At 62.8% G+C, this 57,671-nt stretch carries 45 protein-coding genes (2 of these 45 only partly in view); 23 read left to right on the forward strand and 22 right to left on the reverse strand.

Annotation, left to right across the window (positions count from 1 at the left end; genetic code table 11):
- From AC5O5R_RS01560 to fdhA, 7 genes are all read left to right on the forward strand, one after another.
- On the forward strand, positions 1-151 hold the final stretch of the coding sequence (locus AC5O5R_RS01560; protein ID WP_172221467.1) for a serine hydroxymethyltransferase. Its footprint begins 1,103 nt before the window's first position; 151 of the gene's 1,254 nt are visible here — the last part of the coding sequence; its start codon lies beyond the left edge, outside the window; it ends in the stop codon at positions 149-151.
- A gap of 15 nt (positions 152-166) precedes the next feature.
- Positions 167-1,417, forward strand: a complete 1,251-nt coding sequence (locus AC5O5R_RS01565; RefSeq protein ID WP_016484536.1) for a sarcosine oxidase subunit beta family protein — start codon at positions 167-169, stop codon at positions 1,415-1,417.
- Between the two features lie 14 nt (positions 1,418-1,431).
- Entirely contained in the window at positions 1,432-1,767 is a 336-nt protein-coding gene (locus tag AC5O5R_RS01570) for a sarcosine oxidase subunit delta (protein ID WP_172221470.1), read from the forward strand.
- Positions 1,764-4,778, forward strand: coding sequence for a sarcosine oxidase subunit alpha (locus AC5O5R_RS01575; RefSeq protein ID WP_172221472.1), 3,015 nt, complete (start codon positions 1,764-1,766; stop codon positions 4,776-4,778). The genes AC5O5R_RS01570 and AC5O5R_RS01575 overlap by 4 nt, the downstream gene beginning before the upstream one ends.
- Before the next feature lie 179 nt (positions 4,779-4,957).
- Positions 4,958-5,590 (forward strand): sarcosine oxidase subunit gamma, encoded by a 633-nt coding sequence (locus tag AC5O5R_RS01580; RefSeq protein WP_172221475.1) that lies wholly within the window; start codon positions 4,958-4,960, stop codon positions 5,588-5,590.
- A gap of 10 nt (positions 5,591-5,600) precedes the next feature.
- A complete protein-coding gene (purU, locus tag AC5O5R_RS01585; protein ID WP_172221478.1) occupies positions 5,601-6,458 on the forward strand; it encodes a formyltetrahydrofolate deformylase in 858 nt (285 codons plus the stop codon).
- Between the two features lie 306 nt (positions 6,459-6,764).
- The gene (fdhA, locus tag AC5O5R_RS01590) at positions 6,765-7,964 is read left to right on the forward strand and encodes a formaldehyde dehydrogenase, glutathione-independent (protein WP_172221481.1); all 1,200 of its coding nucleotides are present in this window, start codon (positions 6,765-6,767) and stop codon (positions 7,962-7,964) included.
- Between the two features lie 173 nt (positions 7,965-8,137).
- Here the strand turns inward: fdhA and AC5O5R_RS01595 are convergent, their stop codons facing one another.
- Positions 8,138-9,052, reverse strand: a complete 915-nt coding sequence (locus tag AC5O5R_RS01595) for an RHS repeat-associated core domain-containing protein (RefSeq protein WP_172221483.1) — start codon at positions 9,050-9,052, stop codon at positions 8,138-8,140.
- A gap of 224 nt (positions 9,053-9,276) precedes the next feature.
- Here AC5O5R_RS01595 and AC5O5R_RS01600 point away from each other — a divergent pair, with 224 nt between their 5' ends.
- The gene (locus AC5O5R_RS01600) at positions 9,277-9,852 is read left to right on the forward strand and encodes a DUF2780 domain-containing protein (RefSeq protein ID WP_172221486.1); all 576 of its coding nucleotides are present in this window, start codon (positions 9,277-9,279) and stop codon (positions 9,850-9,852) included.
- A 95-nt stretch (positions 9,853-9,947) separates the two neighbouring features.
- Here the strand turns inward: AC5O5R_RS01600 and AC5O5R_RS01605 are convergent, their stop codons facing one another.
- The 3 genes from AC5O5R_RS01605 to yihG all read right to left on the reverse strand — a co-directional run bounded on the left by AC5O5R_RS01605 (position 9,948) and on the right by yihG (position 13,428).
- Positions 9,948-10,832, reverse strand: a complete 885-nt coding sequence (locus tag AC5O5R_RS01605; protein ID WP_172221489.1) for an RHS repeat-associated core domain-containing protein — start codon at positions 10,830-10,832, stop codon at positions 9,948-9,950.
- 114 nt (positions 10,833-10,946) lie between these two features.
- Entirely contained in the window at positions 10,947-12,296 is a 1,350-nt protein-coding gene (locus AC5O5R_RS01610; protein WP_172221492.1) for an APC family permease, read from the reverse strand.
- Between the two features lie 244 nt (positions 12,297-12,540).
- Complete coding sequence (yihG, locus tag AC5O5R_RS01615) at positions 12,541-13,428, reverse strand: 1-acylglycerol-3-phosphate O-acyltransferase, YihG family (protein WP_172221495.1); 888 nt, start codon at positions 13,426-13,428, stop codon at positions 12,541-12,543.
- A 182-nt stretch (positions 13,429-13,610) separates the two neighbouring features.
- Here yihG and rloA2 point away from each other — a divergent pair, with 182 nt between their 5' ends.
- The 4 genes from rloA2 to creD all read left to right on the forward strand — a co-directional run bounded on the left by rloA2 (position 13,611) and on the right by creD (position 18,012).
- A complete protein-coding gene (gene rloA2, locus AC5O5R_RS01620) occupies positions 13,611-14,111 on the forward strand; it encodes a retropepsin-like aspartic peptidase RloA2 (protein ID WP_172221498.1) in 501 nt (166 codons plus the stop codon).
- Positions 14,112-14,351: 240 nt separating this feature from the next.
- Positions 14,352-15,032 (forward strand): two-component system response regulator CreB, encoded by a 681-nt coding sequence (gene creB / locus AC5O5R_RS01625; protein ID WP_172221501.1) that lies wholly within the window; start codon positions 14,352-14,354, stop codon positions 15,030-15,032.
- On the forward strand, positions 15,032-16,465 hold the full coding sequence (gene creC, locus AC5O5R_RS01630) for a two-component system sensor histidine kinase CreC (protein WP_172221504.1): 1,434 nt from the start codon (positions 15,032-15,034) through the stop codon (positions 16,463-16,465). The genes creB and creC overlap by 1 nt, the downstream gene beginning before the upstream one ends.
- Positions 16,466-16,683: 218 nt before the next feature.
- Positions 16,684-18,012: a cell envelope integrity protein CreD gene (gene creD, locus AC5O5R_RS01635; protein WP_172221507.1), complete on the forward strand. Its 1,329-nt coding sequence runs from the start codon at positions 16,684-16,686 to the stop codon at positions 18,010-18,012.
- A 173-nt stretch (positions 18,013-18,185) separates the two neighbouring features.
- Here creD and AC5O5R_RS01640 read toward each other — a convergent pair whose 3' ends face one another.
- From AC5O5R_RS01640 to aceE, 5 genes are all read right to left on the reverse strand, one after another.
- On the reverse strand, positions 18,186-18,809 hold the full coding sequence (locus AC5O5R_RS01640) for a glutathione S-transferase (protein WP_172221510.1): 624 nt from the start codon (positions 18,807-18,809) through the stop codon (positions 18,186-18,188).
- Between the two features lie 3 nt (positions 18,810-18,812).
- Entirely contained in the window at positions 18,813-19,481 is a 669-nt protein-coding gene (gene msrA, locus AC5O5R_RS01645) for a peptide-methionine (S)-S-oxide reductase MsrA (protein WP_172285261.1), read from the reverse strand.
- 155 nt (positions 19,482-19,636) lie between these two features.
- Positions 19,637-22,327 (reverse strand): putative bifunctional diguanylate cyclase/phosphodiesterase, encoded by a 2,691-nt coding sequence (locus tag AC5O5R_RS01650; protein WP_494514929.1) that lies wholly within the window; start codon positions 22,325-22,327, stop codon positions 19,637-19,639.
- A 314-nt stretch (positions 22,328-22,641) separates the two neighbouring features.
- On the reverse strand, positions 22,642-24,279 hold the full coding sequence (gene aceF, locus AC5O5R_RS01655) for a dihydrolipoyllysine-residue acetyltransferase (protein WP_172227485.1): 1,638 nt from the start codon (positions 24,277-24,279) through the stop codon (positions 22,642-22,644).
- Between the two features lie 13 nt (positions 24,280-24,292).
- Positions 24,293-26,938: a pyruvate dehydrogenase (acetyl-transferring), homodimeric type gene (gene aceE / locus AC5O5R_RS01660; protein WP_172227487.1), complete on the reverse strand. Its 2,646-nt coding sequence runs from the start codon at positions 26,936-26,938 to the stop codon at positions 24,293-24,295.
- 383 nt (positions 26,939-27,321) lie between these two features.
- Between aceE and glnE the strand changes: the two genes are divergently transcribed.
- The 8 genes from glnE (at position 27,322) to AC5O5R_RS01700 (ending at position 37,357) form a co-directional block, all read left to right on the forward strand.
- Complete coding sequence (glnE, locus tag AC5O5R_RS01665) at positions 27,322-30,255, forward strand: bifunctional [glutamate--ammonia ligase]-adenylyl-L-tyrosine phosphorylase/[glutamate--ammonia-ligase] adenylyltransferase (RefSeq protein ID WP_172227489.1); 2,934 nt, start codon at positions 27,322-27,324, stop codon at positions 30,253-30,255.
- 141 nt (positions 30,256-30,396) lie between these two features.
- The gene (waaF, locus tag AC5O5R_RS01670; protein WP_172227491.1) at positions 30,397-31,446 is read left to right on the forward strand and encodes a lipopolysaccharide heptosyltransferase II; all 1,050 of its coding nucleotides are present in this window, start codon (positions 30,397-30,399) and stop codon (positions 31,444-31,446) included.
- Entirely contained in the window at positions 31,447-32,505 is a 1,059-nt protein-coding gene (gene waaC, locus AC5O5R_RS01675) for a lipopolysaccharide heptosyltransferase I (protein WP_172227493.1), read from the forward strand.
- Positions 32,505-33,629 carry a glycosyltransferase family 4 protein gene (locus AC5O5R_RS01680; RefSeq protein WP_494511978.1) on the forward strand — a complete coding sequence of 375 codons (1,125 nt, stop codon included), beginning with the start codon at positions 32,505-32,507 and terminating at the stop codon, positions 33,627-33,629. The genes waaC and AC5O5R_RS01680 overlap by 1 nt, the downstream gene beginning before the upstream one ends.
- The gene (gene rfaP / locus AC5O5R_RS01685) at positions 33,626-34,432 is read left to right on the forward strand and encodes a lipopolysaccharide core heptose(I) kinase RfaP (protein ID WP_172231222.1); all 807 of its coding nucleotides are present in this window, start codon (positions 33,626-33,628) and stop codon (positions 34,430-34,432) included. Before AC5O5R_RS01680 ends, rfaP begins: the two co-directional genes overlap by 4 nt.
- The gene (locus AC5O5R_RS01690) at positions 34,432-35,166 is read left to right on the forward strand and encodes a lipopolysaccharide kinase InaA family protein (protein ID WP_172231219.1); all 735 of its coding nucleotides are present in this window, start codon (positions 34,432-34,434) and stop codon (positions 35,164-35,166) included. The genes rfaP and AC5O5R_RS01690 overlap by 1 nt, the downstream gene beginning before the upstream one ends.
- Complete coding sequence (locus tag AC5O5R_RS01695) at positions 35,163-35,915, forward strand: lipopolysaccharide kinase InaA family protein (RefSeq protein ID WP_172231216.1); 753 nt, start codon at positions 35,163-35,165, stop codon at positions 35,913-35,915. The genes AC5O5R_RS01690 and AC5O5R_RS01695 overlap by 4 nt, the downstream gene beginning before the upstream one ends.
- Positions 35,915-37,357 (forward strand): lipopolysaccharide kinase InaA family protein, encoded by a 1,443-nt coding sequence (locus tag AC5O5R_RS01700; RefSeq protein ID WP_172231213.1) that lies wholly within the window; start codon positions 35,915-35,917, stop codon positions 37,355-37,357. The genes AC5O5R_RS01695 and AC5O5R_RS01700 overlap by 1 nt, the downstream gene beginning before the upstream one ends.
- Here the strand turns inward: AC5O5R_RS01700 and AC5O5R_RS01705 are convergent.
- The 8 genes from AC5O5R_RS01705 to AC5O5R_RS01740 form a co-directional block, all read right to left on the reverse strand.
- A complete protein-coding gene (locus tag AC5O5R_RS01705; protein WP_494514930.1) occupies positions 37,318-40,347 on the reverse strand; it encodes a dermonecrotic toxin domain-containing protein in 3,030 nt (1,009 codons plus the stop codon). The genes AC5O5R_RS01700 and AC5O5R_RS01705 overlap by 40 nt on opposite strands.
- A 71-nt stretch (positions 40,348-40,418) precedes the next feature.
- Entirely contained in the window at positions 40,419-40,595 is a 177-nt protein-coding gene (locus AC5O5R_RS01710) for a hypothetical protein (RefSeq protein ID WP_172223058.1), read from the reverse strand.
- Positions 40,592-41,704, reverse strand: a complete 1,113-nt coding sequence (locus AC5O5R_RS01715; RefSeq protein WP_172223055.1) for a PepSY-associated TM helix domain-containing protein — start codon at positions 41,702-41,704, stop codon at positions 40,592-40,594. Before AC5O5R_RS01715 ends, AC5O5R_RS01710 begins: the two co-directional genes overlap by 4 nt.
- A gap of 154 nt (positions 41,705-41,858) precedes the next feature.
- The gene (locus AC5O5R_RS01720; protein WP_172223052.1) at positions 41,859-44,291 is read right to left on the reverse strand and encodes a TonB-dependent siderophore receptor; all 2,433 of its coding nucleotides are present in this window, start codon (positions 44,289-44,291) and stop codon (positions 41,859-41,861) included.
- A 233-nt stretch (positions 44,292-44,524) separates the two neighbouring features.
- Complete coding sequence (locus tag AC5O5R_RS01725; protein ID WP_172223049.1) at positions 44,525-45,481, reverse strand: FecR domain-containing protein; 957 nt, start codon at positions 45,479-45,481, stop codon at positions 44,525-44,527.
- Complete coding sequence (locus AC5O5R_RS01730) at positions 45,478-45,996, reverse strand: RNA polymerase sigma factor (RefSeq protein ID WP_172223046.1); 519 nt, start codon at positions 45,994-45,996, stop codon at positions 45,478-45,480. Before AC5O5R_RS01730 ends, AC5O5R_RS01725 begins: the two co-directional genes overlap by 4 nt.
- 236 nt (positions 45,997-46,232) lie before the next feature.
- Positions 46,233-46,943, reverse strand: coding sequence for a 3'-5' exonuclease (locus AC5O5R_RS01735; RefSeq protein WP_172223043.1), 711 nt, complete (start codon positions 46,941-46,943; stop codon positions 46,233-46,235).
- Positions 46,940-48,877, reverse strand: coding sequence for a DUF294 nucleotidyltransferase-like domain-containing protein (locus tag AC5O5R_RS01740; protein WP_172223039.1), 1,938 nt, complete (start codon positions 48,875-48,877; stop codon positions 46,940-46,942). The genes AC5O5R_RS01735 and AC5O5R_RS01740 overlap by 4 nt, the downstream gene beginning before the upstream one ends.
- Positions 48,878-48,993: 116 nt before the next feature.
- Here AC5O5R_RS01740 and AC5O5R_RS01745 point away from each other — a divergent pair, with 116 nt between their 5' ends.
- Complete coding sequence (locus tag AC5O5R_RS01745) at positions 48,994-49,533, forward strand: response regulator (protein ID WP_172223019.1); 540 nt, start codon at positions 48,994-48,996, stop codon at positions 49,531-49,533.
- 138 nt (positions 49,534-49,671) lie between these two features.
- Here AC5O5R_RS01745 and AC5O5R_RS01750 read toward each other — a convergent pair whose 3' ends face one another.
- On the reverse strand, positions 49,672-51,849 hold the full coding sequence (locus AC5O5R_RS01750) for a malate synthase G (protein WP_172223016.1): 2,178 nt from the start codon (positions 51,847-51,849) through the stop codon (positions 49,672-49,674).
- Positions 51,850-52,297: 448 nt separating this feature from the next.
- Here AC5O5R_RS01750 and AC5O5R_RS01755 point away from each other — a divergent pair, with 448 nt between their 5' ends.
- Complete coding sequence (locus AC5O5R_RS01755) at positions 52,298-52,816, forward strand: glycine cleavage system transcriptional repressor (protein WP_172223012.1); 519 nt, start codon at positions 52,298-52,300, stop codon at positions 52,814-52,816.
- Between the two features lie 245 nt (positions 52,817-53,061).
- Here AC5O5R_RS01755 and rarD read toward each other — a convergent pair whose 3' ends face one another.
- Positions 53,062-53,949 (reverse strand): EamA family transporter RarD, encoded by an 888-nt coding sequence (gene rarD, locus AC5O5R_RS01760; RefSeq protein WP_172223007.1) that lies wholly within the window; start codon positions 53,947-53,949, stop codon positions 53,062-53,064.
- 64 nt (positions 53,950-54,013) lie between these two features.
- Positions 54,014-54,988 carry a serine/threonine protein kinase gene (locus AC5O5R_RS01765; RefSeq protein ID WP_172223003.1) on the reverse strand — a complete coding sequence of 325 codons (975 nt, stop codon included), beginning with the start codon at positions 54,986-54,988 and terminating at the stop codon, positions 54,014-54,016.
- 195 nt (positions 54,989-55,183) lie between these two features.
- On the opposite strand from AC5O5R_RS01765, the gene AC5O5R_RS01770 reads away from it, so the two are divergent.
- A complete protein-coding gene (locus tag AC5O5R_RS01770; RefSeq protein ID WP_494514460.1) occupies positions 55,184-56,434 on the forward strand; it encodes an IS256 family transposase in 1,251 nt (416 codons plus the stop codon).
- A gap of 81 nt (positions 56,435-56,515) precedes the next feature.
- Here the strand turns inward: AC5O5R_RS01770 and AC5O5R_RS01775 are convergent, their stop codons facing one another.
- Together AC5O5R_RS01775 and AC5O5R_RS01780 are read right to left on the reverse strand one after the other, a co-directional pair.
- A complete protein-coding gene (locus tag AC5O5R_RS01775; protein ID WP_172222985.1) occupies positions 56,516-57,280 on the reverse strand; it encodes a TOBE domain-containing protein in 765 nt (254 codons plus the stop codon).
- Positions 57,281-57,446: 166 nt separating this feature from the next.
- Positions 57,447-57,671, reverse strand: the end of a protein-coding gene (locus AC5O5R_RS01780) for a ComFC family protein (protein ID WP_172222982.1). It continues 507 nt past the right edge of the window; the window shows 225 of its 732 coding nt (coding positions 508-732); its start codon lies beyond the right edge, outside the window; it ends in the stop codon at positions 57,447-57,449.

The following is a 57,671-nucleotide window of genomic DNA, read 5'->3' on the forward strand; positions in this document are numbered from 1 at the left end:
CGTGACCACCCGTGGCTTCAAGGTTGCGCAGTGCGTGGCCCTGGCCGGCTGGATCTGCGACATCCTCGACAACCTCGGTGACGCAGACGTCGAAGCCGATGTGGCGAAGAACGTCGCGGCGCTGTGCGCAGATTTCCCTGTTTACCGCTGAGTGGAGTAAACGACCATGCAACGCTACTCGGGCTTCGGCCTCTTCAAACACTCCCTCAGCCACCACGAGAACTGGCAGCGCATGTGGCGCACGCCAACCCCTAAAAAGGTTTACGACGTGGTTATCGTCGGCGGTGGCGGCCATGGTCTGGCCACGGCCTACTACCTGGCCAAAGAGCACGGCATCACCAACGTCGCAGTAATCGAAAAGGGCTACCTGGGCGGCGGCAACACTGCCCGTAACACGACCATCGTGCGTTCCAACTATCTGTGGGACGAATCGGCGCAGCTCTATGAGCACGCCATGAAGCTGTGGGAAGGGCTGTCCCAGGACATCAACTACAACGTGATGTTCTCCCAGCGTGGCGTCTACAACCTGTGCCACACCCTGCAGGACATTCGTGACTCCGAGCGCCGCGTCAGCGCCAACCGCCTCAACGGCGTCGATGGCGAACTGCTGAACACCGCCCAGGTCGCGGCTGAAATCCCGTACCTGGACTGCTCGAAGAACACCCGTTACCCGATCCTCGGCGCGACCGTTCAGCGCCGTGGTGGCGTGGCTCGTCACGACGCCGTGGCCTGGGGCTATGCCCGTGCCGCCGACGCCTTGGGTGTCGACCTCATCCAGCAGACCGAAGTAATTGGCTTTCGCAAGGAAAACGGCGCGGTCATCGGTGTTGAAACCAACAAAGGCTTCATCGGCGCCAAGCGCGTAGGCGTGGTCACCGCCGGTAACTCCGGGCACATGGCCAAGCTGGCCGGCTTCCGCCTGCCGCTGGAGTCGCACCCGCTGCAAGCGCTGGTCTCCGAGCCTATCAAGCCGATCATCGACAGCGTGATCATGTCCAACGCCGTGCACGGCTACATCAGCCAGTCCGACAAGGGCGACCTGGTGATCGGTGCCGGTATCGACGGCTGGGTCGGCTACGGCCAGCGCGGTTCGTACCCGGTGATCGAGCACACCCTGCAGGCCATCGTCGAGATGTTCCCCAACCTCTCGCGCGTACGCATGAACCGCCAGTGGGGCGGCATCGTCGACACCTCGCCGGACGCTTGCCCGATCATCACCAAGACCCCGGTCAAGAACATGTTCTTCAACTGCGGTTGGGGTACTGGCGGCTTCAAGGCGACCCCGGGTTCGGGCAACGTCTTCGCCGCGAGCCTGGCCAAGGGCGAAATGCACCCACTGGCGGCGCCGTTCTCCATGGACCGTTTCTACAACGGCGCACTGATCGACGAACACGGCGCCGCCGCCGTCGCCCACTAACCGGAGACACCGTCATGTTGCATATTTTCTGTCCCCACTGCGGCGAGCTGCGCTCCGAAGAAGAGTTCCACGCCTCTGGCCAGGCACACATCGCCCGCCCGCTGGACCCTGCCGCCTGCTCCGACGAGGAGTGGGGTACCTACATGTTCTACCGTGACAACCCGCGCGGTATCCACCATGAACTGTGGGACCACGTTGCCGGCTGCCGCCAGTACTTCAACGTCACCCGTAACACCGTGACCTACGAAATTCTGGAAACCTACAAGATTGGCGAGAAGCCGCAAGTGACCGAAGGCGGCAAGCCAACCTGCGCACCGTCGACCGTCAAAGGCCAAGGGGAAAAAGTATGAGCCAGACCTATCGCCTCGCCAGCGGCGGCCGTGTCGACCGCAGCAAGGTCCTGAACTTCACCTTCAACGGCAAGACCTACCAGGGTTATGCCGGTGACAGCCTGGCCGCCGCGTTGCTGGCCAACGGCGTCGACATCGTTGGCCGCAGCTTCAAGTACTCGCGTCCGCGCGGCATCATCGCCGCCGGTACCGAAGAGCCGAACGCGATCCTGCAGATCGGCTCCAGCGAAGCCACCCAGATCCCCAACGTGCGTGCCACCCAGCAGGCGCTGTACGCCGGTCTTGTAGCCACCAGCACCAACGGCTGGCCGAACGTCAACAACGACGTCATGGGCATCCTTGGCAAGGTTGGTGGCAGCATGATGCCGCCGGGGTTCTACTACAAAACCTTCATGTACCCGAAATCGTTCTGGATGACTTACGAGAAGTACATCCGCAAAGCCGCAGGCCTTGGCCGTGCGCCGCTGCAGAACGACCCGGACAGCTACGACTACATGAACCAGCACTGCGACGTGCTGATCGTCGGCGCCGGCCCTGCTGGCCTGGCTGCCGCACTGGCCGCCGCGCGCAGCGGTGCCCGGGTGATCCTGGCCGACGAGCAGGAAGAGTTTGGCGGTAGCCTGCTCGACTCCCGCGAAACCCTCGACGGCAAGCCTGCCGCCGACTGGGTCAGCGCCGTGGTCAAAGAGCTGGAAAGCCTGCCGGAAGTGACCCTGCTGCCACGTGCCACGGTCAACGGCTACCACGACCATAACTTCCTGACCATTCACGAGCGCCTCACCGACCACCTGGGCGACCGCGCCCCGATCGGCCAGGTACGCCACCGCGTGCACCGTGTGCGTGCCAAGCGCGTGGTGCTGGCTGCCGGTGCCCACGAGCGCCCGCTGGTGTACGGCAACAACGACGTGCCGGGCAACATGCTGGCGGGTGCCGTTTCCACCTACGTTCGCCGCTACGGCGTGGCCCCGGGCCGCAAGCTGGTGCTGTCGACCAACAACGACCACGCCTACCGCGCCGCGCTGGACTGGCACGATGCCGGCCTGCAAGTGGTCGCTATCGCCGACGCCCGCCACAACCCGCGTGGCTCGCTGGTTGAAGAAGCGCGTGCGAAAGGCATCCGCATCCTCACCTCCAGCGCCGTGGTCGAGGCCAAGGGCAGCAAGCATGTGACCGGCGCCCGCGTGGCCGCCATCGATGTGCAGGCACACAAGGTCACCAGCCCAGGCGAAACCCTTGAGTGCGACCTGATCGCAACCTCCGGCGGCTACAGCCCGATCGTGCACCTGGCTTCGCACCTGGGCGGTCGCCCGGTATGGCGTGACGACATTCTTGGCTTCGTGCCGGGCGATGCGCCGCAGAAACGCGAGTGCGTGGGTGGCATCAACGGCGTCTACGCCTTGGGCGACGTAATTGCCGATGGTTTTGAAGGCGGCGCGCGCGCCGCCACCGAAGCCGGCTTCAAAGCCAGCGTCGGCACCCTGCCGAAAACCGTTGCGCGCAAGGAAGAGGCCACCGTGGCGCTGTTCCAGGTGCCGCACGACAAAGGCACCAAGGGGCCGAAGCAGTTCGTCGACCAGCAGAACGACGTGACCGCCGCCGGCATCGAGTTGGCCACCCGCGAAGGCTTCGAGTCGGTCGAGCACGTAAAACGCTACACCGCGCTGGGCTTCGGTACCGACCAGGGCAAACTGGGCAACATCAACGGTCTGGCCATTGCCGCCCGTTCGATCGGTATTACCATCCCGGAAATGGGCACCACCATGTTCCGCCCCAACTACACGCCGGTCACCTTCGGCGCGGTAGCGGGCCGCCACTGTGGTCACCTGTTCGAGCCCGTGCGTTTCACTGCCCTGCATGCCTGGCACGTGAAGAACGGTGCCGAGTTCGAAGACGTCGGCCAGTGGAAGCGCCCTTGGTACTTCCCGAAAGCCGGTGAAGACCTCAACACCGCGGTGGCCCGCGAGTGCAAGGCCGTGCGCGACAGCGTAGGCCTGCTGGACGCCTCGACCCTGGGCAAGATCGACATCCAGGGCCCGGATGCCCGCGAGTTCCTCAACCGCATCTACACCAACGCCTGGACCAAGCTCGACGTGGGCAAGGCCCGCTACGGCCTGATGTGCAAGGAAGACGGCATGGTCTTCGACGACGGCGTCACCGCCTGCGTCGGCGACAACCACTTCATCATGACCACCACCACCGGCGGCGCTGCACGCGTGCTGCAGTGGATGGAGCTGTACCTGCAAACCGAATGGCCGGAGCTGAAGGTGTATTTCACCTCGGTCACCGACCACTGGGCCACCATGACCCTGTCCGGCCCCAACAGCCGCAAGCTGCTCAGCGAGCTGACCGACATCGACATGGACAAGGAAGCCTTCCCGTTCATGACCTGGAAGGAAGGCAACGTCGCAGGCGTGCCGGCCCGTGTGTTCCGGATTTCGTTCACCGGTGAGCTGTCGTACGAAGTCAACGTGCAGGCCAACTACGCCATGGGCGTACTGGAAAAGATCGTCGAGGCAGGCAAGAAGTACAACCTGACCCCGTACGGCACCGAGACCATGCACGTACTGCGTGCCGAGAAGGGCTTCATCATCGTTGGTCAGGACACCGACGGTTCGATGAACCCGGACGACCTGAACATGAGCTGGTGCGTGGGCCGCAACAAGCCGTATTCGTGGATCGGCCTGCGTGGCATGAACCGCGAAGACTGCGTGCGCGAAAACCGCAAGCAGCTGGTCGGCCTGAAGCCGGTCGACCCAACCAAGTGGCTGCCGGAGGGCGCCCAGCTGGTCTTCGATCCGAAACAGCCGATCCCGATGGACATGGTTGGCCACGTCACCTCCAGCTACGCGCACAACTCCCTGGGCTATTCGTTTGCCATGGGTGTGGTCAAGGGCGGCCTCAAGCGCATGGGCGAGCGTGTCTACTCGCCACAGGCTGACGGCAGCGTGATCGAGGCCGAGATCGTGTCTTCGGTGTTCTTCGATCCGAAGGGTGAGCGGCAGAACGTTTGACTCCGGGCCCTGTGGGGGCAGGCCAGGCCCAATCGCCGGCAAGCCAGCGCCCACAGGATCGATGCAGTTTTGAAGGTTGGTGAGGTCCCTGTGGGAGCTGGCTTGCCGGCGATGAGGCCGGTAGCCCCAACACAAAAGCGGCGTCGCATCGACGAACAAGAATTCAAGGCAGGTAAGAAATGAGCGCTATCAACGTCTACCAGCAAAACCCCGGCGCCGAGGCCAAGGCCCAGTCGCCACTGCACCACGCCGACCTGGCCAGCCTGGTTGGCAAAGGCCGCAAGAACGCAGGCGTGACCCTGCGTGAGAAGAAATTCCTCGGCCACCTGACCATCCGTGGCGACGGCCACAACCCGGAATTCGCCGCAGGCGTGCACAAGGCCCTGGGCCTGGAGTTGCCTGTGGCCCTGACCGTGGTTGCCAGCGGCGACACCTCGCTGCAATGGGTCGGCCCCGACGAGTGGCTGCTGATCGTGCCTGGCGGCCAGGAACTGGCCGTCGAGCAAAAGCTGCGCGCGGCCCTGGAAGGCCAGCACATCCAGGTGGTCAACGTCAGCGGCGGGCAAAGCCTGCTGGAACTGCGCGGCCCGAACGTGCGTGAAGTGCTGATGAAGTCCACCAGCTATGATGTTCATCCGAACAACTTCCCGGTGGGCAAGGCTGTCGGCACCGTGTTCGCCAAGTCGCAGCTGGTGATCCGCCGCACCGCCGAAGACACCTGGGAGCTGGTGATTCGCCGCAGCTTCGCCGACTACTGGTGGCTGTGGCTGCAGGACGCTTCGGCCGAATACGGCCTGAGCATCGAAGCTTAAGGAGAAGAACATGAGTCGGGCACCGGATACCTGGATTCTCACCGCCGACTGCCCGAGCATGCTCGGCACCGTCGACGTGGTGACGCGTTACCTCTTCGAGCAGCGCTGCTACGTGACGGAGCACCACTCCTTCGATGACCGGCTGTCGGGGCGCTTCTTCATTCGCGTGGAGTTCCGCCAGCCGGACGATTTCGACGAGGTCGGCTTCCGCGCCGGCCTGGCCGAGCGCAGCGGTGCGTTCGGCATGGCCTTCGAGCTGACGGCGCCCAAGCACCGCCCCAAGGTGGTGATCATGGTGTCCAAGGCTGACCATTGCCTTAACGACTTGCTGTATCGCCAGCGCATTGGCCAGCTGAGCATGGACGTGGTGGCAGTGGTGTCCAACCACCCCGACCTCGAGCCCTTGGCGCAGTGGCACAAGATTCCCTACTACCACTTCGCCCTCGATCCCAAGGACAAGCCTGCGCAGGAGCGCAAGGTGATCCAGGTGATCGAAGAAACCGGGGCCGAGCTGGTCGTGCTTGCCCGTTACATGCAGGTGCTGTCGCCGGAGCTGTGCCGGCGCCTGGATGGCTGGGCGATCAACATCCACCACTCGTTGTTGCCGGGGTTCAAGGGCGCCAAGCCTTATCACCAGGCGTACAACAAGGGCGTGAAGATGGTTGGCGCCACGGCGCACTACATCAATAACGACCTGGACGAAGGGCCGATCATTGCCCAGGGCGTCGAAGTGGTGGACCACAGCCATTACCCGGAAGACCTGATTGCCAAAGGGCGTGATATCGAATGCCTGACCCTTGCGCGGGCTGTGGGTTATCACATCGAGCGGCGAGTGTTCCTTAACGCCAATCGGACTGTAGTTCTGTAATAACCTGCACCGGCCTCTTCGCGGGTGAACCCGCTCCCACAAGTACTTCGCAAGCCTTGAAGCTTGCGCCGAACCTGTGGGAGCGGGTTCACCCGCGAAAAGGCCAGAACAGGTAACCACCTCTGTTACATCCCCCATGTCCTTCAACGACAAGCCTGCCGCTAAAAGGCATCTCCCTGTCGCTCCCAGTCAGTGCATCCGGCCGCATCAGGCCCACAATCCCCTCATTCCAGAAACACATGCCGCCCATGGATGGCGGCGCGTTCCACCACCGCTGCATCAATAAAAATCAAGCGAGGTAAGAGCATGTCTGGCAATCGTGGAGTGGTGTATCTCGGCGCTGGCAAGGTCGAAGTACAGAAGATCGACTACCCGAAAATGCAGGACCCGCGCGGCAAGAAGATCGAGCACGGCGTGATCTTGAAGGTGGTCTCCACCAATATCTGCGGCTCCGACCAGCACATGGTCCGCGGCCGCACCACTGCCCAGACCGGCCTGGTGCTGGGCCATGAAATCACCGGTGAGATCATCGAGAAAGGCAGCGACGTCGAGCGCATGCAGATCGGCGACCTGGTCTCGGTACCCTTCAACGTCGCCTGCGGCCGTTGCCGCTCCTGCAAAGAGATGCACACCGGTGTCTGCCTTACCGTCAACCCGGCCCGCGCTGGCGGCGCCTACGGCTACGTCGACATGGGCGACTGGACCGGCGGCCAGGCCGAGTACGTGCTGGTGCCGTATGCCGACTTCAACCTGCTGAAACTGCCAGACCGCGACAAGGCCATGGAAAAGATCCGTGACCTGACCTGCCTGTCCGACATCCTGCCAACCGGCTACCACGGCGCCGTCACTGCCGGCGTAGGCCCAGGCAGCACCGTCTACGTTGCCGGCGCCGGCCCGGTCGGCCTGGCCGCCGCTGCCTCCGCGCGCCTGCTGGGCGCCGCCTGCGTGATCGTCGGTGACCTCAACCCACTGCGCCTGGCCCACGCCAAGTCGCAGGGTTTCGAAGTGGTCGACCTGTCCAAGGACACCCCGCTGCACGAGCAGATCGTCGACATCCTCGGCGAGCCGGAAGTGGACTGCGCCGTTGACGCTGTAGGCTTCGAGGCCCGTGGCCATGGCCATGAAGGTGCCAAGCATGAAGCCCCGGCCACCGTGTTGAACTCGCTGATGCAGGTTACCCGCGTTGCCGGCAACATCGGTATCCCGGGCCTGTACGTGACCGAAGACCCGGGTGCGGTGGATGCCGCCGCCAAGATCGGCGCACTGAGCATCCGCTTCGGCCTGGGCTGGGCCAAGTCGCACAGCTTCCATACCGGGCAGACGCCTACCATGAAGTACAACCGCCAGCTGATGCAGGCGATCATGTGGGACCGTATCAACATTGCCGAAGTGGTGGGTGTGCAGGTGATCAACCTGGATCAGGCGCCGGAAGGGTATGGCGAGTTTGATGCAGGGGTGCCGAAGAAGTTTGTGATTGACCCGCACAAGATGTGGGGTGCTGCGTAACAAGCATCGCGTAAGTAGAGCCCCTCAAAAGAGGGGCTTTTCACGACGGTAACATTGGTTTCGGTGCCTATACGACCAGTTGCAGGAGCATGTAAGAAGGCCTGTTGGCGACAGGTGCAGCATAGATATTTATTCTGAGGGGGCGTGGTTTTCTGAATTTAGGGCTAACGCGTCTAGTCAACGAAATTCCAACCCTGCTTCTCCCGCTTCTGCTTTTTGCTGACTCCAATCGTTGGGCCTGTAGGTTTATTACGGTCAAATTTTTTCATTTCTTTCATTGCGGCTATCGCTTTCCTGTTATCTATTTCTACACGGATAATGTTGATCGTTTCATTGATGGTGGTCAATGTTTGGGTGTCTTGAGTGAGAAGTTTGATTTTGTGTTTTAGCGCGTAGTTAGTTGTATTTTTGCTGATCGCTTGAACCGCAGGCAGTCTTTGTTTTTCAAGGATTAATTGATTTGCCATAGCGTTAAGATCGGATATGGATCGGGCGCTCTCAATTTGCTCTGTATTTGGGATGGTTATTTCTCTTAGAGTTTTATTGAGCTTGTCAGTTGCGCTTTGGAATGATTCGATCTTGGCTCGTAGTTTTACTATTCTGTTTCTGAAAGTATTTGCAAACCATTTTAAAGGGCTGTGCCCTGACGGGTCGATTGCATTAATCGGATCATTGGCGCAGTAGGCGTAGGGATTAAACCCTCCGGCGCCGAAAGGGCTTATATTGTCGGGGGATAAAAAGCGCATCAGCGTCGGGCTAAACCCCCGATGGTAACCCGTGCCAAGTAGATAGAATTGTGATAATGTTTCCAAGTGCTCGCTATTGAAGCCTAGTAAAATTTCCAGCGCCGACAGGTCTTTTGAGTGGCCATAGGCTGTATAAGTCAGTCTGTTCTCATTTGAGTTTCCAAAGAGTGATATAGAGCCTTTATCGTCTGTTGCGAGCAATTCTGTTTTATTTATAGCAGTGTTGCGACGTTCTGCAACGGCCGTGCCAGCAGCCCAGCAAATTGTTCGTTGACTAGCGTTCTTCTGCACCCTCGCGAGTTTTTCATTCAGGTAGAAGTACTGAGTGCCGTTCGTCTTCATCGTCGGTGTCTCCTGGTATGGCAATGAAATTGGTAAGAGCTTCTCCGGGATATTGATGAAGAGAGGTCTGTAAGGCTACTGGTAAAAATGATAGTTATTTACCATGTTTTCAGCGGACGTAACCGATTCTGCGTATCCCGATGCATGGTGTGGAACAAAATCCCAGCCCATCACTCAAATCCCTCGTTTCCCAAGGCCATCCCGGCCCACGAGGTTCCCTCCCGATGAAAGCATTTACTCTGGCAACCCTTATGACCCTGGCCGCGAGCCCGGTGTTCGCCTTCAACCTCAGCGACGCCGCCAACGCCGTATCCGCCATGCAGAACCAGAAGCAGCAAGGCCAGGTGCAGGCGCCCGAAGCTCAGGCGAATTTGCTCAATACGTTGGGCAGCGAATTGAAGATCACCCCCGAACAGGCCGTTGGCGGGGCGGGGGCGATGTTGGGGTTGGCGCGTAACAATCTCAGCAGTGACGACTATGGCCAGCTAACCAAGGCGGTGCCGGGGCTGGACCTGCTTGCAGGGGCCAATGCCTTAGGCGGGCTGAGCGGGTTGGGTGAAATGCTCGGAAAGAACAGTGAGAGCCAGTCGGCGTTGAGCAATGCGCTGGGCAACAATGTGGAGAACCGCAGCGACCTGGACAGTGCGTTCAAGGCGCTGGGGATGGATACCGGGATGATCGGGCAGTTTGCGCCGTTGCTGCTGCAGTACCTTGGGCAGCAGGGGATTGCCGGGTCGTTGTTGCAGAATCTGGGGAGTTTGTGGACTGCTCCCGCTCCGTTAGGTCAGCCATCGGTGTGATTGACTATTTGGCAACTACCCCTCCTTGAACGAAGCGATTGAACCTCACCTGTTTGGAGCCCGTTTGAGAATAGGGCTTCAAGCGGGCGAATTATTTAATTCTGAGTACTGCGTGTTTGGCTGTTAAGTTCTTTTGGAGTTGGCTGTTTGGTGCTGATGAACGTTTCTTTGCCTTTCGAAAGCCTATAAACCAAGCCGGCGTCTAGTGATGCCATATGCGAAGCTCTTTCCTCCTCTGCGATTTTTAAATTGGTTGTGATTTTCATAGATAGTGATGAGTCTTTCTGTTCTATGGCTGTTTTAAGTTCTGAGTGCAGGCTTTTTATATGATTATTGTATCGAGTCGTCATGTTGTTGTATTGTTGTAAGCTCATTGAGCCGTCGCTTATGGAAGCAGGTTGGTTGCTTTGCGTCGTACGCATCGAAAATTGTTCTCCGAACACTGCTGGTAGCAAATTGGGGCTGGATCCGCTTCGGTTAGTCTGAGGGGGCAAGTTAAGTTTTGATGCTGATGAGCCAGGTTGAGTTGCGCGAGAACTATTCGGCATATGCCCACTAGGGTCACTATTATTGATAGGGTCGCCGTCACAATAACAATAAGGGTTCAATACACCCCCGAATGGGCTAAAACTATCGGGGGATCGGAACCGCATCAGAGATGCGCTGTAGTCTCGATACCCGTTCCCTAGCAGATATCCTTCAATAGGCTGCTCGAACCACTCGCCGGTGTAAGCAATCGTCGACTTGGCTTGCGCAGAAAAACGATATCCATAAGGTGTATAGCTAGGGGCACTACCAACGTTCATCCCGTAGGTTGAATCCTGAACATCGCAGATCAGTGGAACGCCCTGCCGGTCATGTAACAAGGCAAGTGGTTGGCGCTTATTGCGCAAGATGCGTTCGATTCGATTTCCGACCAATACGAGAGAGAGGTAAGAGCCCTGATAGAACCGAAGAGTTCTTGAATTGAAGTGCGCCATTTGCACAGTCCCTACAGGCCAATCTGGTCTTTAGCTTGAGGCTGTGTCCAAGTAGAGGCAACTGGCAGAAATGATAGGGCTTTTCAGCAGATGGCCGTCCGTGGCCATTTAGATTCAAGCAGCTTCGGTAAAGTCCACCAAGCGTACCGGGCGGCGGAAGCCGGCGGTCAGGACTGCCAAATATGCAAGGCCCAGGGCAAACCAGGACAGGCCAATCACCAACGTCAGTGCCGACAGGCTGGTCCACAGCCACAGTGTCAGCCCCAAACCTACCAGCGGCACCAGGCCATAGCACAGCAGCCCCTTGAGGGTACGCTGGGCCCCAGCGTCCATCAGGTGCGTCTTCACCACCGCCAGGTTCACCGCTGAAAACGCCACCAGCGCGCCAAAACTGATCAGCGAGGCGAGGGTAGCCAGGTCAATCACCAGCGCCAGCAGCGAAAACGCCGACACCAGCAAAATGGCAAACACCGGCGTACCAAACCGCGGCGACAGGTAACCAAAGCTGCGCCGCGGCAGCACGTTGTCCCGCCCCATGGTGAACAGGATGCGCGACACCGCCGCTTGCGAGGCCAGCGCCGAACCCAGGCTGCCGGCCACGTACGCGGCGGTGAAGAAGTTGGCCAGGAACTGCCCGCCCGCCTTGAACATCACCTCGTTGGCCGCTGCATCGGCATTGGCGAAGCTGCTGCCCGGCAAGACCAGCTGGCTGACATAGGCCAGTACGGTGAACAGCACGCCGGCGAACAGCGTGGTGAGGATGATCGCCCGTGGCACGTCGCGGCGGGCATCGCGGCATTCCTCGGCCAGGGTGGAGACAGCATCAAAGCCGAGGAACGACAGGCACAGTACCGCCGCGCCGGCCATGATCGCGCCGAAGCCAGGCTGCGAGCCGTCGCCCATCAGCGGCGACAGCAGGTCCAGCGGCTGGCCGGCCAGCGACTGGCAGGACAGGGCGACGAACACGCCGATGAAGACGATCTGCGCGCCGACGATCAGGTTGCTGGTCTTGGCCACCGAGTGAATGCCGATCACATTCAGCACGGTCACCAGGGCAATCGAGGCGAGTGCGATGGACCACGCCGGGATGGCCGGGAAGGCGATGTTGAGGAACAGGCCGATCAGCAGGTAGTTGATCATCGGCAGGAACAGGTAGTCGAGCAACAGCGACCAGCCGGCGAGAAAGCCGACGTTGGGGCCGAAGGCCATGTTGGTGTAGGAATACGCCGAGCCCGCGACCGGAAAGCGTTTGACCATGAAGCTATAGGACGCGGCGGTGAACAGCATGGCCACCAGTGTGACCATGTAGGCGCTGGCGGTGCGGCCACCGGTGAGTTCGGTGACGATGCCGTAGGTGGTGAAGATGGTCAGCGGGACCATGTAGACCAGGCCGAAGAACACCAGGGCGGGGAGGCCCAGTACGCGACGAAGTTGGGCGGGGGCGGAGCTGATTGGGTTGGCCATCGTTCGATCCAGAGCGTTCTTGTAGTTGTGCTTTGGTCGATTTTTATCCAGTTAGGTAGTAGAAGACAAAAAAGTAATCCTTATGCTGATTATTAGCGCAGGTTTTAATCGGGAATCTGCTGTGGGTTTTCTGGCCAATCGCCGGCAAGCCAGCTCCCACAGGTACAGCGCAAGCCTTGAACACTGCGGGCATCCTGTGGGAGCTGGCTTTCCGGCGATTGGGCCAGTACAGGCGATACAGACCTCAGCCCATTTCCACCCGCAGCTGCTCGATCCGCTCGTCCTTCTCCACCCATAACTGGTTCACCCAAGCCTGCACAGTCTGGCGGAATTCAGGATCATTCTCGTAATCCCCCGCCCACAGCGCCGGGTCAAGCTCGCGTACCTGAATGTCGATAATCACCCGGCTGATGCTGCCATCGAGCAAATCCCAGAACCCCGGCGCCGTGTTGCCGGGGTAGACGATGGTCACGTCCAGCAACGCATCCAGCTGCTCGCCCAGTGCCGCCAGCACGAATGCCACACCACCCGCCTTGGGTTTGAGCAGGTGGCGATAGGGCGACTGTTGTTCCAGGCGCTTGGCCTCGGTAAACCGAGTACCTTCCAGGTAGTTGACCACCGTCACTGGCTGGCGCTTGAACAACTCACACGCCGCCTTGGTGATTTCCAGGTCCTTGCCCTTGAGCTCCGGGTGCTTTTCCAGAAACGCCTTGCTGTAGCGCTTCATGAACGGGTAGTCGAGCCCCCACCAGGCCAGCCCCAGCAGTGGCACCCAGATCAGTTCCTTCTTCAGGAAGAACTTGAAAAACGGCGTACGGCGGTTGAGGCTTTCGATCAGCGCGGGGATATCCACCCAGGTCTGGTGGTTGCTCACGGCCAGGTACGAAGTGTCCTTGCGCAGGTTCTCGACACCGCGAATGTCCCACCGGGTAGGGATGCACAGGGCGAAGATGGCCTTGTCGATTTCCGACCATGCTTCGGCAACCCACATCACCGCGGCGGAGGCATAGTCGCGGCCGCTGCCCGGCAGCACCAGTTTCAGCAGGGCGAAGACCAGTAGCGGGCAGATCATCACCACGGTGTTGATCAGCAGCAAAGTGGCCGTAAGAATGCCGGTAAGCAGGCGACGCATAAAGAAACTCTTGTTGTGGGAAATAAACAGTTGGCAATGATAAGCAGGGCCGTGCCCATCGCCAAACATCCAATGCCCGGAGGCGGGTACAAATGTTTCACAACATGTTGTTTACCCTTGGCACAGCGAACCTATCCTGCCAGTGCAGTCTAAGCACTGACCCTTTTCAAGGAAGCCTGCCTGTGAAACCTCTGCTTGCCCTGTTGTCGCTGTTGGCGCTGCCGGTAATGGCCGCCGAACCCACGCTCTACGGCCGTTACGAGAACATAGCCCTGCCGGAACTGGGCGAAACCCTGAAGGCCAAGATGGACACCGGTGCCTTCACCGCGTCGCTGTCGGCCAAGGACATCGAGCTGTTTACCCGTGATGGTGACGAGTGGGTACGCTTCCGCCTGGCGACCAAGGAGTCCGATGGCAAGGTGTACGAGCACAAGGTCTCGCGCATCAGCAAGATCAAGGGCCGTGCAGATGAAGAAGAGGACGGCGATGCACCGGAGATTTCCAAGCGCCCGGTGGTGGACCTGGAGCTGTGCCTGGGTGATGTGAAGCGCACCGTCGAAGTGAACCTGGTTGACCGCAGCAGCTTCAACTACCCGCTGCTGATCGGCTCCAAAGCGCTGCGCGAGTTCAAGGCTGCAGTGAACCCGGCGAAGAAATTCACCGCCGGCAAGCCTGACTGCTGACAGAGCAAACCTCCTGCACAGGCCTCATCGCCGGCAAGCCAGCTCCCACAGGTGATGTACAAGGCTCAAGGCCTGCTCTGTACCTGTGGGAGCTGGCTTGCCGGCGATGGGCCGCCAAGCGGCCCCACTATCGCAGCGTTGATGCAGATATTGCCGGGGCCGCTCTGCGGCCCTTTCGCGACCCAAGGCCGCTCCTACACAATAGAGCGTCGCCATAGAGCTCTGCACAGGCCGCTCGCCATGCCTCATATCCTCATTGTCGAAGACGAAGCCGCCATCGCCGACACCCTGGTCTACGCCCTGCAGGCCGACGGCCACACTACCGAATGGGTGACCCTGGGCAGCGCCGCACTCGAGCAGCAACGCCAGACCCCGGCCGACCTGATCATCCTCGACATCGGCCTGCCTGATATCAGCGGCTTCGAAACCTGCCGCCAGCTGCGCCGCTTCAGCGAGGTACCGGTGATGTTCCTCAGCGCCCGCGACGGCGAGATCGACCGGGTGGTGGGCCTGGAAATCGGCGCCGACGACTACGTGGTCAAGCCCTTCAGCCCGCGTGAGGTTGCCGCGCGTGTACGGGCGATCCTCAAGCGCATGGCCCCTCGCGCCGAGCCTGCCAGTGAAACGACACTGTTCCAGCTTGATACCCTGCGCATGCAGATCAGCTACCGTAGCCAGCCGCTCACGCTGACCCGCCACGAATTCCGCCTGCTGCAATGCCTGCTCGAACAACCCCAGCGGGTATTCAGCCGCGAACAGCTGCTCGACGCGCTGGGCGTGGCTTCCGACGTGGGCTACGAGCGCACCATCGACACCCACATCAAGAGCCTGCGCGCCAAGCTGCGCCAGGTGGCAAGCGACGCCGAGCCGATCCAGACCCATCGCGGCCTCGGCTACAGCTACAGCCCGGACCATGCCTGATGCGCCTGGGCATCCGGATTTTCCTGGTGTACTTCCTGTTCGTCGGGCTGGCGGGCTACTTTCTGCTCAACACGGTGCGCGAGCAGATTCGCCCGGTGGTACGCCAGTCCTCTGAAGAAACGCTGGTAGACACCGCCAACCTGCTGGCCGAAATCCTGCGCGATGACGTCAAGGCCGGCACCCTCAACCAGGGCCGTTTGCCGGAGGTGCTCAAGGCCTACGGCTTGCGCAGCCCGGGTGCGCGAATCTGGGGACTGGCCAAGAACCAGGTCAACCACCGCATTTACGTGACCGACGCCAAGGGCATCGTGCTGCTGGACTCCAGCGGCGAGGACGTGGGCAAGGATTACTCGCAGTGGAACGATGTGCTGCGGACCCTGCGCGGTCAGTACGGCGCCCGCTCCACCCGTAGCGACCCCAACGATGAAAGCACCTCGGTAATGCACGTGGGGGCGCCGATCATCGACGATGACAAGATCATCGGCATGGTCACCGTCGCCAAGCCCAACAGTTCATTGCAACCGTACATCGACCATTCCGAACAGCGTTTGCTCACTTTGGGCCTGGGCCTGATCGGCCTTGGCTTGCTGATCGGCGCGGCGTTGTCATGGTGGCTGGCGCGCTCGCTGCGCAAGTTGGCGCGTTATGCCCAGGCTGTCAGCGAGGGAGAGCGTGCGGAGCTGCCGCATTACAAGGGCGGTGAGCTGGCGAACCTGGCCCAGGCCGTTGAGCGCATGCGCAACCAGCTGGAGGGCAAGGCCTACGTCGAGCGCTATGTGCATACCCTGACCCATGAGCTGAAGAGCCCGTTGGCGGCCATTCGCGGGGCTTCCGAGCTGTTGCAGGAGGACATGCCGAGCGAACAGCGGGCGCGCTTTGCCGGCAATATCGAGCGCGAGAGCGAGCGCTTGCAGCAGATGATCGAGCGGCTGCTGAACCTGGCCCGGGTCGAGCAGATGCAGGCGCTGGAAGATGAGCAACAGGTGGCGCTGGCGGCGCTGGTGGACGAGTTGTTGCTGGCCCATGCGGCGCGCATCGAAAGCGCGAACTTGCAGGTGCGCCAGCGGGTCCCGGCCGGTTTGCGCCTGCTGTGCGATCCATTCCTGATGCGCCAGGCGCTGGCCAACCTGCTCGACAACGCGCTGGACTTCACCCCCGCTGGTGGCGCGCTGCTGTTCGACCTGGAGCGCGATGGCGAGCGGGTGGCGTTGAGCCTGTTCAACCAGGGGCAGGCGATACCGGCGTATGCCATCGGGCGGGTCAGCGAGCGGTTTTACTCGCTGCCGCGGCCGGGGAGCGGGCGCAAGAGCACCGGGCTGGGGCTGAATTTTGTGGCCGAGGTGATGCAGCTGCATGGCGGGGCATTGGCTGTGGATAACGTTGATGGCGGGGTGCGGGTGAGGTTGTGGCTGCCGGTGCGGCGGATCAGCTGAGATTGCCGGGGCTGCTGCGCAGCCCATCGCCGGCAAGCCAGCTCCCACAGGGATCGCATCAGGGCTGACAGAGGGTCGAATCAGGGGTGACAGATGCGATCCGTGTGGGAGCTGGCTTGCCGGCGATGAGACCCTCGAATTACACACAATCTCCACACAGTCTCCCCAAGGCCTCCATGCAAGGCGCAGACACTGCGCCCACTGCCACAGGAGGCCCCATGAACAAGACCCTCGGTTTCAAACTCGGCATGATCGCCGTGCTGATAATGCTGCTGCTCATCCCGCTGTCGCTGATCAACGGCCTGATCGACGAGCGCCAGATGCTGCGTGACAACGTGCTGCGCGACATTGCCCAGAGCGCCAGCTTCGACCAGCAGCTCAGCGGCCCGCTGCTGGTGGTGCCATACCGCAAATACCAGCGCCGCTGGATTGAAAAGGACGGCGAGCGCACCCAGGAAACCAGCACCGTCGCCGGCCACCTGTACTTCCTGCCGGAAACCTTCGATGCCGACCTGGGCGTGGATACCGAACTGCGCGCCCGCGGCATTTACCAGGCCCGCCTGTTTCACGCCAAGGGGCGCATAAGTGGTCGCTTCAAGCTCCCGGAGCGCTGGGGTATCGATAAGGATTTCGACGATTACCGCTTCGACAAGCCGTTCCTGGTGGTGGGCATCAGCGATATCCGCGGCATCGAGAATGGCCTGGAGCTGAGCATCGATACGCAGAAAGTACCGTTCGAAGCGGGTACCGGACTCGACTGGATGCGCGGTGGTGTACACGCCAGCCTGCCAGGGCTGGACGGGCAACAGGCGCGCGAATTCAGCTACGGTTTCGACCTTGCGCTGCAAGGTACCGGCCAGTTGCATGTGCTGCCGGTGGGCCGTACCAGCAGCGTGGACATGCGCGCCAACTGGCCACACCCGAGCTTCGTCGGCAACTACCTGCCCAGCCGCCGCGATATCGATGCGCAGGGCTTCAGCGCCCACTGGCAGACCTCGTTCTTCGCCACCAACCTGGAGGACGCCCTGCGCCAGTGCGCCACTGCCGGGCAGTGTGCGGAGTTCAGCGAGCGCAGCTTTGGGGTTAGCTTCGTCGACCCGGTGGACCAGTACCTGAAGAGCGAGCGGGCGATCAAGTACGCCTTGCTGTTCATCGCCCTGACCTTTGCCGGCTTCTTCCTGTTCGAGGTGCTGAAAAACCTCAGCGTGCACCCGGTGCAGTACGTCCTGGTGGGAGTGGCGCTGGCGTTCTTCTACCTGCTGCTGCTGTCGTTGTCCGAGCACATCGGCTTCGGGCTGGCGTATGGGTTGTCGGCTGCGGCGTGTGTGCTGCTGATCGGCTTCTACCTGAGCCACGTGTTGCATAGCCTGGGGCGCGGGGTCGGCTTCGCGGTGGGGTTGGCGGCGTTGTATGCGCTGCTCTACGGGCTGCTGAGTGCAGAGGACTATGCGCTACTGATGGGCTCGCTGCTGTGCTTTGGCTTGCTTGGGGTGTTCATGGTGCTGACCCGCCGGCTGGACTGGGCGCGGGTGGGGAGGGCGGCATGAGGGAGGACAGAGAGATCGGGCGCTGGCTGGCCTGGAGGATCGGGCAGCTGTTTCCTGTGATACCGAGGTGAGGTGGGGCTGCTTTGCAGCCCAATCGCCGGCAAGCCAGCTCCCACAGGTAAAGCACAAGACTCAAGAACTGTGGGGGCTGGCTTGCCGGCGATAGCGGCCTGTCAGCCGGTCGGTGCTGTTGCAACCATCGACGGCCGCTTGGCCACCTCGGCATACCAGGCAGCCAGCCCAGGCTGGCGCTCACGCCAGCCGAACTCCGGTTGGCGCAAATCCAGATACCCCAACGCACAAGCCACGCCAATCGCCGCCAGGTCGAAGCCGGACATCAGCTCGGGCAAATGCTCCTGCTCCAGGTTGGCCAGGCTCCGAGCAATCTTGTCGCCCTGCGCCTGTAGCCAGCCGTCCCAGCGCTTGTCCTCAGGCCGCAGGAAGCTCTCATACCGGCTCGACACAGCCGCATCCATGATCGCATCGGCTTGCGACACCAGCGTCATGCGCCGCCAGCGCGCGGACCCTTCACGCGGGAGCAATGGCAGGCCGACGTGCTGCAGATCGAGATACTCGCAGATCACCCGGCTGTCGTGCAGCACGGTGCCGTCGTCCAGGCGTAGCGCCGGGATCTTGCCGATCGGGTTGTCCTGGTTCAGCTGCGGGTTGCCGCTGACCGGGCTGATGTTCACCGGCTGCAACGCCACACGCCCAAGCTGGCCGGTCTCGTGCAACACCACCATGACCTTGCGCACGAACGGCGACAGTGGCGAGTGAAACAGCGTCATCGTGCTCATGCTTCAGTTCCCTTGCAGGCTCGGTGGCAGGCACACGCCGGTGCCGCCGATGCCGCAGTAGCCCTGCGGGTTCTTGGCCAGGTACTGCTGATGGTAGGCCTCGGCGAAAAACACGGTCGGCGCCTGGTCGATTTCGGTGGTGATTTCACCAAAGCCGGCTTTGCTCAGTTCGGCCTGGTAGGCGTCGCGGCTGGCCTTGGCCTGTTCCAGTTGTTCGGGGCTGGTGCAATAGATGGCCGAACGGTACTGGGTGCCGACGTCGTTGCCCTGGCGCATGCCTTGGGTGGGGTTGTGCAATTCCCAGAACATCGCCAGCAATTCGCGGTAGCTGACTTTGTCCTTATCGAAGACCACCAGCACCACTTCGGTGTGGCCGGTCAGGCCCGAGCAGACTTCTTCGTAGGTGGGGTTGGGGGTGATACCGCCGGCGTAGCCGACCACGGTGCTGACCACGCCTTCGCGTTGCCAGAAGCGGCGTTCAGCGCCCCAGAAGCAGCCCAGGCCGAAGATGGCGAAGTCGATGGCACCTTCGAAGAACGGGCCGAGCAGTGGGGTGCCTTTGAACACGTAGTGGAACTCGGGCAGGCTCATTGGCGTTTCGCGGCCAGGCAGGGCCTGTTCCGCAGTAGGCAGGACGTTTTTGTTCACCAGGATTTCCGAACGCAGGACCATGGCCGTTCCTCTGTGGTTATTCAGTTGGATAGGGTTGGGGCCTTCGCGGGTGAACCCGCTCCCACAGGTAATCCACAGATTCTGAAGGTGGTGCAATACCGGTGGGAGCGGGTTTACCCGCGAGAGGGCCCGAATGGTTTCCATATTGCCCGAGGTCAGGCCACCGGTCCACGCGGATAACGCTTCAACCGCTCGGCCAGCTCGCGCCCCGGAATCGGCCGGTCGAACAGGTACCCCTGGCCCACGTCGCAGCGGTGCCGGCGCAAGAATGCCAGCTGCGCCGGCGTCTCGATGCCCTCGGCCACCACCTTCAGCTTCAGGTTGTGCGCCATGGCCACCACGGCCGAGGTGATTTCCATGTCGTCCTGGTTGTCCGGGATTTCGTTGATGAAGCTGCGGTCGATCTTGAGGATGTCGATCGGAAACTTCTTCAGGTAGCTCAGCGACGAATAACCGGTGCCGAAGTCATCCATGGCCAGGGTCAGCCCCAGGGCTTTCAACTCGTCCAGCTGGCGGTGGGTGTCTTCACTGGCTTCCAGCAGCAGGCCTTCGGTCAGCTCCAGCTCCAGCAGGTGCGGGGGCAGGGCTTCTTCCTTGAGGATGGTGCTGATCGACGCCACCAGGTCCGGGTCGGAGAACTGCTTGGGCGACAGGTTGATGGCCACGTGCAGGTTGCCCAGGCCGGCTTTGCGCAGTTGCTGGCTCATGCAGCACGCCTGGCGCACCACCCATTTGCCGATGGGGATGATCAGGCCGGTTTCCTCGGCCACGCTGATGAACTGGTCCGGGCGGATCATGCCGCGCTCGGGGTGGTTCCAGCGCAACAGCGCTTCCAGGCCCAGCAGCCGACCGCTGCGCAGGCAGATCTTGGGCTGGTAGAACACTTCCAGCTCGTTCTGGGTCAGGGCGCGGCGCAGGTTGTTCTCTACGAACAGTTTGTAGCTGGCTTCGGCGTTCAGCACTTCGGTAAACACCTGTACCTGATGCTTGCCGTTGGCCTTGGCCTTGTGCAGCGCCAGGCCGGCGTTTTTCATCAGGCTCGCCGGGTTGACGCCGTGCAGCGGGGCGCAGGCCAGGCCGACCGAGGCGGTCACGTTGATCAGCTGGTTATCGACGAACATCGGCTTGTCGAGGGTACGCAGCAACTGCAGGGCAACGCCTTGGCCGTCTTCCAGGCTGGTGTCATCGAGCAGCACGGCGAACTCGTTGCTGGCAAAGCGCGCCAGGATGCCCCCGGCGTGCAGGCTGTTGCGCAGGCGCCGGGCCAGGCTGATCAGCAGCTTGTCGCCGGTCTGGTGGCCGAGGCTGTCGTTGATGCGCTTGAAGTTGTCGATGTCGACCAGCAGCAGGCACATCGACTTTTCGCCATCGTGGGCGAAGCGCTCGTCCAGGCTGCGGATGAACGCAGGGCGGTTGCCCAGGTTGGTCAGGTTGTCGGTGTAGGCCAGGCGCTCGATGCGTTGCTGGGCCAGCTTGGTCTGGGTGACGTCTTCGTAGATGCCGATGTAATGGGTCAGCTCACGGTTGTCGCCATACACCTTGGAAATCGACAACTGGCCCCAGTACGGCTCCAGGTTCTTGCGCCGGCTTTTGAATTCGCCCTGCCAGCTGTTGCCCATGGCCAGGCTCGACGGTGAGTCGAACAGCAGTTCGCTGAGGTTTTCCAGCGCCGGCAGCTCGCCCAGGTGGCGGCCTTGCACTTCATCGGTGCTGTACTGGGTGATGGCGGTGAAGCTTGGGTTGACGTACTCCACCCGGCCGTCGCGGTTCACCAGCAGGAAGGCGCTGGCGCTTTGCTCGACCGCGCGCTGGAACAGATGCAGGGCGCTGGCCGCAGTGCGCCGGTTGTGGTTGGTGATGACCTGGGCGAACTGGTCGGCCAGCTCGCCGGCGAAGGCGATTTCATCCGACTGCCAGGCCCTTGGCTGGCCGGTCTGTTCCAGGCACAGCACGCCCACGACCTGCCCATCGACGCGGATGCTGGCGTCGAGCATGGCTTTGTTTTCCGGTCGCAGGCTTTTTGCCAGGGCGCGGGTGCGCGGGTCGTGGTTGGCGTTGTGGGCGTCGATCGCGCGGCTGGCGTGCAGCGCATCGAGGTAGTCCGGGAAACGGCTGGCATCGATGGCTTCGGGCTGACGGTGCTCCTGGGCGTCGCGGTACCAGGCGGTGATCGGCTCCAGGCGCTGCTCATCCAGGTGCCAGATGCTGGCGCTGTCGACCTTGTAGATCTCGCAGGCGCTGCGGGTGATCAGCTGGGCGGCCTCCAGCAGCGAGTTCTCGGCGCTGTAGCGCTGGCGGGCCAGGCGCAGGATAAGGTCTTGCTGGCCGTGTACACGTTCCAGGTGTTCAAGTTGCTCTTGCTGGGCGCGTTGGTTCAGTTGCAGGCCCAGTTGCAGGCGGTTGTTGCGCGATTCCAGCTCACTGGCTTCGCTTTCGCCTGCGTCTTCAAGCGGTTCGTCCAGCACACTCAGGTAGCCACGCAGCAGCTGGCGGTTGTGCTGTTTGTAGGCCTCACCGGCTTCCAGCAGGCGCAGCGACGCGGTTGGGGTGTGCAGGGTGTAGCGCACCCGGTAATAGCTGCGCTTGGCCAGTTGCAGCTGGATCTCGTCGTGCAGCCGGTAGCGTGCCTCGGGCTCCATCAGGCTGGCGTAGGGCGCGTCGACCAAGGCGCACAGGTCGCCGGCCAGCAGGCCGAACTGGCGCTCGCAGGCAGCGTCCAGGTAGAGCATGGCCCAGGTGGCTTCGTTGAGCCTTTCGAAACGCAGCATGCCGAGCCGCGAGGGCACGGGTAGCTGCGTGACGACCTCGGCCGCCACACGGCTGGCGGCATCGGGTTGGCTTTTCATCGAAGACTCGCTTGAAGAGGGGGCGCGGCCTTGGGGCGGCGGCGGTTCTGGCAAGGTTGCATCATGTCCCGAGGGCTGGCAAGCGGCCATGTGGGATGCTGTGGACGGGTTATCGGCTGTTTGGCCGGAAATGTTAGTTCGCCTTGAGAATTTTGGCGTCTGGGAGATCGAGCGCCGCCCGCGCGGCGCTGGGTTTCCCAGGCGCTGAAACTCTACCGGCGGACAAAAAAAGCCCCGCCAGTTGGCGGGGTTGAGGTACGAGCGTGGCAGCTCGAAAAGGGTACTGCCCCTGCACGCAGGGGCAGTGTGCAGCTTTACAGCAGCATGGTGCGGATATCGCCCAGCACGTCGCCCAGGCGCTTGGTGAAGCGCGCAGCGGCAGCGCCGTTGATCACACGGTGATCGTACGACAACGACAGCGGCAGCATCAGCTTAGGCTGGAAGGCCTTGCCATCCCAGACCGGCTGCATGGTCGCCTTGGAGACGCCCAGGATAGCCACTTCCGGCGCGTTGACGATCGGCGTGAAGCCGGTGCCGCCAATGTGGCCGAGGCTGGAAATGGTGAAGCAAGCGCCTTGCATCTCGTCAGCCGACAGCTTCTTGGTGCGGGCTTTTTCGGCCAGCGCAGCAGCTTCGGCAGCCAGTTGCAGCAGGCTCTTCTGGTCGACGTTCTTGATCACAGGGACCAGCAGGCCGTCCGGGGTGTCCACGGCGAAGCCGACGTTGACGTACTTCTTGCGGATGATGGCCTTGCCGCTTGGTGCCAGCGAGCTGTTGAAGTCCGGCAGTTCCTTCAGCAGGAACGCGCAAGCCTTCAGCAGCAGCGGCAGCACGGTCAGCTTGACGCCAGCCTTCTCGGCCACGGCCTTCTGCGCAACGCGGAAGGCTTCCAGCTCGGTGATGTCGGCGGAGTCGAACTGGGTGACGTGTGGCACGTTCAGCCAGCTGCGGTGCAGGTTGGCAGCACCGACCTGCATCAGGCGGGTCAGGGCCACTTCTTCCACTTCACCGAACTTGCTGAAGTCCACGGCAGGGATCGGCGGGATGCCAGCACCACCGGTTGCACCGGCGGCGGCCGGCGCTTCCTTGGCCTTCTGCATCATCGCTTTGACGTAGACCTGCACGTCTTCTTTCAGGATGCGGCCGTGCGGGCCGGTGGCGGCAACAGCGCCCAGCTCGACACCGAATTCACGGGCCAGTTGGCGTACCGCCGGGCCTGCGTGAACCTTGGCGTTGTTGCCGGCAGCCGGTGCAGTAGCAACCGGTGCAGCGGCAGCAGCCGGGGCGGCAGCGGCAGGTGCGGCAGCAGGTGCAGCCTCAGCCTTGGCCGGGGCAGCAGCGGCAGGCGCCGGTGCGGCAGCCGGGGCAGCGCCCGCGACTTCCAGCTTGAGGATCAGGTCGCCAGTGCCGACTTCGTCGTCCAGCTTGCAGATCACTTCCTTGACCACGCCAGCGGCAGGCGAAGGGATTTCCATGGAGGCCTTGTCGGACTCCAGGGTAATCAGCGACTGGTCGGCTTCGACGGTGTCGCCGGCCTTGACCAGTACTTCGATGATCTTGGCCTTGCCCGACGAACCGATATCCGGCACGTGGATGTCCTGCACGCTGGCGGCAGCCGGGGCTGCTGCCGGAGCAGGCGCTGGTGCGGCTTCAGCGGCAGGCGCTGCAGCAGCCTGGGCCGGGGCAGCGGCAGGCGCCTCAGGCGCCGCAGCAGCGGCGCCCTCGGCTTCCAGTACCAGCAGCTCGTCGCCTTCTTTCAGGCGGTCGCCCAGCTTGACCTTCAGTTCCTTGATGACACCGGCCTTGGGGGCCGGGATCTCCATGGAGGCCTTGTCGGACTCCAGGGTCAGCAGGCTCTGGTCAGCCTCGATACGGTCACCGACCTTGACGAACAGCTCGATGATTTCACCTTCACCGCTGCCGATGTCAGGTACGCGAATGAGTTCGCTCACTTAAAAATACTCCTCAGCAGTCCAGTGGGTTGCGCTTGTCCGGGTCGATGCCGAACTTGACGATGGCGTCAGCCACAACCTTGGGTTCGATCTCGCCACGGTCAGCCAGGGCTTCCAGGGCAGCCAGCACCACGAAGTGGCGGTCGACTTCGAAGAAGTGACGCAGCTTCTTGCGGCTGTCGCTGCGGCCGTAACCGTCGGTACCCAGGACCTTGAACTCTTTGCTCGGTACCCACTGGCGAATCTGTTCGGCGAACAGCTTCATGTAGTCGGTAGAAGCGATGACCGGGCCTTTGCGACCGTTCAGGCACTGCTCGACGTAAGTCTCCTGTGGCTTCTGGCCAGGCTTCAGGCGGTTTGCGCGTTCCACGGCCAGGCCGTCGCGACGCAGTTCGTTGAAGCTGGTGACGCTCCACACGTCGGCACCGACGTTGAACTCTTCACGCAGGATCTTCGCCGCTTCGCGGACTTCGCGCAGGATGGTGCCGGAGCCCATCAGCTGAACGTGGTGCGCGGCTTCGCGGGTGTCTTCCTCGAGCAGGTACATGCCCTTGATGATGCCTTCCTCGACACCGGCCGGCATGGCTGGCTGCTGGTAGGATTCGTTCATCACGGTGATGTAGTAGAAGATGTCCTGTTGCTCTTCGGTCATCTTCTTCATGCCGTCCTGGATGATCACCGCCAGCTCGTAGCCGTAGGTCGGATCGTAGGTGCGGCAGTTCGGGATGGTGCCCGCCATCATGTGGCTGTGACCGTCTTCGTGCTGCAGGCCTTCACCGTTCAGGGTGGTGCGCCCGGCAGTACCGCCGATCAGGAAGCCACGGGTGCGGCTGTCGCCAGCGGCCCAGGCCAGGTCGCCGATACGCTGGAAACCGAACATCGAGTAGAAGATGTAGAACGGCAGCATCGGCTGGTTGTGGCAGCTGTACGAGGTACCGGCAGCGATGAACGACGACATGGCGCCGGCTTCGTTGATGCCTTCCTCGAGGATCTGGCCCTTCTTGTCTTCGCGGTAGAACATCACCTGGTCTTTATCGACTGGCTCGTAGAGCTGGCCGACCGACGAGTAGATGCCCAGCTGGCGGAACATGCCTTCCATACCGAAGGTACGGGCTTCGTCCGGGATGATCGGGACGATGCGCTGGCCGATGTCCTTGTCCTTGACCAGCTGCGCCAGAATACGCACGAAGGCCATGGTGGTGGAGATTTCGCGGTCGCCCGAGCCGTCCAGGATCGCTTTCAGCGTTTCCAGTGGCGGGGTCGGCACGCTGAAGCTCTTGGCGCGGCGCTGTGGCACGAAGCCGCCCAGGGCTGCACGGCGCTCGGCCAGGTATTTGGCTTCGGCAGAACCTTCTTCCGGCTTGAAGAACGGCAGGTTCTCCAGGTCGGCATCCTTGACCGGGATGTCGAAGCGATCACGGAAGTGACGCAGGCTGTCGACGTCGACCTTCTTGGTGTTGTGCGCGGTGTTCTTGGCTTCGCCAGCACCGGTGCCGTAACCCTTGATGGTCTTGGCCAGGATGACGGTCGGCTGCTCTTTATGGTTCACAGCCTGGTGGTACGCCGCGTAGACCTTGTACGGGTCGTGGCCGCCACGGTTGAGCTTCCAGATCTCGTCGTCGGACAGGTCTTCGACCATGGCCTTGAGCTCTGGGGTGTTGAAGAAGTTTTCACGAACGTACGCGCCGTCTTTGGCTTTGTAGTTCTGGTACTCGCCGTCGATGACTTCGTCCATGCGGCGCTGCAGGGCACCGTTGGTGTCCTTGGCCAGCAGTGGGTCCCAGAAGCGGCCCCAGACGACTTTGTTGACGTTCCAGCCACCGCCACGGAACACGCCTTCGAGTTCCTGGATGATCTTGCCGTTGCCGCGAACCGGGCCGTCGAGGCGCTGCAGGTTGCAGTTGATGACGAAGATCAGGTTGTCCAGCTTCTCGCGGCCGGCCAGGGCGATTGCGCCCAGGGATTCCGGCTCGTCGCACTCGCCGTCGCCCATGAAGCACCAGACCTTCTGCTTGCCGGCCGGGATGAAGCCACGGGCTTCCAGGTACTTCATGAAGCGCGCCTGGTAGATGGCCTGGATCGGGCCCAGACCCATCGATACGGTCGGGAACTGCCAGAAGTCAGGCATCAGCCATGGGTGTGGGTACGAAGACAGGCCTTTGCCGTCCACTTCCTGACGGAAGTTGTTCATCTGCTCTTCGTTGATGCGGCCTTCCATGAAGGCACGGGCGTAGACGCCTGGCGAAGCGTGGCCCTGGAAGAACACCAGGTCGCCGCCGTGTTCATCGGTCGGGGCCTGGAAGAAGTAGTTGAAGCCGATGTCGTACAGGGTGGCGCTGGAGGCGAAGCTGGAGATGTGTCCGCCCAGGTCCGAGTCTTTCAGGTTGGTGCGCATGACCATGGCCAGGGCGTTCCAACGCACCATCGAGCGAATGCGGCGTTCCATGAACAGGTCGCCAGGCATGCGTGCTTCGTGGGTGACAGGGATGGTGTTGCGGTATGGCGTGGTGATCGCATACGGCAGCTGGGAGCCACTGCGGGTGGCCAGCTCGCCCATACGGGTCATCAGGTAATGAGCGCGGTCTTCGCCTTCTTTGTCGAGGACCGACTCCAGGGCATCCAGCCATTCCTGGGTTTCGATTGGATCGAGGTCTTGCATGGCTTGCTCCAGGGCGGAAAGGCAACCAGAATCGATTGCCTGAGATTGCGACTGGCCTTATGGGCAGACGTCGTGAATTCTTGGATTACCGGGGTGTCATCCGGCGCCGTGTAGTTTTACTACATTTGCTTCCGCATTTCATGCTTTTACACGACATGAGTAGTAGTAAAACTACATTTGTGCGACGTTTGGTCGCACCTTGGCTTGTGAGGAAAAACGTTCATGTTGGTTGGCATTGTGTCGCGAACGGGTGGTTCTTGATGTTTGTTGCCAGATTTTCGTTTTTTTCAGCTATTTCCAACTTTTGTACGACAGTCCAACCGTGGTCCGGCTTTCCCTTGGCCGCTTTTTCCCTTCTATTTCACGCCGATCAAGGATAGACCATGCGCCTACCTTTGCCGCCAGACCTGCCCACCAGCCTGCAGCCGCTGGTCACTCGCAACCAGCAGTTCCTCGGCGATGCCGTGGCTGGCCACCCCGAACTCGACCTGAGCAGTTGGAGCCCGGCCCATCGGCAACAGTTCGATCAGGTTGCCGCCGCCAGCGACTTCGTCCTCGGCCTGGTCCAGCGCGAGCCCGCCATGCTCTGCGCGTTGTTGGCCAGCGGCGAGCTGGAGCGGCGTTACGCAGCGGGTGAACTGCGCGGCCATATTGCCGCGACCGCCCGCGCGGCGCAGAGCGAGGACGAGCTGGCGCGCAATCTGCGCCGCGAGCGCAACCGCCAGCAGCTGCGCATCATCTGGCGCGACATCACCCGCCAGGCCGAGCTGGGCGAAACCTGCCGCGATCTGTCCGACCTGGCCGATGCCGCCATCGACGAAGCCTACCAGTGGCTGTACCCGCGCCATTGCCAGCAGTTCGGCACGCCCATCGGCAACCGCAGCGGCCAGCCACAGCACATGGTGGTGCTGGGCATGGGCAAGCTGGGCGCGGTGGAGCTGAACCTGTCGTCGGACATCGACCTGATCTTCGGCTTCCCTGAGGGCGGCGAAACCGAAGGGGTCAAGCGCTCGCTGGACAACCAGGAGTTCTTCACCCGCCTGGGCCAGCGCCTGATCAAGGCGCTGGACCCGATTACCGTCGACGGCTTCGTGTTCCGCGTCGACATGCGCCTGCGTCCTTACGGCTCTGCGGGCGCGCTGGTGCTCAGCTTCAATGCGCTGGAGCAGTACTACCAGGACCAGGGTCGCGACTGGGAACGCTACGCGATGATCAAGGCACGAGTGGTGGCCGGCGACCAGGCGGCAGGTGCGCAGCTGCAGGAGATGCTGCGCCCGTTCGTGTACCGCCGCTACCTGGACTTTTCTGCGATCGAAGCGCTGCGCACCATGAAGCAGCTGATCCAGCAGGAAGTGCGGCGCAAGGGCATGGCCGACAACATCAAGCTGGGTGCCGGTGGCATTCGCGAGGTGGAGTTCATTGCCCAGGCCTTCCAGCTGATCCACGGCGGGCGCGACCTCAGCCTGCAGCAGCGGCCGTTGCTCAAGGTGCTGGCCACCCTGGAAGGCCAGGGTTACCTGCCCCCAGCCGTGGTCGCCGAGCTGCGCGAAGGCTATGAATTCCTGCGCTACACCGAACACGCCATCCAGGCCATCGCCGACCGCCAGACGCAGATGCTGCCCGACAGCGAGCTCGACCAGGCGCGGGTTGCCTACATCCTCGGCTTTGCCGACTGGCAGGGTTTCCACGACCAGTTGATGTACTGGCGTGGCCGCATCGACTGGCACTTCCGCCAGGTGATCGCCGACCCGGATGATGAAGACGGCGAGGGCGAGCTGGTAGTGGGCGGCGAATGGTCGCCGCTGTGGGAGCAGGCACAGGATGAAGAGGCCGCAGGGCGGCAGCTGCAGGAGGCCGGTTTCAAGGAGCCCGTCGAAGCGCTGCGGCGCCTGGCCGCATTACGCTCCAGCCCGCAATTGCGCTCGATCCAGCGTATCGGCCGTGAACGCCTGGACGCCTTTATCCCGCGTTTGCTGGCCCAGGCCGTCGAGCATGACAACCCCGACCTGGTGCTTGAACGGGTGTTGCCGCTGGTGGAGGCGGTGGCGCGGCGTTCGGCCTACCTGGTACTGCTGACCGAAAACCCTGGAGCCCTGCGCCGCCTGCTGACCCTGTGCGCCGCCAGCCCCTGGATCGCCGAGCAGATGGCCCGCTACCCGCTGCTGCTCGATGAACTGCTCAATGAAGGCCGCCTGTTCAGCCCGCCGCTGGCGCCGGAGCTGGCCAGCGAGCTGCGTGAACGGCTGACGCGAATCCCCGAGGACGACCTGGAACAGCAGATGGAGGCGCTGCGTCACTTCAAGCTGGCCCACAGCCTGCGGGTGGCCGCCTCGGAAATCAGCGGCAACCTGCCCTTGATGAAAGTCAGCGACTACCTGACCTGGCTGGCCGAAGCCATCCTCGACCAGGTGCTGGCCCTGGCCTGGCGCCAGACCGTGGCCCGGCATGGCCAGCCCAAGCGCAGTGACGGCAGCTTGTGCGACCCGGGCTTCATCATCATCGGTTACGGAAAGGTGGGTGGCCTGGAGCTTGGGCACGGCTCGGACCTGGACCTGGTGTTCATCCACGACGGCGACCCGCAGGCGGAAACCGACGGTACCAAGCCCATCGACAGCGCCCAGTTCTTCACCCGCCTGGGCCAACGCATCATCCACCTGCTGACCACCCAGACCAACTCGGGGCAGCTGTATGACGTCGACATGCGTCTGCGCCCCTCGGGTGCCTCGGGCCTGCTGGTGAGCTCGCTGGGCGCGTTCGAGCGCTACCAGCAGAACGAAGCCTGGACCTGGGAACATCAGGCCCTGGTGCGAGCCCGTGTGCTGGTGGGTTGCAAGCAGGTCGGCACGGCGTTCGAAGGTGTGCGTGCCAAGGTGCTGGGCCAGGCCCGTGACCTGGAAAAACTGCGCACCGAAGTGAGCGAAATGCGCGCCAAGATGCGCGGTAACCTCGGCACCAAGGCCACGGCTGCCGGTACTGCGGCCAATGCTTTCGAAGCCGGTGTACCCTTCGATATCAAGCAGGATGCCGGCGGTATCGTCGATATCGAATTTATGGTGCAATACGCCGCTTTGGCCTGGTCCCACGACCACCCGGCCATACTCCGATGGACCGATAACATCCGCATTCTGGAAGAGCTGGAGCAGGCAGGTTTGATGCCGGCCAGTGACGCGGTGCTGTTGCGTGAGGTGTACAAGGCGTTCCGCTCGGCCTCGCACCGCCAGGCCTTGCAGAAGCAGGCCGGGGTGATCGACGCGGCGCAGTTTGCCGACGAACGCCGTGAGGTGCGGCGCATCTGGGGTGAGTTGGGCCTGACTTGAGACTGTCGGGGCGGCAAAGCAGCCCCAAAGGCTCATGGTCCACCACCGGTGTTACACTGTCCGCCACATAGCCTGAATATAAAGAGGGGAGGCCAGGCTGTACCGCAGCCTGTAGCCTCCCCGAGCGTTTCTGGACTAAGCATGAGAATACTGATCATTGGCCCCAGCTGGGTCGGCGACATGGTGATGGCGCAGACCCTGTTCCAGTGCCTGAAACAGCAGCACCCCGACTGCGTGATCGATGTGCTGGCCCCCGAGTGGAGCCGGCCGATCCTCGAACGCATGCCCGAGGTGCGCCAGGCCTTGAGCTTCCCGCTCGGCCACGGCGCGCTGGAGCTGGCCACGCGGCGGCGCATCGGCAAGTCACTGGCCGGCCATTACGACCAGGCCATCTTGCTGCCCAACTCGCTGAAGTCGGCGCTGGTGCCGTTCTTTGCCGGCATCCCCAAACGCACCGGCTGGCGCGGCGAAATGCGCTTCGGCCTGCTCAATGACGTGCGCAAGCTGGACAAGGCCCGCTACCCGCTGATGATCGAGCGCTTCATGGCCCTGGCCTATGCGCCCGGCGCCGAGTTGCCGCAGCCGTACCCGCGCCCCAGCCTGCAGATCGAAGCGCAGAGCCGTGAGGCCGCCCTGGCCAAGTTTGGCCTGGAGCTGGACCGCCCCGTGCTGGCGCTGTGCCCAGGTGCCGAATTCGGCGAGGCCAAGCGCTGGCCGGCCGAGCACTATGCCGCTGTAGCCGATGCAATGATCCGCCAGGGCTGGCAGGTGTGGCTGTTCGGTTCGAAGAACGACCACCCGGTGGGTGAGCAGATCCGCGACCGGCTGATCCCGGGTTTCCGTGAAGAATCATCCAACCTGGCCGGCGAAACCTCGCTGGCCGAGGCCATCGACCTGATGTCCTGCGCGCATGCCGTGGTGTCCAACGACTCCGGCCTGATGCACGTGGCGGCTGCGCTGAACCGCCCGCTGGTGGCGGTGTACGGCTCGACTTCGCCAGGTTTCACACCGCCGCTGGCCGAGCAGGTGGAGGTGGTGCGCACCGGTATCGAGTGCAGCCCGTGCTTCGACCGTACCTGCCGCTTCGGCCACTACAACTGCCTGCGCCTGCTTGAGCCGGGCAAAGTCATTGCCGCCCTGCACAGCCTGAGCGGCCCGGATTTGATCGATACCGTGGCCGAGGTCGACTAAGTGCGGGTACTGATCATCAAGACCTCGTCGCTGGGTGATGTGATCCACACCCTGCCGGCCCTTACCGATGCCGCCCACGCCATCCCGGGCATCCGTTTCGATTGGGTGGTGGAAGAAGGCTTTGCCGAAATCCCCAGCTGGCACCCCGCGGTCGACCAGGTGATCCCGGTGGCGATACGCCGTTGGCGCAAAAACCTCTGGCAAACCATCAAGAGTGGCGAGTGGAAGGCGTTCAAGCAGCGTGTGCGCGAGCGCAAATATGACCTGGTGATCGATGCCCAGGGCCTGGTCAAGTCGGCCTGGCTGACCCGCCTGGTGAAAGCCCCGGTAGCCGGGCTGGACCGCTACTCGGCCCGCGAAGGCTGGGCCAGCCGCTTCTATGACCGGCGCCTGTCGGTTGCCACGGGGCAGCACGCCGTGGAGCGGGTGCGCCAGCTGTTCGCGATGGCCCTGGCCTACGACCTGCCGGAAGGCCTCGGCGACTACGGCCTCGACCTGCAGCGCCTGCAACTGCCGCCGGCCGCCCCGTACGTGGTGTTCCTGCATGGCACCACCTGGGTGACCAAGCACTGGCCCGAAGCCTACTGGCGCGAACTGGCCGAGCGCATGGGCCGGCGCAAGCTGGAAGTGCGCCTGCCCTGGGGCAACCCGGCCGAAAAGGCCCGCGCCGAGCGCATCGCCCAGGGCTTGAACAACTGCCAGGTACTCCCCAAATTGAACCTTGTCGGGGTTGCTCGCGTACTGGCGGCGGCAAAGGCCTGCGTGGCGGTCGATACCGGCCTTGGCCACCTGGCGGCGGCACTCGATGTACCCACCATTTCGCTGTTCGGCCCGACCAACCCGGGCCTGACTGGCGCCTACGGACGGACCCAGATTCACCAGGCCAGTGACTGGCCTTGCGCTCCCTGCCTGCAGAAGAAGTGCACCTACAAACCGAGCGCCGATGACCTGCGCCGGTTCGATCTGAATCGCGAGTGGCCACTGTGCTTCACTCGCCTGAATCCCGAGCATGTGGCGAGCCGCTTGAGCGCGTTGCTGCTGGCTGAGGATGTCCGTTGATGCAACTGGCTTTCGTGCTTTACAAATATTTCCCCTTCGGCGGGCTGCAGCGTGATTTCATGCGCATTGCCCTGGAATGCCAGAAGCGGGGCCACCAGATCCGTGTCTACACGTTGATCTGGGAGGGCGACATTCCGCCGGGCTTCGAAGTGCTGGTGGCGCCGGTGAAGGCGATTTTCAACCACCGCCGCAACGAGAAGCTCAGCGCCTGGATGGCCGCCGACCTGGCCAAGCGCCCGGTCGACCGGCTGATCGGTTTCAACAAGATGCCCGGGCTGGACGTGTACTACGCCGCCGACGGCTGCTTCGAGGACAAGGCGCAAACCTTGCGTGGTGGCCTGTACCGTCGCTGGGGCCGTTACCGGCACTTTGCCGAGTATGAGCGTGCCGTGTTCGCCAAGGACGCGCATACCGAAGTGCTGATGATTTCCGAAGTGCAGCAGCCGCTGTTCATCAAGCACTACGGCACCCCGGTGGAGCGCTTCCACCTGCTGCCGCCAGGCATTTCCCAGGACCGCCGCGCACCGGCCAATGCCGCCGAGATCCGCGCCGGGTTCCGCAAGGAATTCAACCTGGATGACGACGACCTGCTGCTGGTGCAGATTGGCTCGGGCTTCAAGACCAAGGGTGTGGACCGCAGCCTCAAGGCCCTGGCGGCACTGCCGTCGGCCCTGCGCAAGCGCACGAAGTTGATGGTGATCGGCCAGGACGACCCCAAGGTATTCCAGCTGCAGAGCGCCACACTGGGCCTGGGCGACCAGGTGCAGTTCCTCAAGGGTCGCAGCGATATCCCGCGTTTCCTGTTGGGCGCCGACCTGTTGATTCACCCGGCGTACAACGAAAACACCGGCACGGTGCTGCTCGAAGCGCTGGTGGCTGGCCTGCCGGTGCTGGTGTCCAGGGTGTGCGGCTATGCCCATTACATCGCCGAGGCCGACTGCGGCCTGGTGCTGGACGAACCGTTCGAGCAGGAACAGCTCAATAGTTACCTGCAGCGCATGCTCGAAGACCCGCAGGCCCGCGCCGACTGGGCGCGCAATGGCCTGGCCTTCGCCGACACGGCAGACCTGTACAGCATGCCGCAGCATGCCGCCGATGTGATCCTGGGGCAGGAGACCGCATGAAGCTGATACTGGCCGAACCGTTCAAGCGCCTGTGGGCCGGGCGTGATGCCTTCGACGCCGTCGAAGGGCTGCAAGGCGAGGTGTACCGCGAGCTGGAAGGGCGACGCACGCTGCGCACCGAAGTGGCGGGCGAGGGCTTTTTCGTCAAGATTCACCGCGGCATCGGCTGGGGCGAGGTTTTCAAGAACCTGTTCACCGCCAAGCTGCCGGTGCTCGGCGCAGGCCAGGAGTGGCGCGCCATTCAGCGCCTGCATGAGGTTGGTGTGCCGACCATGACCGCCGTCGCCTATGGCGAGCGTGGCAGCAATCCGGCCACCCAGCACTCGTTCATCATCACCGAGGAACTGGCGCCGACCGTCAGCCTGGAAGACTTCAGCCTCGACTGGGTCCGGCAGCCGCCCGAGCCGCGCCTGAAGCGTGCGCTGATCGGCGAAGTGGCAAAGATGACCGGTGGCATGCACCGCGCCGGGGTCAACCACCGCGACTGCTACATCTGTCACTTCCTGCTGCACACCGACCGCCCGGTTACGGCGGACGATTTCAAATTGTCGGTCATCGACCTGCACCGCGCGCAGACCCGGGCAACCATCAGCCGCCGCTGGCGCGACAAGGACCTGGCCGCGCTGTATTTCTCGGCGCTGGACATCGGTCTTACCCGACGCGACAAGCTGCGCTTCCTGCGCGCTTACTTCCAGCGCCCGCTGCGACAGGTGCTGAAGGACGAAGCCGCGCTGCTCGCCTGGCTGGAGCGCAAGGCGCAGAAACTCTACGACCGCAAGCAACGCTACGGGGATGCACTCTGATGGCGGGCTGGACACTGGCGCCGGGTTACCAACACCTGGCGGCGGACTTCGGCAGCCTCGAAGCGGTATTTGCCCTGCAAGGCGAACGCCTGACCCGCGACCCGCTCAGCGAGGTGGTGCGCATCGAGCGTGACGGCGTCAACTACTACGTCAAACGCTACACCGGGGCCGGAAAGCACCTGCGCCGCTACCTTGGCCGGCCACGCATCAAGGCCGAATGGCAGAACCTCAAGCAGTTCGCCAAGTGGGGCATTCCCACCGCCGAAGTAGTCGCCTGGGGCCTGGAGCGCGATGGCCTGGCCTTCGGCCGTGGTGCGATGATCACCCGCGAGTTGCCACGCACCGAAGACCTGTCGGCGCTGGCAGAGCGCAACGATGCACGGCTGGCGGACCGTGCCTGGGTCGCGCATGTCAGCAGCCAGCTGGCGCGCCACACCCGGGTCATGCACCAGCACCATTTCGCCCACAACGACCTGAAATGGCGCAACCTGCTGGTCGATGACCAGGGCACGCTGTTTTTCATCGACTGCCCCACCGGCGACTTCTGGCGCGGCTTCATGTGGCGGCACCGGATGATCAAGGACCTGGCCTGCCTGGACAAAGTGGCCAAATACCACCTCACCGCTACCCAGCGCCTGCGCTTCTACCTGCAATACCGTGGCCGCGACCGCTTGAATGTGCGTGACAAGAAGCGCATTCGCCAGGTATTGGGCTTTTTCGAGGGAAGGGAATGACCGATTACCTGGCCAGCGCGGACGTCGCGCTGCTCAAACGCCATGGCCTGGACGACTTCGAGGCGCTGTGGGCGCTGCAACTGGATGCCGTGGACGAACCCAACACCGGCCGCGGCGGCTGGAGCAGCGTGTACAGGCTGGAACTCGAAGGCAAGGGCTACTACCTCAAGCGCCAGAGCGACTACCTGACCCGTACCCTGCACCGGCCCTTTGGCGAACCCACCTTCGCCCGCGAATTCCGCAATATCAGCCGCTACCAGAAACTGCACATTCCCGCCTTGCAGGCGGTGTTCTATGGCGAACGCAAGCAGGCCGGCAAGCACCGGGCCATCCTGATGACCCGCGCCCTGGACGAATGGGCCGACCTCGACAGCCTGCTGGCCCAATGGCTACAGCTGGGCGGGGCCGAGCGCAACGGCATCCTCCAGGCCTGTGGCCAGCTGGCGCGCACGCTGCACAGCGCCGGCCAGGTGCATGGCTGCTTCTACCCCAAGCACATCTTCCTGCGCCAGCGCCGCGAAGGCTGGGACGCGCAGCTGATCGACCTGGAAAAAACCCGGCCGCTGCTGTTTGGCATGCGCGACCGCCTGAAGGACCTGGAGCCGCTGCTGCGTCGTGCCCGGGCCTGGGGCGAAGCCGATATCCGCACCCTGCTGGCCACCTACCTGGCACAGCCTGCCGATGGCCGGCTGGTCGACACCTGGCTGCAACGCCTGACGCAACGCCGTCGTGAAAAAGAGGCCCGCTGATGCGTTTGTCTGAACTGAAAAGGGCCGGGCGCAGCCCTGCATTGCCCCTGAGTATCACCCTGGCCGATGCCGCCGGCAGCGCCGAGTTGCAACTGCTCAGCCTGCTGCGTGTGTTGCCGGGCCAGCGCTATGTGGGGGCTGGCGTGTGGCGTGGCACCCCGGTGCTGGCCAAGTTGCTGGTGGGCAGCCATGCGGCCCGGCACTTCCAGCGTGAGTTGCAAGGCGTAAAGCTGCTGGCTGAGCAGGGCCTGACCACGCCGAAGCTGCTGGCCGACGGCCTCAAGGAAGGCGAGGGCGGCTGGCTGTTGTTCGAGTTCCTCGACGGCGCCGAAAGCCTGGCTGATGCCTGGGCTGGCGTAGAGCACCTGCCGGTGCTGGCCGACGAACAGCACCTGGTGCTGGGCGAAGCGCTGATTGCAGTGGCGCACATGCACGCCCAGGGCCTGTGGCAAGAAGACCTGCACCTGGACAACCTGCTGCGTCATGGCGGCAAGCTGTACCTGATCGATGGCGCCGGCATCAAGGCCGAAACGCCCGGCCAGCAGTTGTCACGCCCGCGCGTACTGGAAAACCTCGGCGTGTTCTTCGCCCAGTTGCCCAAGCGCCTGGAACCCTTCATCGAAGAGTTGCTGGTGCATTACCTGCTGGCCAACGCCGAACACGCCCTGCCGCTGGAAGCCTTGCAGAAGCAGGTGGACAAGGTGCGCAGCTGGCGGCAGAAGGATTATCTGGAAAAGGCCGGCCGCGAGTGCAGCCTGTTCAGTGTTGAACGCAGCCTGTCGGGCCTGCGGGCGATCCGTCGCACCGAGGTCGACGCCATGCTGCCGGTGCTGGAGCAGGCCGATGCGCTGATCGACAAAGGCCACCTGTTCAAGACCGGTGGTGCCGCCAGTGTTGCGCGCATCGAGGTCGATGGCCGTCAGCTGGTGCTCAAACGCTACAACATCAAGAGCACCGCCCACTGGTTCAAACGCTTCTGGCGCCCGAGCCGGGCCTGGCACTCGTGGATCGAAGGCCATCGCCTGGAGTTTCTCGACATCGCTACCCCGCGCCCGCTGGCGGTACTGGAGCAACGGGTGGTGGGCCTGCGCAGTCGGGCCTACCTGGTTACCGAGTACGTCGATGGCCCGGACCTGACCGCGTGTTTCGCACCCTATGTGGAAAACGGCGACGCGCCCGAAGAGCAGGTCGATGCCCTGGTGCGGGTGATGCAGCAACTGATCCGCGAGCGCATCAGTCATGGCGACTTCAAGGGCCATAACCTGTTCTGGGACAACGGTCGGTGGTCGTTGATCGATCTCGACGCCATGTGCCAGCACGCCACCCAGCTCAGCTTCGCCCCGGCCTATGCCCGTGATCGAGCACGGCTGCTGCGCAACTGGCCGAGCGGCAGCGGGCTGCATCAGCGGCTCGACCGACTGCTGCCCAAGCTGGCCGAATAATCCGCAGGCAGCGTCAGCCAGTCGCTGCTGCGTCCTGGCTGACGCACGCGGATTCGCCATTGCCCTTCCTGCCGGCGCAGCACCGCCCAGATCGGCACGTTGGTTTGCATGTGCTCGGGGATCGCGAGCTGGTAATGTCCGGCCAGGGGGTGGTGCCGCACGTTCACCTGCTGACTGCCCAGTTGCAAAAACGGCACGCCCTGCGTCTCGAACACTTCTGGCTCCGCAGCGATCGCTGAGCCGGTGAGGCGCGTTTCCGGTTGACACGCCCCCAGCAACTGATTCAGGTCGGGCAGGCCGTCGTACCAGAGCAACGGCGAGTCGACGACCCAGGTCTGGTCAAGGCGGCGTTTGATCGGCAGCTTGAGGTAGGCGAGCGGCTGCTTGGGGTCGGTCGCACGCCAGCGGCTGCCATCGAAGCTGACGTTGAAGTAGCGGCCCTGCAAGTCCTTGACGTAGTAAAGGGACAAACCCGAGCTGGCGGAAGCCTGCTCGTACACCGCTTCGCCGTGCGCCCCATCGATTAGATAGCGTATCTTTGCCTCGGCTGGCCTGGCCTGGTAGCGGGACGGCAGCGGTACCGAAGGTGGCCTGGGCATGCCGCGCAACACGCGGCGCATCATGCCGGAGCCCGCGAGCGTGTTCAGCCCTTCGGTGGCATGACTGAGGGCGGCAATGGCGTGATGAAGCGCATCTTCGTGGTCATCCTCGTTGAACGCTTCGAAACCATCCCAGATCGAGATACCCATGCGCCCGAAGGCCAGCGCCATGAGTTGGCGTTGTGGCAGTACCAGGGTAACGATGTCGAGCAACAACCGCAGCACGTTGATCGAAAATGTGCCGAGCAATTCCTCGTTGCTGCGGGTGGCAGCGTCAGCTTGCGCCATCAGGTTATGGACCTCTGCGCGGTAGGCTGCATGATAGAGGTTACCGGTGATGGTCTGCTGTCGTACGTGTGAACCGAGGCGCCCCTTGACCAGGAGCTTCTCGATGTTATCGCGGTTGGCACGGGGAAGGCGCTGGGCGACGTAATTGCGCAGGCGCTGATCGTTGCGTATCGCTCGCATCAGCCCGCGTGCGTTGGCATATTCACGCCAGTAGCGGCGGTCGGGAGCGTCCGGGGCATACACCACGATGCGCTTGGAGTTCAGGGGCGATACCAGCAACAGCACGCCTTGCAACGTCTGCTCCTGGATGAGCAACTGCTGTACGTCCACGCGCTGCTCGTTGTTGAAATAAGGGCGCGCCTGGCTGTCGGGTGCGTTGATCACTGTGCTGGCCCAGCCGTAGCCCTGCTCGAAAGTATCCAAAAGAAAATGCCCGGCGTAGCGCCCTTTGACCGCCTCGGCGTTCATGCGGGTGCGGTTCAGTTCCCCGTGCGCCCACTGCCGCCACTCGCCTTCGGGTGAGTCGAGCAACTGGGTACGTAGATAAGCCTGATAGCCGGTTCCAGCATTCAGCCGCCGCACCATCTGCCTGACCCTGGAGGGTGTAAGGGCAGGCAACGCTTCGCCATCGTGCAGGTGCACCTTTGCCGTGAGCCAGTAGTCGACTTCGAACCAGGCGATGTTCAGCAGCGCCAGTTCGTCGAGCCTGTAGGTGTGCCGAACAAATTTGATGGTGTCGCCCACGATAGGCCTGCTGGCTACCGGGATGTAACCCGTGGCGCCCGCAGTGGGGAGCGGATTGATCAAGGGGCCTGTCTGGCGCGCAACCGTTACGCTGACAAAGATGTCGCGGGGGTGGATATCCAGCCCTGGGTCACGTTGAAGGTATTCCTGCAGCCTCTCGTTTACCCAGTTCAGCAGCGAGTGTTGCTGGTTGAACTGCCCCAGCGTGAGAATCCCGGGTGCCGCCGCTCCCTGGATCGCTGCCACCTGTTGCTGCAGCGCCTGCATGATATGCGTCACGCCTTGTTGCGAGGTGGTACGCAACCAGTTGGGCAGGTGCTTTTCAAGCAGTAGCCCGTAGCGTGTGGCGAGCGGCCCGACGCTGCCGACCTGGGGGCGTATGTCCAGTGCGTCAGCCAATGCCCTGTCGAGTTGCTCGACGTTGCGTTGCAGGCCTTGTTTCCAACTGTGATGCCAGGCATGGGTCAGGCGTGCCAGCTGCGCGTCGCGGATGGCAAATGCCTGAAACTGCACCAACTCCTCGGGGTACCAGTCATAGCGCAGCTGCTCGGCCTGACGAGCGCGTTGCTTTTGCTCGGGGGTAGCCAGCAATGCCAGCAGATGTTCGCTTTGCTGCGGGTCCTCCAGGCGTTCACAAAGCTCTTGATGCAGTTCGGCAAGGCTGTCAAAGGCCTCCACACCGTGCGCCACACTACAGAGAAGGGTACGGCCGACTTTGCCATGCTGGTCCAGCAGCTGGCCTTCTGCGCCGTGCTCAGTGAGTACCATGAGCCCGGGTATGTGGTTGCGCCAGTTGGGTTCGGTGGCAGTCAGCAAGGGGCGATACAGCTGTGGGCGTGAATGCAGCGGCAAATGCCTGCGCTGCCAGGGCAGCGGTAGTTCCAGGCAGGTTCTGAGCAACTGGATATGTTCGCTGGAAAGCGTCTGGTCAGTGCTGCGCAAGCGCATTTCGGCTTCGAACTGGTCACTGCGCAGCGAGGCGAGTCGCACGATACGGGTCAGGCCTGTGGCGTCGCGCGCTTGCCAATCTGCGGCCAGTCGGGCGTGTAGTTCCTGGCGAATGGTGCGGCAGAAGCGGTCGATGCGTGAACTGAAACCAACGGGCAGGCTCAGGGCCTGATGCTCGGCGTGGCTTGGCCGGCTTCCTGCGGGGAGCTTGAAGGTGCCACCATCGAACAGGTGAAAACCTGTCAGCGTCAACAGGTTGTCGGTGTCGAAGTAGAGCGTGCGCGCGGTAATGCCCAGGCCCGGGAACAGCTGCCCCAGGCACTGGTCCAGGCTATTTTCTACGCTGCCTGCTACTGGCAGTAGCGCTGTCAGGCGCTCATCCAGCACTCGAAAGCGTTGTGGTGTGGTCATGGTCCGTGTCCTGCTCTGAAAGCGGACCATGCTGCAGGCTGGCGGCCGGGGCGATGTGTTACCCAGCTACCTCAGCGACGTTTCATGCCCCGCACACTGAGCCAGACCGGAATGCCCAGGCCGAGCCATGACAGCGTGTCCCACCAGCCGTCACCGAGCAGCGCCGCGAACAGGCCGAGCGCGGCCAACAGCGCGAGCAGTGCCGGCCAGGCGAAAACCTGCCAGGTCGATTGCGATTTGTGGCTCATGCCCGCGCTCCTTTGGGTCTGCGCTGTTTGCTCCACCACAGGTACAGGCCGCTCCACAGTACGACAATGGTCAGCACGTCGAGCACGGCCCAGAGGATCTGCATCGGCCGCCCGCCGTAATCGCCGAAGTGCAGCGGTTGCGACAGGCCCATGGCGTCCATGTACCAGGGGCGCTCGCCGACCGCCGTGACCGCCAGCGTGCGGGCATCGATCAGCACCGGTGTGTACAGGTGCGAACTGAGGTGCGTGGCGCCGTTCATGAACACCGCGTAGTGGTGCTCGCTGGAAAAGCGCGTCCCGGGGAAGGCTATGAAGTCCGGGCGCATGCCGGGGGCGGCCTGTGCGGCAATGTCCAGCAGGCGGGTTGCAGGGGCGCGTTGGGTGAGCGGTGGGGCGTCACGATAAGGCGCAACCATGGCGGCCAGGCTGTCATTGCGCCAGGCGGCGATGACCAGGTCAGACAGCGCACTGATCACGCCGGTTACGCCTACCGTCAACGCCCAGGCCAGGGTCACCACGCCAATCAGGTTGTGCAGGTCGAGCCAGCGCAGGCGCCGGGATTTGTCGTGGCGTACCGTGCCGAACTCCAGGCGACGCATGAACGGCGCATAGAGCACCGTGCCGGAGACGATCGCTACGATGAACAGCACGCCCATGAAGGCCAGCAGCAGCTTGCCGGGCAGACCGGCAAACATGTCTACGTGCAGGCGCAGCATGAGCATCATGAAGCCGCCGTTGGCCGCTGGCATCGCTACAGCTTCGCCAGTGCGGGCGTCGAGCATGAAGGTGTGGGACAGGTTGGGGTCGGTGCCGGCGGTAGCGGCAGTGATGGCGACCACGCCGTTGGGTTCGTCTTCGTCGTAACCGAAGTACTGCATGACCTCGCCGGGGCGATGCTGCTCGGCTTTGAGCACCAGCTGCTGAAGATCGAGGTGCGGGGTGTCTGCCGGCATCTGGCGCAGTTCAGGCGCGTCGCCGAGCAGCTGTTCGAGTTCGTGGTGGAAGATCAGCGGCAGGCCGGTGAGTGCCAGCAACAGCAGGAACAGAGTGCAGACCAGGCTGCTCCAGGTGTGGATCGCGGACCAGCGGCGGATGGTTGGGCTTTTCATCACGGTACCGATTTTTTCTGTTGGATCGAGGGGCTGCTGCGCAGCCCAATCGCCGGCAAGCCAGCTCCCACAGGGGGGCACATGGCCAGAGGCTTGCGCTGTACCTGCAAGAGCTGGCTTGCCGGTGATTGGGCCGCAAAGCGGCCCCGCTCACTCAGAACTTGTAGGTGGCGCTAGCAACAACGCTTCGCTCGTCGCCGTAGTAGCAGTAGTACGAGTCACAGGTAGAGATGTAGTCCTTGTTCAGCAGGTTGGTGGCGTTGACCGCGACCGACGCGCCTTTGAGGCTGCTGTTCAGGCGGCCGAGGTCGTAGTGCACCGAGGCATCGAACACGGTGTAGGCATTGGCCTTGCCCAGGTAGGTGTTGGCCTGGTCGCCGTAGGTGTTCCCGGTATAGCGCGCACCCAGGCCGATGCCGAAGCCGTCCAGTACGCCCGAGTGCCAGGTGTAGTCACCCCACAGCGAGGCCTGCTGGTTCGGCATCAGCTGCAGGCGGTTGCCTTTGAAGTCGCCGTTCTGCACTTCGGACTTGGCCAGCGTGTAGGCGGCAATCACCTTCAGGTTCTCGGTAACGTCGGAAACCGCTTCAAGCTCCAACCCCCGGACTTTCACTTCGCCAGTCTGGCTGGTGATGGTCACGCCACCGACGGTGTCGGTCACCGAGACGTTTTTCTGGGTCAGGTCATACACGGCTGCCGACAGCAGGGTGTTGGAACCCGGCGGCTGGTATTTCACCCCCAGCTCCCACTGCTTGCCTTCGGTGGGTTTGAAAGACTGCGTGGCCGACGCATTGGCATTGCCGGTCGGCTGGAATGACTCGGCATACGAAAGGTACGGTACCAAGCCCGAATCGAACACATAGCTGATGGCCGCGTTGCCGCTGAACTTCTTGTCCCGCTGGGTATTGGTGGCATCGCCCTGGTTGAAGAACTTGGTGCCGGTGTGCACCCAGTCCTCCCGCCCACCCAAGGTCAGGCGCCAGTTGCCAAGCGCCATCTGGTCCTGCACATACAGCCCGGTCTGACGGGTTTTCTGGTTGTAGTCATAAAACGCTTTCGAGCGGTCCGGGCGGGTGATTGGCAACCCGTATACCGGGTTGTTGACGTTGCTGTCCGGCACGTTGAAACCGAAGATCGACAGGTAGTTGGTGTTGATGCGCTGATGGTCCAGGCCGATCAGCAGGGTGTGGGTAACGTCGCCGGTGGCGAAGTCGGCCTGGAAGTTGTTGTCCACCGCGAACTGGCTGATGTCTTCATCGGTATTGGTGGACATTCGGCTGACAGTGCCGTCGTCCTGTACCGGGCCACCGGGCTGGTAATAGCTGCCGGGGGTGATGGTCTGGAACGCCAGGTCCGACTTGGTGTAGCGCAGGTTCTGACGGAACTGCCAGACGTCGTTGATGCGGTGCTCGAAGGCATAGCCAAGCGCGTAGTAGGTACGATCGTAGAACTCGTAGTCCGGGTCACCCAGGTTCTTGTGGTGGGAGATCTTGCCGAACGGCATGTCGATCTTGGTGCCCTGGATGGGGCGGAACTGGCTGGTGGCACCGGTATCGTCGCGGGTGAACTGGGTGAGCAGCGTCAGCGAAGTATCTTCGTCAATGTTCCAGGTCAGGCTTGGGGCGATGTTGTAGCGCTTGTTGTCGATGTGATCGATCTGCGAGCCGCTGTCACGGATCACACCGCTGACGCCATACAGAAAGCGGCCCTCGTCGTCGATCTTGCCGGTGCTGGCAAAGTTGATCTGACGGTGATTGTCACTGCCGTACTGCAGTTCGATTTCGTGCTCGCTTTCTGCCTGCGGACGGCGGCTTACCATGTCCAGCAGGCCGCCGGGCGGGGTCTGGCCATAGACCGAGGACGCTGGGCCACGCAGCAGCGCCAGGCGGTCGAGGTTCCAGGTTTCGGCTTTCGGGTTGGCGTACACGCCGCGTGGCAGCGGCAGGCCATCGAGAAACTGGGTGGGCTCGAAGCCGCGCACACGCATCCAGTCATAGCGCGTGTCGCTGCCAAAGCTGGCGGACACGATCCCTGGCATATAGCGCACGGCGTCATCCAGGCTGTGCACGCCGCGGTCTTTCATCTGCTCGCGAGTGGCAACCGAGATTGAGCGCGGTGCTTCGACCAGCGCGGTGTCTGTCTTGGTGCCGGCGGCAGTGCGATTGGCCAGATAGCCTTCGACCGGGCCCCAGGCGCTTTCGCTGGCGCTGGACGCATTCACCGTGATTTCCGGCAATGCCAGGCTGCCATCCGGAACCGCCACCAGACTGTAGCTGCCGACGCTGCTCTGCTGCAGCTGCAGGCCGGTGCCGCCCAAGGCGGCTTGCAGGGCGCCGAGGCCGTCGTACCGGCCGCTTACCGGGGCCGAAGTGCGGCCGTTGACCAGGGCTGGGTCGATGGCCAGGGCGATACCGGCCTGGCTGGCGATCTGGTTGAGCGTGGTGGCCAAAGGAGCGCTGGGCAAATCGTAGGCGCGCGGTGCGGATTGTTCGGCGGCGAACAGGGCAGGGCTGGCCAACGGGGCGCCAAGGCCGATGGCCAGGGCCATCAGGCTGGGGCGCAGGATACGATCAACGGCACGGGACATGCGGCGGTTCCTCGACGGGTAAGTGCTTGCTGCTTCCTTGCCGAGCGAGAATTGAAAAGTGACAGGGCGAATCTGAAAAATGTTGAGAATTATTTAAAGTTGATTAGCGCATGTGCCGACCCTTTCGCGGGTGAACACGTGCCCACAGGGACATCTCGATTTCAAATGCGGTGAGATTGACGTGGAGCGGGTTTATCGAAGCGTCGAACCGCCGCGAACAGGCCAGTACAGGTTTACTTGGAAGTGACGGTCACCCACCACTGGGTATGCCGCTCGATCTTCACCGGCAATGCCGGCACCAGTGATGCCAGTGCCAAATCGGTGTCGGTCAGTGGGAAGCTGCCGGTGACGCGCAGGTCGGCCACCTTGGCATCTACCCCGAGGTAGCCGCTGCGGTACTTGCCCAATGTGGCCAGCAGGTCGCCCAGTCGCACGTTGTCCACCACGAGCATGCCGCGGGTCCAGGCATCGGCACCGGCTGGCACTTGGCCGACCAGGCCCAGGCCGTTGGCGTCCATCAGTACCTGCTGGCCTTCGCGCAACACCTGTTCGTCACCACTGTTCAGGGGCTTGGCAGCGACGGACGCCTGCAGCACTTCCAGGCGTGTGCCGCTGGCTTCGCGGCGCACCAGGAAGCGCGTGCCCAGTGGCCGCAGCCGACCATCGTCGGTGCGTACCAGCAGCGGGCGAGGGTCGTGATGGCCGGTTTCGACCGAAATCTCGCCCTGATGCAGCACGATCACCCGTTGCTCGCCCTGGAAGTCGATGTCCACGGCGGTGTGGGTATTAAGGCTCAGCAGCGTGCCGTCTTCCAGGCGCAGGGTGCGCAGCTCGCCGGTGGCGGTGCGCTGATCGGCCAGCCAGTAACTGGGTGCCAGCGCCGGTGCGCCAACCCAGGCCAGCAGCGAGCCGAGCAGCAACATGCCGGCCAGGCCGCCGCCGGCCTTGGCAACCCGCCGGCGCAGGCCGACGCGAGACTGCAGCAGGGCCTGGCGGGCCGGGCCGGCCGCTACACTGACGCGCTGGTCCATGGCACCGAGCTGGCGCCAGGCGCGGGCGTGCTCTTCGCTGGCCGCATGCCAACGCATGAACTCACCGCGTTCGTCGGGCGTGCCGCTGGCGTCGTCCAGGCTGAGTTTCCAGGCGATGGCGGCTTCCAGCACCCGTGATGAAACCGGCGCGTTGCTCACGTCGGCTGCCCATACAGGGCCACATAGCACTGGCGCATGCCCTGGGCGATGTACTGGCGCACCCGCGAAACCGAAACGCCCAGGCGCTCGGCGATTTCGGCATGGCCCAGGCCGTCCAGGCGGTTGTGCAGGAACGCTGCGCGGGCTTTGCTGGAAAGCTTGCCGAGCAGGCGGTCGATGGCCTTGAGGTCTTCGAGGATCAGGTGTTGCACTTCAGGGGAGGGCTGTTCGGCTTGCGGTATCAGTGCCAGCTCGGCCAGGTAGGCCTGTTCCAGCGCGGCGCGGCGGAAGTGGTCGAACATCAGCCCCTTGGCCACGGCGGCGAGAAAGGCGCGGGGCTCGCGAGGCGTGTCCAGCTGCTCTCTGCCGAGCAGGCGCACGAACGTGTCCTGGCTCAGGTCTTCGGCACGTTGGCGGCAGGCCATGCTGCGTTGCAGCCAGGCCAGCAGCCAGCCGCGGTGGTCGCGGTACAGTGCACCGACCAGATCGGCGTGTGGGCTGTGTGCAGAAGACAAGCAGCGTCCCCCTGGAACGTATGTATTAACTAACGATAATTATTCGCGATTGTTGCAGAGGGGAGGGGGTGGGTGCAATGGACGCTTATCGGATTGCCAGCATTGGAGATGTGTTGCCTGGGCAGGCCTCTTCGCGGGTAAACCCGCTCCCACAAGTACAGCGCATGCCTTGAATGTTGCGCCGAACCTGTGGGAGCGGGTTCACCCGCGAAGAGGCCTGCAAGGCCAATGCAAATCTACAGCCCGTGATTGTGCACTTTGCGCCGCCGCCACCCGCGCAACCGCTGCTCCAGCTGCAACGGGCTGTCCAGTTGTTGCCGCCGCGCCTGGCTGAACAGAATCAGCGCCAGCTCCGCAGTCACCTGCGCATCGGCGCTGGCATGATGGCGCTCATCCACCTGCAGCCCAAACCGCGCCACCCAGTCATCCAGCCCAGCCTCGCGCAGTACTGTGTCGGGGTTGAGCATCGGCGCCAGCTCGGCAACATCCAGAAACGGCGATTGCAGGCGATAACCCAGGCTGTCCTTCAGCGCCCGGCCCAGCATGCGCTGGTCGAACGGCGCGTGAAATGCCAGCACCGGGCTGTCGCCAATAAAATCGAGCAGGTCCAGCAACGCCTCGGCCGGGTCGCAACCGGCAGCCAGGGCGCTCGGCCCCAGGCCATGGATCAGCACGCTGGCGTTGGTTTTCTGCAATGGCCGATGCAGGGTGCGTTCGAATTGCTGGGCAAAATCGATCGCACCGTCCTCGATGGCCACGGCCCCGATCGACAGCACCTGGTCGCGGTTGAAGTTGAGCCCGCTGGTTTCCAGGTCCAGCACCACCCAGCGCTGCTCGCGCAAGGTGCACACCCCCAGCGGCGCGGGTTTGGACAACCGGGCCAGGCGCTGGCGCATGGCGGGGGCCAGTTCGGGCGCACTCGGGCGCAGCCAGGCGAACAGGCTCATAGCTGATACCGCAGGGCCAGGCTGCTTTGCAGGCGCTGCGCCTGGCGCAGGGACTCGCGCAGGATGCGTCGGTCCAGCAGGTTGAGGCTGTCCGGGTCGAGCCGGTTGGAGTACGGCAGGTTGGCGCGGGCCTGGCGCTGGTGCTGCTGCATGCGGGTTTGCTGGATGAAGTGGTAGGCCTCTTCATAGGCGGCGCCGTCCAGTGGCTCGATGACGCCCTTGGCCACCAGTTGGCGCAAGCGTTCCAGCGTATTGCACGCACCGACGCCATTGACCAGGGCCAGCAGCCGGGCACCATCGACGAAGGGCGTCAGGCCTTGGACCTTGAGGTCCAGGGTGGCGGCTTTGTCGTTGCCCTGGCGGGTCAGGACGAAATCGCGCAGGCGGCCCACGGGCGGGCGTTGGCGCAAGGCGTTCTCGGCCAGCATGCGCTGGAAGATGCGGTTGTCGGCCACCTGCTCGAGCAGGCCCTGGCGCAGTTGCTCGCAACCTTGCTCGTCGCCCCACACCACGCGCAGGTCGAAATAGATGCTTGAACCCAGCAGGTTCTCCGGGCTGGCCTCGCGGACAAAACCGGCAAAGCGTCGCGCCCACTCACTGCGCGACAGGCACAGCTCTGGGTTGCCGGCCATGATGTCGCCTTTGCACAGGGTAAAGCCACACTGGGCCAGGCTTTGGTTGATGTATTGGGCCAGCGGCAACAGGCGGGCGCGAATGGCGTCGGCCTCGGCGCGGTCGGCGGCCTCGAAGAGGATGCCGTTGTCCTGATCGGTGTGCAGGGTCTGCTCGCGTCGCCCTTCGCTGCCAAAGCACAGCCAGCTGAACGGCACACCAGGGTCGCCGCGCTCGGCCAGTGCCAGCTCGATCACCCGGCACACGGTGTGGTCGTTGAGCAAGGTGATGATCTGGGTGATCTGCGTGGACGACGCGCCGTGGGCGAGCATGCGCTCGACCAGCTGGCTGATTTCGCCGCGCAGCGAGACCAGCGTTTCCAGGCGCGGTGCATGGCGAATGGTGCGCGCAAGGTGCACCAGGTCGACCCGTTGCAGGGAGAACAGGTCACGCTCTGAAACTACCCCGCACAGGCGCCGGTTTTCAACCAGGCACACGTGGGCGATATGCCGTTCGGTCATGGCCATGGCCGCGTCGAAGGCACTGGCCGTGGGGCTGAGATAGAACGGCCTGGCCGTCATGTGGCGCTCGATGGGTGCACCAAGCTCGGCATCGGCAGCGGCCACTACCTGGCGCAGGTCACGCAGGGTAAAGATGCCAGTAGGGTAGCGCTGCGCATCGACGATCACGATGCTGCCCACCTGTTGCTCGTGCATCAACCACACGGCTTCGCGCAGGGGCGTGTCGGCACTGCACACCACCGGGTGGCGCATGGCCAGTTCACCCAGGGGGGTGTTGAGCGAGTACTGGGTGCCAAGGGTTTCAACGGCACGTTGACGCACCTGCTGGTTGACCTGATCGAGCAGGCTGCTGACCCCGCGCAGTGCAAAATCCCGAAACACTTCCGACATCGAGAACACGCGGATGAATGCAGCCTTGTTCAGTTGCAGACAGAAGGTGTCCTCACCGGCCAGGTGCTCGGTGCGGGTCGCCCGTTCGCCCAGCAGCGCGGCCAGCGGGAAGCATTCGCCGCTGGTGATTTCGAAGGTGGTCTCGACACCGGGTTTGACCAGGTGCTGGCGTTCGCCGACCACACGCCCCTGCTTGACGATGTAGAAGTGCTCGACCGGGCCGTCAGCCGGTTTGACGATGCTTTCGCCGCACGCGTAGAAGCGCAGCTGGCATTGCTCGACCAGGTAGGCGAGGTGGCTGTGCTCCATCTGGTTGAACGGCGGAAAACGCTGCAGGAACTGCAACGTACCCTGGATGTTCTGCAGCACTGCCGTCCTGCCCGCCTGGCTGTAGGCGTCCTTTTTGCTCATGAAACTGACCGTATCGCTATGCCGAACTATATATATCTATATATAGGTGCCGGGCATGTTGTTCTCTGCCTCCATGGTCGGCTTGCGGCGGGGTGGTGCCCATTGGACGTAAGTCTATGAGCGGCCCTGTCAAAGACCCGACGAAAGGTGGATCGGGTTGCGCATTTACTGCGGTCCTACTGCTGAAGCGGAATTTTTTTGACGAGATGGCCATGGTTGAGCATGACGACATCCTGAGTGACGCCGAACGTGAGGCATTGGCCGTGGTGAGTGCGCCGCTGGCGCCCAGCCCGGTGGTGTTGATTGTCGATGACAACCCGGTCAACAGTGACGCGCTGAAGTGGTACCTGAAGAGCAGAGGCATCGAGTGCATGACCGCTGATGGGGCCAACGAAGCGATATTCAAGCTGCATTACGAACCGCGCATCGCACTGATGATTACCGACCTGCGCATGCAGCCCAGCGATGGCCTGGAACTGATCCGGCAGGTTCGCGAGTCGGAGCGGGCGGCGTTGTCGATCATCGTGGTGTCGGGCGACACCGATGTGAAGGAGGCGGTGGACGTGATGCACCTGGGGGTGGTGGATTTCCTGCTCAAGCCGGTGGACCTGGGCAAGTTGCTGGAGCTGGTGAAGAAAGAGTTGAAGCTCGATTGAACAGCCGCCCGTACTGGGCTCATCGCCGGCAAGCCAGCTCCTGCAGGGACCGCACAGCTTCCAACGCTTGTGCAGTCCCTGTAGGAGCTGGCTTGCCGGCGATTGGGCCGCAAAGCGGCCCTCGCTCGCAGAGGCTGCTTATAACCCGTTACGCGCCTTGAACTCGCGACGACGGCGGTGCAGCACAGGCTCGGTATACCCGTTCGGCTGCTTGCCACCTTCCACCACCAGCTCCACGGCCGCCTGGAACGCAACGTTGTCGTCGAAGTTCGGCGCCATCGGGCGGTAGAGGGCGTCGCCGGCGTTCTGCTGGTCGACCACCACGGCCATGCGCTTGAGGCTTTCCAGCACCTGCTCCTGGCTGACCACGCCGTGGCGCAGCCAGTTGGCCAGCAGCTGGGCGGAAATGCGCAAGGTGGCGCGGTCTTCCATCAGGCCGACGTTGTTGATGTCCGGCACCTTCGAGCAACCCACGCCCTGGTCGATCCAGCGCACCACATAGCCGAGGATACCCTGGGCGTTGTTGTCCAGTTCGTTGCGGATCTCGTCGGCCGACCAGTTGGTGTCGGCGGCCAGCGGGATGGCCAGGATGTCGTCGACCGATGCCGGGGTACGCGAGGCCAGTTCACGCTGGCGTGCCTGTACGTCGACCTTGTGGTAGTGCAAGGCGTGCAGGGTGGCAGCAGTCGGCGACGGTACCCACGCGGTGTTGGCGCCGGCCAGCGGGTGAGCGATCTTCTGCTCGAGCATGGCTGCCATCAGGTCGGGCATGGCCCACATGCCCTTGCCGATTTGCGCACGGCCTTGCAGGCCGGTGGCCAGGCCGACGTCGACGTTGTTGTTCTCGTAGGCGCCGATCCACTTCTCGTTCTTCATGGCGCCCTTGCGCACAACGGCGCCGGCTTCCATCGAGGTGTGGATTTCATCGCCGGTGCGGTCGAGGAAGCCGGTGTTGATGAACGCTACGCGCTCGGCGGCTGCCTTGATGCAGGACTTGAGGTTGACCGTGGTACGGCGCTCCTCGTCCATGATGCCGACCTTGACGGTGTTGCGCGGCATGCCCAGCAGGTCTTCCACCTGGCTGAAGATTTCGGCGGCGAAGGCCACTTCTTCAGGACCGTGCATCTTCGGCTTGACGATGTACACACTGCCGGTGCGGGTGTTCTTGCGGCTGGTGTTGCCGTTGAGGTTGTGCAGGGCGATCAGGTTGGTGAACAGTCCGTCCTGGATGCCTTCGGGAATTTCATTGCCCTGGGCATCGAGGATCGCCGGGTTGGTCATCAAGTGACCAACGTTGCGCACGAATAGCAGCGAACGGCCGTGCAGGGTCACGCTGCCGCCGTTGGGCGCCGCGTACTCGCGATCCGGGTTCATGGTGCGGGTAAAGGTCTTGCCGCCCTTGCTCACGCTTTCGGCCAGGTCGCCCTTCATCAGGCCCAGCCAGTTGCGGTAGACGACCACCTTGTCGTCGGCATCGACGGCGGCAACCGAATCTTCGCAGTCCATGATGGTGGTCAGCGCCGACTCCATCAGGATGTCTTTCACGCCAGCGGCGTCGGTGCTGCCGACAGGGGTGCTGGCATCGACCTGGATTTCGAAGTGCAGGCCGTTGTGCTTGAGCAGCACGGCAGTGGGTGCAGCAGCGTCGCCATGGAAACCGATCAGCTGGGCATCGTCGCGCAGGCCGCTGTTACTGCCGCCTTTCAGGGCAACTACCAGCTTGCCGCCTTCGATACGGTAGCTGGTGGAGTCAACGTGCGAGCCGGCCGCCAGTGGCGCGGCTTCGTCGAGGAAGGCGCGGGCGAAGGCGATGACCTTGTCGCCACGTGCCTTGTTGTAACCCTTGCCTTTTTCGGCGCCGCCTTCATCGCTGATGGCGTCGGTGCCGTAGAGGGCATCGTACAGCGAGCCCCAACGGGCGTTCGCGGCGTTCAGGGCGAAGCGGGCGTTCATCACCGGAACCACCAGCTGCGGGCCGGCCATGTGGGCGATTTCTTCGTCCACGTTCTGGGTGGTGGCCTGGAAATCGTCGGCTTGTGGCAGCAGGTAGCCGATTTCCTGGAGGAAGCTTTTGTAGGCTACGGCGTCGTGTGCCTGGCCTTTGCGTGCCTGGTGCCAGGCGTCGATCTTGGCTTGCAGCTCGTCGCGCTTGGCGAGCAGGGCTTTGTTCTTTGGAGCGAGGTCATTGATGATCTTTTCTGCACCTGCCCAGAACTGCTCGGCGACGATGCCGGTCCCCGGGATGGCTTCGTTGTTCACGAAGTCGTACAGGACCTTGGCGACCTGAAGGCCACCGACTTGAACGTATCCAGTCATTGCTTGCCTCACTCTGCTCAGCTATTTCGCTCTTCTGTATTAAGCCTGTAGCGCTTCTCTAAACACGGCACCAGTGCGTGCCCCCGGGATGGCCCGAGCGCGGCTGGGTGCGGCCTTCCAGACAGGCTGGTGGGCAGTGTGCGTATTTTCACAGGCGCCTTGGCAGACATCCAAACGACGTTTTGTAGTCCGCGCCACGGGATACTACATGAAGCAGTAGGCGGGGCAAAATCAGACTAAAAGCGCCGTTCTGCGACCCGTTGGTCGCGTATGGTCACGCTGGGAGTGGGTATGTTCGCAAAAAACAGGTGGATTGTTCCAGATAAATCTTGAAACAGTACACGATTGGCTGTGTCGAGTGCCCTGCGGCAGGTTGCCGCGCCTTGCCTATACTGAGTCGATCCCCGATTTACTGCCGCACGGCGCGGTCCGACACGAGGAAGGGCTTGTGGATCATCTTGTACTGACTGTTATCGCCCCTGACAAGGCCGGCCAGGTCGAACGCATCGCCCAGTGCATCGCCGACCATAGTGGCAACTGGCTGGAGAGCCGCATGTCGCGCATGGCCGGGCAGTTTGCCGGCATTTTGCGGGTGGCGGTGCCGGCGGAAAATTATGATGAGCTGGTGAAGTCTTTGCAGGCGCTGGTCAAGCATGATATTCGCGTGCTGATTGCCGAGAGCGGGATCGAGCCGTCCTGTACCTGGAAGCCGATTGCCATGGAGCTGGTAGGGAACGACCGGCCGGGGATCGTGCGGGACATTACCCGGTTGCTGGCTGAGTTGCAGGTAAACGTCGAGAGGTTTTCCACAGAGGTGCGGCCTGCGCCGATGAGCAGTGAGCCGTTGTTTCACGCCGATGCATTGCTGGCGCTGCCGCTGACTTTGCCGCTGGATGAGCTGCAGCAGCGCCTGGAGAGCCTGGCGGATGACTTGATGGTGGAGTTGCAGCTGCGTCCGGAGGATTGACCGGAATTGGCGGGGCTCCAGACAGCACGTGGGGTTATCCCGATATTGCGGGGAAGGCCCTGTGGATAACCTGGGGGTGTACCCCTCCAGGCCACGCAACATGTGGCTTGCAGAGATATGATCAAAAAACACCCAACAATCAGCAGCTTGTGCACAAAGCACGGGGATCAGGGTGTGGATAACCTATGGAGATGTGTCTGCAGGCCATGAATTACCTGGCCTGCAGAGTTTTGATCATTTAATGATCAGCTGCGCTTGCGCAAATTCCACCACGCATCGACGCTGTAAACCGCCAGACCTGCCCAGATGAACATGAACGCCACCAAGGTGCTGGGCGACAAGTGCTCATCGAACAGCAGCACCGCCTGCAGCAGCACCAGGGTCGGCGCCAGGTATTGCAGGAAGCCCAGGGTGGTGTACGGCAGGTGCCGCGCAGCGGCGTTGAAGCACACCAGCGGTATCAGGGTCACAGGCCCCGCAGCCATCAACCACAGCGCTTCGCTGTTGGTATAGAACGCGCCCTGGGCACTCATCGCCGTCGGATGCAGCAACAGCCAGCCGATCGCCAGGGGTACCAGCATCCAGGTTTCCACCACCAGGCCCGGCAACGCCGCCACCGGTGCCTGCTTGCGGATCAGCCCATAGAAGCCGAAGCTCAGCGCCAGCACCAGCGACACCCAGGGCAGGCTGCCCACTTGCCATACCTGCTGGGCCACGCCCACGGCTGCCATGGCCACCGCCAGCCACTGCAGGCGGCGCAGGCGTTCGCCAAGAATCAGCATGCCCAGCAGCACGTTGATCAGCGGGTTGATGTAGTAGCCCAGGCTGGCCTCGACCATGCGACCATTGTTCACAGACCAGACATAGGTCAGCCAGTTACCGGCGATCAGCGTCCCGCTCAGGGCCAGGATAGCCAGGCGGCGCGGGTTGTCGCGCAGTTCACGCCACCAGCCAGGATGCTTCCACACCAGCAGCAGCAGTGAGCCGAACAGTGCCGACCAGAGTACCCGGTGGACAATGATTTCCACCGCCGGGACGCTCTGGATTGCCTTGAAGTACAGGGGGAACAAACCCCAGATGATGTAGGCGCTGAGGCCCAGAATGTACCCGCGACGCGGGTTTGCGGCGTGCATGCAGAATCCTTGCTTAGGTAGCTAAATAACCCGACGCCTATTGTAGACAGAGGCGGGCAAGCTTCTAGAACAATTTCAGCGGCGGCTCATCCAGTGCGGCCATTTGTTCGCGTAGCGCGAGAATCTGGTCGCCCCAGTAACGTGGCTGGCCGAACCAGGGGAAGCTGGGCGGGAACGCAGGGTCATCCCAGCGCCGTGCCAGCCAGGCGCTGTAGTGCAACTGGCGCAGGGCGCGCAGGGGCTCGATCAGTGCCAGTTCGCGCGGGTCGAAATCGTGGAACTCGTTGTAGCCGTCGATCAGCTCGGCCAGTTGCCCCAGGCGTTCCTCGCGGTTACCGGCCAGCATCATCCACAGGTCCTGCACCGCCGGGCCCATGCGGCAGTCGTCGAGGTCGACCACGTGGTAAACCTCGTCGCGGTGCATCAGGTTGCCGGGGTGCAGGTCTCCGTGCAGGCGCATCACCTTGTGCGGGGTGCGGGCATAAGCGTCCTCGACACGCTTTAGCAGGTCGCGTGCAACCGACTCGTAGGCGGGCAGCAGTTCGCGCGGGACGAAGTTGCCATCCAGCAGGGTATTCAGCGAAGCATGGCCGAAGTTGTCCACAGCCAGCGCTTCGCGGTGTTCGAAAGGCCGTGTGGCGGCCACGGCATGCATGCGGCCAAGCAACTGGCCCAGGCGGTAGAGCTGGTCGAGGTTGCCCGGTTCAGGTGCATGCCCGCCGCGGCGGGGGAACAGGGTGAAGCGAAAGCCCTGGTGCTCGAACAGGGTGCGGCCCTCGTGCAGCATGGGGGCAACTACCGGCACTTCGCAGTCGGCGAGCTCGGCGGTGAAACGGTGTTCTTCGAGGATCGCTTCATCGCTCCAGCGGCCAGGCCGGTAGAACTTGGCGATCAGCGGTTGCGAGTCTTCGATGCCTACCTGGTAAACCCGGTTCTCGTAGCTGTTCAGCGCCAGCACCCGGGCATCACTGAGAAAGCCCACGCTTTCGACAGCGTCCAGGACCAGATCGGGAGTGAGGGTGGCGAACGGGTGGGACATGGGAACTCCAGGGGAAGACAGCGTGGAGGCCATGGTAGCGCGTTATACCTGTGCCGGCCTCTTCGCGGGTAAACCCGCTCCCACAGGGATCGCACCTGTAAGCCCTGATGCGATCCCTGTGGGAGCGGGTTTACCCGCGAAGAGAGGGTGTCAGAAATTTTGTGTTCGGGCATAACATGAGTAAGAGGTGCATGTATGCCAACCAAAAAAAAACCGCTCCGAGAGTTACCAAAGGTTCCGAAAGAGCTGCTGGAACAGTTTTCCGCTGTTCCGCTGATGACCGCAGAAGCCATCGAAGAAGCCTCTGCGGCATTCAAGAAGGCGCTGATAGAGCGAGCCTTGAATGCCGAACTGGGTCATCATCTGGGCTATCCACCGGGCGCGCAGCGCCCGGAGGATGAAACCAACCAGCGAAATGGGAAGAGCGGCAAAACGGTACTCACTGGTGATGGCCCGCTAAGGCTGGATATCCCTCGTGACCGGGATGGCAGCTTTTCGCCCATTTTGATCCCCAAACATGAGCGCCGTTACACCGGTTTTGACGACAAGATCATCGCCATGTATGCCCGCGGTATGACGGTCAGAGAAATCCGTGCCTTTCTCTCCGAGCAGTATGGAACAGAGGTCTCGCCCGACTTCATCAGTTCCGTGACCGACGAGGTCATGGAGGAGATTGGCGCGTGGCAACAGCGGCCTCTGGAACCGATGTATCCGGTCATTTTCTTTGATGCTCTGCGGGTCAAAATTCGCGAAGAAGGCTTGGTTCGCAATAAAGCGATCTACTTGGCACTGGGCGTTTTGCCAGATGGAACGCGCGATATTCTTGGCATCTGGATTGAGAACACCGAAGGTGCGAAGTTCTGGATGAAGGTGTTCAATGACCTCAGGACGCGCGGCGTCGAGGATGTGCTGATTGCCGTAACCGACGGCCTCAAAGGCATGCCGGAAGCGCTCAGTGCAGTATTTCCGGAGACGACACTGCAGACCTGCATCGTCCACCTGATCCGCAACAGCCTCGCTTATGCGGCCTGGGACAAGCGTCGAGCCTTGGCCAAGGCTCTCAAACCGATCTATCAGGCCATCAACGCCCAGGCGGCTGAACAGGCACTGGATGAGTTTGAAAGCGGGCCTTGGGGCACGCAATATCCAACAGTGGTGACTGCCTGGCGACGGGCGTGGGATCGAGTGATTCCGTTCTTTGCTTTCCCACCGGCCATCCGGAAGGTGATCTACACCACCAACGCCATCGAGAGTATCAACGCTCAGCTACGCAAGATCATCAAAACCCGCGGTCACTTCCCGAACGACGACGCGGCGACCAAACTGATCTGGCTGGGGCTGCGCAACATCACAGCGAACTGGGGGTCAGCGGCGCATGACTGGAAAAGTGCGATGAATCAATTTGCGATTCTGTACGGAGATCGGTTCATCAGGCCAACCTGGTGAAATCAAGGCCTGCCGGGCGGCAGGCCATTACCGGCCCGCACACAAAAAACCTGACACTCCCCGCGAAGAGGCCGGCACAGGCTAAGCAGGAACCCCGATCAACACATAAGAGGGCTGAAACTGTACCCGTACCGCGCAGCCATCCACCACCCGCTGGCCTGCCAGCCAATCCGCCTCGGCAATGGCACACAACGTCTGCCCATTGCCCAGCGCCAGCCTGACTTCACTGGGCCCGTCGACCTCTGCCAGTATTTCCTCCACCGTCGCACGCAGGCAATTGCTGCCCACCTCGGGCTCTTCCCCCTCCGCCAGCAAACGCACCCACCCCGCCTTGAGCAGCGCCACCACCATGCTGCCCAGCGTCAACTCCAGCCGTGCAGTGCTGTCCTGGGTGATCAACGCATCGATCACCAGCCCACCGCCCAATGCCAGGCTCACCCGGTCATACCGTCCTTCACGGTTCAGCCCGCTGACCTGGCCCTGCAGCTGATTGCGCGCACTGGTGCGCAACATCAGCCGGCCGAGCAGATCAAGGTCACTGGATTCTTCGGCGGCTTCGAGAAACTGCGCCTGCAACGACTGCAGCCGCTGATACAGGCGCAGCACCCGCTCGCCTTCCGGCGACAAGCGCGCACCACCACCGCCCCGACCGCCCGTGCTGCGCTCCACCAGCGGCTGGCTGGCCAGGTTGTTGAGCTCGTCGATGGCATCCCAGGCTGCCTTGTAGCTGATGCCGGCAGCCTTGGCGGCGCGGGTGATCGAGCCCTGTTCGGCAATGTGCTGCAGCAGCGCGATGCGCTGGGGGCGGCGGGATATGTGTTGGGTAAGGGGGGTGGGTAGGGGCATGGGTAGTCTGTTGGTGTTGGGCCTGAGGGTGGATAGTGTGTAGGAGCGGCCTTGTGTCGCGAAAGGGGCGCGAAGCGGCCCCACGGTTTCTGCCCGGGCAGAGATCGCTGGGGCTGCTGCGCAGCCCGATCGCGACACAAGGCCGCTCACAGAGCGATGCGCACGCTCATACATAGCCAGGCTTGGGCGTACGCGCCAGGCAGTACACATCAACCCTTTGCGCCCCGGCCTTGCGCAGCACCTCGGCGATGGCCTGTACAGTCGCACCGGTGGTCAGCACATCATCGACGAGGGCGACATGCCTGCCTTGCAGATCACCCATCAGCGCAAAGGCCTGGCGCAAATTGCGCCGCCGTGCCTGGGCATCCAGGCGCTGCTGCGCGGGCGTCTC

The sequence above is a fragment of the Pseudomonas sp. 8_5_2 genome, assembly GCF_059295255.1.

Bases quoted from the DNA above. Each gene is read 5' to 3' on its own strand.
- AC5O5R_RS01565 (WP_016484536.1), top strand. From the start codon at position 167: ATGCAACGCTACTCGGGCTTCGGCCTCTTCAAACACTCCCTCAGCCAC.
- AC5O5R_RS01570 (WP_172221470.1), top strand. From the start codon at position 1,432: ATGTTGCATATTTTCTGTCCCCACTGCGGCGAGCTGCGCTCCGAAGAA.
- AC5O5R_RS01575 (WP_172221472.1), top strand. From the start codon at position 1,764: ATGAGCCAGACCTATCGCCTCGCCAGCGGCGGCCGTGTCGACCGCAGC.
- AC5O5R_RS01580 (WP_172221475.1), top strand. From the start codon at position 4,958: ATGAGCGCTATCAACGTCTACCAGCAAAACCCCGGCGCCGAGGCCAAG.
- purU (WP_172221478.1), top strand. From the start codon at position 5,601: ATGAGTCGGGCACCGGATACCTGGATTCTCACCGCCGACTGCCCGAGC.
- fdhA (WP_172221481.1), top strand. From the start codon at position 6,765: ATGTCTGGCAATCGTGGAGTGGTGTATCTCGGCGCTGGCAAGGTCGAA.
- AC5O5R_RS01595 (WP_172221483.1), bottom strand. From the start codon at position 9,052: ATGAAGACGAACGGCACTCAGTACTTCTACCTGAATGAAAAACTCGCG.
- AC5O5R_RS01600 (WP_172221486.1), top strand. From the start codon at position 9,277: ATGAAAGCATTTACTCTGGCAACCCTTATGACCCTGGCCGCGAGCCCG.
- AC5O5R_RS01605 (WP_172221489.1), bottom strand. From the start codon at position 10,832: ATGGCGCACTTCAATTCAAGAACTCTTCGGTTCTATCAGGGCTCTTAC.
- AC5O5R_RS01610 (WP_172221492.1), bottom strand. From the start codon at position 12,296: ATGGCCAACCCAATCAGCTCCGCCCCCGCCCAACTTCGTCGCGTACTG.
- yihG (WP_172221495.1), bottom strand. From the start codon at position 13,428: ATGCGTCGCCTGCTTACCGGCATTCTTACGGCCACTTTGCTGCTGATC.
- creB (WP_172221501.1), top strand. From the start codon at position 14,352: ATGCCTCATATCCTCATTGTCGAAGACGAAGCCGCCATCGCCGACACC.
- creC (WP_172221504.1), top strand. From the start codon at position 15,032: ATGCGCCTGGGCATCCGGATTTTCCTGGTGTACTTCCTGTTCGTCGGG.
- creD (WP_172221507.1), top strand. From the start codon at position 16,684: ATGAACAAGACCCTCGGTTTCAAACTCGGCATGATCGCCGTGCTGATA.
- AC5O5R_RS01640 (WP_172221510.1), bottom strand. From the start codon at position 18,809: ATGAGCACGATGACGCTGTTTCACTCGCCACTGTCGCCGTTCGTGCGC.
- msrA (WP_172285261.1), bottom strand. From the start codon at position 19,481: ATGGTCCTGCGTTCGGAAATCCTGGTGAACAAAAACGTCCTGCCTACT.
- AC5O5R_RS01650 (WP_494514929.1), bottom strand. From the start codon at position 22,327: ATGAAAAGCCAACCCGATGCCGCCAGCCGTGTGGCGGCCGAGGTCGTC.
- aceE (WP_172227487.1), bottom strand. From the start codon at position 26,938: ATGCAAGACCTCGATCCAATCGAAACCCAGGAATGGCTGGATGCCCTG.
- glnE (WP_172227489.1), top strand. From the start codon at position 27,322: ATGCGCCTACCTTTGCCGCCAGACCTGCCCACCAGCCTGCAGCCGCTG.
- waaF (WP_172227491.1), top strand. From the start codon at position 30,397: ATGAGAATACTGATCATTGGCCCCAGCTGGGTCGGCGACATGGTGATG.
- AC5O5R_RS01680 (WP_494511978.1), top strand. From the start codon at position 32,505: ATGCAACTGGCTTTCGTGCTTTACAAATATTTCCCCTTCGGCGGGCTG.
- rfaP (WP_172231222.1), top strand. From the start codon at position 33,626: ATGAAGCTGATACTGGCCGAACCGTTCAAGCGCCTGTGGGCCGGGCGT.
- AC5O5R_RS01690 (WP_172231219.1), top strand. From the start codon at position 34,432: ATGGCGGGCTGGACACTGGCGCCGGGTTACCAACACCTGGCGGCGGAC.
- AC5O5R_RS01695 (WP_172231216.1), top strand. From the start codon at position 35,163: ATGACCGATTACCTGGCCAGCGCGGACGTCGCGCTGCTCAAACGCCAT.
- AC5O5R_RS01700 (WP_172231213.1), top strand. From the start codon at position 35,915: ATGCGTTTGTCTGAACTGAAAAGGGCCGGGCGCAGCCCTGCATTGCCC.
- AC5O5R_RS01705 (WP_494514930.1), bottom strand. From the start codon at position 40,347: ATGACCACACCACAACGCTTTCGAGTGCTGGATGAGCGCCTGACAGCG.
- AC5O5R_RS01710 (WP_172223058.1), bottom strand. From the start codon at position 40,595: ATGAGCCACAAATCGCAATCGACCTGGCAGGTTTTCGCCTGGCCGGCA.
- AC5O5R_RS01715 (WP_172223055.1), bottom strand. From the start codon at position 41,704: ATGAAAAGCCCAACCATCCGCCGCTGGTCCGCGATCCACACCTGGAGC.
- AC5O5R_RS01720 (WP_172223052.1), bottom strand. From the start codon at position 44,291: ATGTCCCGTGCCGTTGATCGTATCCTGCGCCCCAGCCTGATGGCCCTG.
- AC5O5R_RS01735 (WP_172223043.1), bottom strand. From the start codon at position 46,943: ATGAGCCTGTTCGCCTGGCTGCGCCCGAGTGCGCCCGAACTGGCCCCC.
- AC5O5R_RS01740 (WP_172223039.1), bottom strand. From the start codon at position 48,877: ATGAGCAAAAAGGACGCCTACAGCCAGGCGGGCAGGACGGCAGTGCTG.
- AC5O5R_RS01745 (WP_172223019.1), top strand. From the start codon at position 48,994: ATGAGCGGCCCTGTCAAAGACCCGACGAAAGGTGGATCGGGTTGCGCA.
- AC5O5R_RS01750 (WP_172223016.1), bottom strand. From the start codon at position 51,849: ATGACTGGATACGTTCAAGTCGGTGGCCTTCAGGTCGCCAAGGTCCTG.
- rarD (WP_172223007.1), bottom strand. From the start codon at position 53,949: ATGCACGCCGCAAACCCGCGTCGCGGGTACATTCTGGGCCTCAGCGCC.
- AC5O5R_RS01765 (WP_172223003.1), bottom strand. From the start codon at position 54,988: ATGTCCCACCCGTTCGCCACCCTCACTCCCGATCTGGTCCTGGACGCT.
- AC5O5R_RS01770 (WP_494514460.1), top strand. From the start codon at position 55,184: ATGCCAACCAAAAAAAAACCGCTCCGAGAGTTACCAAAGGTTCCGAAA.
- AC5O5R_RS01775 (WP_172222985.1), bottom strand. From the start codon at position 57,280: ATGCCCCTACCCACCCCCCTTACCCAACACATATCCCGCCGCCCCCAG.